At 56.8% G+C, this 56429-nt stretch carries 56 protein-coding genes and 1 riboswitch (1 of these 57 running past the window's edge); of the genes, 28 read left to right on the top strand and 28 right to left on the bottom strand.

Annotated features, from left to right (window positions below; genetic code table 11):
* Window positions 1–43 precede the first annotated feature (43 nt).
* Both QN378_RS16500 and QN378_RS16505 read left to right on the top strand, forming a co-directional pair.
* Window positions 44–3025 (top strand): hypothetical protein, encoded by a 2982-nt coding sequence (locus QN378_RS16500; RefSeq protein ID WP_323550672.1) that lies wholly within the window; start codon window positions 44–46, stop codon window positions 3023–3025.
* A gap of 472 nt (window positions 3026–3497) precedes the next feature.
* Window positions 3498–4148 (top strand): hypothetical protein, encoded by a 651-nt coding sequence (locus tag QN378_RS16505; RefSeq protein WP_323550671.1) that lies wholly within the window; start codon window positions 3498–3500, stop codon window positions 4146–4148.
* 48 nt (window positions 4149–4196) lie between these two features.
* Here the strand turns inward: QN378_RS16505 and QN378_RS16510 are convergent, their stop codons facing one another.
* Window positions 4197–4601, bottom strand: coding sequence for an acyl-CoA thioesterase (locus tag QN378_RS16510; RefSeq protein ID WP_322206271.1), 405 nt, complete (start codon window positions 4599–4601; stop codon window positions 4197–4199).
* Window positions 4602–4760: 159 nt separating this feature from the next.
* A riboswitch (S-adenosyl-L-homocysteine riboswitch) is annotated at window positions 4761–4878 on the top strand.
* A 22-nt stretch (window positions 4879–4900) separates the two neighbouring features.
* Between QN378_RS16510 and ahcY the strand changes: the two genes are divergently transcribed.
* The 5 genes from ahcY to QN378_RS16535 all read left to right on the top strand — a co-directional run bounded on the left by ahcY (window position 4901) and on the right by QN378_RS16535 (window position 11539).
* Window positions 4901–6310: an adenosylhomocysteinase gene (ahcY, locus tag QN378_RS16515; protein ID WP_322167095.1), complete on the top strand. Its 1410-nt coding sequence runs from the start codon at window positions 4901–4903 to the stop codon at window positions 6308–6310.
* Between the two features lie 171 nt (window positions 6311–6481).
* The gene (gene metF, locus QN378_RS16520) at window positions 6482–7327 is read left to right on the top strand and encodes a methylenetetrahydrofolate reductase [NAD(P)H] (protein ID WP_322206270.1); all 846 of its coding nucleotides are present in this window, start codon (window positions 6482–6484) and stop codon (window positions 7325–7327) included.
* Window positions 7328–7434: 107 nt separating this feature from the next.
* Window positions 7435–8526: a hypothetical protein gene (locus tag QN378_RS16525; protein ID WP_323550670.1), complete on the top strand. Its 1092-nt coding sequence runs from the start codon at window positions 7435–7437 to the stop codon at window positions 8524–8526.
* A 65-nt stretch (window positions 8527–8591) separates the two neighbouring features.
* The gene (locus QN378_RS16530) at window positions 8592–9422 is read left to right on the top strand and encodes a substrate-binding periplasmic protein (RefSeq protein WP_322206268.1); all 831 of its coding nucleotides are present in this window, start codon (window positions 8592–8594) and stop codon (window positions 9420–9422) included.
* 221 nt (window positions 9423–9643) lie between these two features.
* Window positions 9644–11539, top strand: a complete 1896-nt coding sequence (locus tag QN378_RS16535; RefSeq protein ID WP_323550669.1) for a DEAD/DEAH box helicase — start codon at window positions 9644–9646, stop codon at window positions 11537–11539.
* 202 nt (window positions 11540–11741) lie between these two features.
* Here QN378_RS16535 and QN378_RS16540 read toward each other — a convergent pair whose 3' ends face one another.
* Both QN378_RS16540 and QN378_RS16545 read right to left on the bottom strand, forming a co-directional pair.
* Window positions 11742–12338 (bottom strand): YceI family protein, encoded by a 597-nt coding sequence (locus QN378_RS16540; protein ID WP_322206266.1) that lies wholly within the window; start codon window positions 12336–12338, stop codon window positions 11742–11744.
* Between the two features lie 26 nt (window positions 12339–12364).
* Window positions 12365–12913 (bottom strand): cytochrome b, encoded by a 549-nt coding sequence (locus tag QN378_RS16545; RefSeq protein WP_322206265.1) that lies wholly within the window; start codon window positions 12911–12913, stop codon window positions 12365–12367.
* 299 nt (window positions 12914–13212) lie between these two features.
* On the opposite strand from QN378_RS16545, the gene QN378_RS16550 reads away from it, so the two are divergent.
* Window positions 13213–14619, top strand: coding sequence for an adenosylmethionine--8-amino-7-oxononanoate transaminase (locus QN378_RS16550; protein WP_322206264.1), 1407 nt, complete (start codon window positions 13213–13215; stop codon window positions 14617–14619).
* A 51-nt stretch (window positions 14620–14670) separates the two neighbouring features.
* Window positions 14671–15390, top strand: coding sequence for a 16S rRNA (uracil(1498)-N(3))-methyltransferase (locus tag QN378_RS16555; RefSeq protein WP_323550668.1), 720 nt, complete (start codon window positions 14671–14673; stop codon window positions 15388–15390).
* 88 nt (window positions 15391–15478) lie between these two features.
* Here QN378_RS16555 and trhA read toward each other — a convergent pair whose 3' ends face one another.
* Window positions 15479–16096: a PAQR family membrane homeostasis protein TrhA gene (trhA, locus tag QN378_RS16560; RefSeq protein WP_323550667.1), complete on the bottom strand. Its 618-nt coding sequence runs from the start codon at window positions 16094–16096 to the stop codon at window positions 15479–15481.
* Window positions 16097–16401: 305 nt separating this feature from the next.
* Here trhA and QN378_RS16565 point away from each other — a divergent pair, with 305 nt between their 5' ends.
* Window positions 16402–17322 carry a LysR substrate-binding domain-containing protein gene (locus QN378_RS16565; protein ID WP_322167082.1) on the top strand — a complete coding sequence of 307 codons (921 nt, stop codon included), beginning with the start codon at window positions 16402–16404 and terminating at the stop codon, window positions 17320–17322.
* Between the two features lie 73 nt (window positions 17323–17395).
* On the opposite strand, the gene madM is transcribed toward QN378_RS16565, so the two are convergent.
* From madM to pilG, 16 genes are all read right to left on the bottom strand, one after another.
* Entirely contained in the window at window positions 17396–18160 is a 765-nt protein-coding gene (gene madM / locus QN378_RS16570; protein ID WP_322206261.1) for a malonate transporter subunit MadM, read from the bottom strand.
* Between the two features lies 1 nt (window position 18161).
* Window positions 18162–18596, bottom strand: coding sequence for a malonate transporter subunit MadL (gene madL / locus QN378_RS16575; protein ID WP_322206260.1), 435 nt, complete (start codon window positions 18594–18596; stop codon window positions 18162–18164).
* A gap of 64 nt (window positions 18597–18660) precedes the next feature.
* On the bottom strand, window positions 18661–19596 hold the full coding sequence (gene mdcH, locus QN378_RS16580; protein ID WP_322206259.1) for a malonate decarboxylase subunit epsilon: 936 nt from the start codon (window positions 19594–19596) through the stop codon (window positions 18661–18663).
* On the bottom strand, window positions 19593–20225 hold the full coding sequence (locus tag QN378_RS16585) for a malonate decarboxylase holo-ACP synthase (protein WP_322206258.1): 633 nt from the start codon (window positions 20223–20225) through the stop codon (window positions 19593–19595). Before QN378_RS16585 ends, mdcH begins: the two co-directional genes overlap by 4 nt.
* Window positions 20225–21028, bottom strand: a complete 804-nt coding sequence (mdcE, locus tag QN378_RS16590; protein ID WP_323550666.1) for a biotin-independent malonate decarboxylase subunit gamma — start codon at window positions 21026–21028, stop codon at window positions 20225–20227. Before mdcE ends, QN378_RS16585 begins: the two co-directional genes overlap by 1 nt.
* Window positions 21025–21876 carry a biotin-independent malonate decarboxylase subunit beta gene (locus QN378_RS16595; RefSeq protein ID WP_323550665.1) on the bottom strand — a complete coding sequence of 284 codons (852 nt, stop codon included), beginning with the start codon at window positions 21874–21876 and terminating at the stop codon, window positions 21025–21027. The genes mdcE and QN378_RS16595 overlap by 4 nt, the downstream gene beginning before the upstream one ends.
* Window positions 21869–22168 (bottom strand): malonate decarboxylase subunit delta, encoded by a 300-nt coding sequence (locus QN378_RS16600; protein WP_322206255.1) that lies wholly within the window; start codon window positions 22166–22168, stop codon window positions 21869–21871. Before QN378_RS16600 ends, QN378_RS16595 begins: the two co-directional genes overlap by 8 nt.
* A 2-nt stretch (window positions 22169–22170) precedes the next feature.
* The gene (locus tag QN378_RS16605) at window positions 22171–23046 is read right to left on the bottom strand and encodes a triphosphoribosyl-dephospho-CoA synthase (protein WP_323550664.1); all 876 of its coding nucleotides are present in this window, start codon (window positions 23044–23046) and stop codon (window positions 22171–22173) included.
* The gene (mdcA, locus tag QN378_RS16610; protein ID WP_323550663.1) at window positions 23046–24722 is read right to left on the bottom strand and encodes a malonate decarboxylase subunit alpha; all 1677 of its coding nucleotides are present in this window, start codon (window positions 24720–24722) and stop codon (window positions 23046–23048) included. The genes QN378_RS16605 and mdcA overlap by 1 nt, the downstream gene beginning before the upstream one ends.
* Before the next feature lie 145 nt (window positions 24723–24867).
* A complete protein-coding gene (locus tag QN378_RS16615; RefSeq protein WP_322206252.1) occupies window positions 24868–26007 on the bottom strand; it encodes a Fic family protein in 1140 nt (379 codons plus the stop codon).
* A 126-nt stretch (window positions 26008–26133) separates the two neighbouring features.
* Window positions 26134–26616, bottom strand: coding sequence for a chemotaxis protein CheW (locus QN378_RS16620; protein WP_322206251.1), 483 nt, complete (start codon window positions 26614–26616; stop codon window positions 26134–26136).
* Window positions 26609–32617, bottom strand: a complete 6009-nt coding sequence (locus QN378_RS16625; RefSeq protein ID WP_323550662.1) for an Hpt domain-containing protein — start codon at window positions 32615–32617, stop codon at window positions 26609–26611. The genes QN378_RS16620 and QN378_RS16625 overlap by 8 nt, the downstream gene beginning before the upstream one ends.
* Before the next feature lie 155 nt (window positions 32618–32772).
* Window positions 32773–34815, bottom strand: coding sequence for a methyl-accepting chemotaxis protein (locus QN378_RS16630; protein WP_322206249.1), 2043 nt, complete (start codon window positions 34813–34815; stop codon window positions 32773–32775).
* Window positions 34816–34886: 71 nt separating this feature from the next.
* Window positions 34887–35426, bottom strand: coding sequence for a chemotaxis protein CheW (locus tag QN378_RS16635; protein ID WP_322206248.1), 540 nt, complete (start codon window positions 35424–35426; stop codon window positions 34887–34889).
* 10 nt (window positions 35427–35436) lie between these two features.
* A complete protein-coding gene (pilH, locus tag QN378_RS16640) occupies window positions 35437–35802 on the bottom strand; it encodes a twitching motility response regulator PilH (protein ID WP_322206247.1) in 366 nt (121 codons plus the stop codon).
* 51 nt (window positions 35803–35853) lie between these two features.
* Window positions 35854–36264: a twitching motility response regulator PilG gene (gene pilG / locus QN378_RS16645; RefSeq protein ID WP_322206245.1), complete on the bottom strand. Its 411-nt coding sequence runs from the start codon at window positions 36262–36264 to the stop codon at window positions 35854–35856.
* A 250-nt stretch (window positions 36265–36514) separates the two neighbouring features.
* Between pilG and gshB the strand changes: the two genes are divergently transcribed.
* The 7 genes from gshB to QN378_RS16680 all read left to right on the top strand — a co-directional run bounded on the left by gshB (window position 36515) and on the right by QN378_RS16680 (window position 42512).
* Window positions 36515–37468 carry a glutathione synthase gene (gene gshB / locus QN378_RS16650; RefSeq protein WP_322206244.1) on the top strand — a complete coding sequence of 318 codons (954 nt, stop codon included), beginning with the start codon at window positions 36515–36517 and terminating at the stop codon, window positions 37466–37468.
* Between the two features lie 181 nt (window positions 37469–37649).
* Complete coding sequence (locus QN378_RS16655) at window positions 37650–38549, top strand: energy transducer TonB (RefSeq protein ID WP_323550661.1); 900 nt, start codon at window positions 37650–37652, stop codon at window positions 38547–38549.
* 56 nt (window positions 38550–38605) lie between these two features.
* Window positions 38606–39175: a YqgE/AlgH family protein gene (locus QN378_RS16660; protein ID WP_322206242.1), complete on the top strand. Its 570-nt coding sequence runs from the start codon at window positions 38606–38608 to the stop codon at window positions 39173–39175.
* Window positions 39175–39615, top strand: coding sequence for a Holliday junction resolvase RuvX (gene ruvX / locus QN378_RS16665; RefSeq protein ID WP_299829051.1), 441 nt, complete (start codon window positions 39175–39177; stop codon window positions 39613–39615). Before QN378_RS16660 ends, ruvX begins: the two co-directional genes overlap by 1 nt.
* An 89-nt stretch (window positions 39616–39704) precedes the next feature.
* On the top strand, window positions 39705–40217 hold the full coding sequence (gene pyrR, locus QN378_RS16670; RefSeq protein ID WP_322206241.1) for a bifunctional pyr operon transcriptional regulator/uracil phosphoribosyltransferase PyrR: 513 nt from the start codon (window positions 39705–39707) through the stop codon (window positions 40215–40217).
* Window positions 40218–40239: 22 nt separating this feature from the next.
* A complete protein-coding gene (locus tag QN378_RS16675; RefSeq protein WP_322206239.1) occupies window positions 40240–41244 on the top strand; it encodes an aspartate carbamoyltransferase catalytic subunit in 1005 nt (334 codons plus the stop codon).
* Window positions 41241–42512 (top strand): dihydroorotase, encoded by a 1272-nt coding sequence (locus QN378_RS16680; protein WP_322206238.1) that lies wholly within the window; start codon window positions 41241–41243, stop codon window positions 42510–42512. The genes QN378_RS16675 and QN378_RS16680 overlap by 4 nt, the downstream gene beginning before the upstream one ends.
* 66 nt (window positions 42513–42578) lie before the next feature.
* Here QN378_RS16680 and QN378_RS16685 read toward each other — a convergent pair whose 3' ends face one another.
* Window positions 42579–42998, bottom strand: coding sequence for a TM2 domain-containing protein (locus QN378_RS16685; protein ID WP_322206237.1), 420 nt, complete (start codon window positions 42996–42998; stop codon window positions 42579–42581).
* 250 nt (window positions 42999–43248) lie between these two features.
* Between QN378_RS16685 and QN378_RS16690 the strand changes: the two genes are divergently transcribed.
* The gene (locus tag QN378_RS16690; RefSeq protein WP_322206235.1) at window positions 43249–44013 is read left to right on the top strand and encodes a C40 family peptidase; all 765 of its coding nucleotides are present in this window, start codon (window positions 43249–43251) and stop codon (window positions 44011–44013) included.
* 93 nt (window positions 44014–44106) lie between these two features.
* Here QN378_RS16690 and QN378_RS16695 read toward each other — a convergent pair whose 3' ends face one another.
* Window positions 44107–45141 (bottom strand): type IV pilus twitching motility protein PilT, encoded by a 1035-nt coding sequence (locus tag QN378_RS16695; protein WP_322206234.1) that lies wholly within the window; start codon window positions 45139–45141, stop codon window positions 44107–44109.
* A gap of 55 nt (window positions 45142–45196) precedes the next feature.
* Between QN378_RS16695 and QN378_RS16700 the strand changes: the two genes are divergently transcribed.
* From QN378_RS16700 to QN378_RS16740, 9 genes are all read left to right on the top strand, one after another.
* Entirely contained in the window at window positions 45197–45883 is a 687-nt protein-coding gene (locus QN378_RS16700; protein WP_322206233.1) for a YggS family pyridoxal phosphate-dependent enzyme, read from the top strand.
* A gap of 26 nt (window positions 45884–45909) precedes the next feature.
* A complete protein-coding gene (gene proC, locus QN378_RS16705; protein ID WP_322206232.1) occupies window positions 45910–46728 on the top strand; it encodes a pyrroline-5-carboxylate reductase in 819 nt (272 codons plus the stop codon).
* A 10-nt stretch (window positions 46729–46738) separates the two neighbouring features.
* Window positions 46739–47329, top strand: a complete 591-nt coding sequence (locus QN378_RS16710) for a YggT family protein (protein WP_322206231.1) — start codon at window positions 46739–46741, stop codon at window positions 47327–47329.
* Window positions 47330–47523: 194 nt separating this feature from the next.
* On the top strand, window positions 47524–48663 hold the full coding sequence (metX, locus tag QN378_RS16715) for a homoserine O-succinyltransferase MetX (protein ID WP_323550660.1): 1140 nt from the start codon (window positions 47524–47526) through the stop codon (window positions 48661–48663).
* Between the two features lie 7 nt (window positions 48664–48670).
* Complete coding sequence (gene metW / locus QN378_RS16720; protein WP_322206229.1) at window positions 48671–49291, top strand: methionine biosynthesis protein MetW; 621 nt, start codon at window positions 48671–48673, stop codon at window positions 49289–49291.
* Between the two features lie 121 nt (window positions 49292–49412).
* Window positions 49413–49847, top strand: coding sequence for a DUF4426 domain-containing protein (locus QN378_RS16725; RefSeq protein WP_322206227.1), 435 nt, complete (start codon window positions 49413–49415; stop codon window positions 49845–49847).
* A complete protein-coding gene (gene rdgB / locus QN378_RS16730) occupies window positions 49844–50440 on the top strand; it encodes an RdgB/HAM1 family non-canonical purine NTP pyrophosphatase (protein ID WP_322206226.1) in 597 nt (198 codons plus the stop codon). Before QN378_RS16725 ends, rdgB begins: the two co-directional genes overlap by 4 nt.
* The gene (hemW, locus tag QN378_RS16735) at window positions 50437–51651 is read left to right on the top strand and encodes a radical SAM family heme chaperone HemW (RefSeq protein WP_323551059.1); all 1215 of its coding nucleotides are present in this window, start codon (window positions 50437–50439) and stop codon (window positions 51649–51651) included. The genes rdgB and hemW overlap by 4 nt, the downstream gene beginning before the upstream one ends.
* A 12-nt stretch (window positions 51652–51663) precedes the next feature.
* A complete protein-coding gene (locus QN378_RS16740) occupies window positions 51664–51987 on the top strand; it encodes a DUF3392 domain-containing protein (protein ID WP_322206224.1) in 324 nt (107 codons plus the stop codon).
* 38 nt (window positions 51988–52025) lie between these two features.
* Here QN378_RS16740 and trmB read toward each other — a convergent pair whose 3' ends face one another.
* The 4 genes from trmB to QN378_RS16760 all read right to left on the bottom strand — a co-directional run bounded on the left by trmB (window position 52026) and on the right by QN378_RS16760 (window position 54321).
* On the bottom strand, window positions 52026–52748 hold the full coding sequence (gene trmB, locus QN378_RS16745; protein ID WP_322206223.1) for a tRNA (guanosine(46)-N7)-methyltransferase TrmB: 723 nt from the start codon (window positions 52746–52748) through the stop codon (window positions 52026–52028).
* A gap of 10 nt (window positions 52749–52758) precedes the next feature.
* A complete protein-coding gene (locus QN378_RS16750; protein WP_322206222.1) occupies window positions 52759–53553 on the bottom strand; it encodes a thiazole synthase in 795 nt (264 codons plus the stop codon).
* A gap of 75 nt (window positions 53554–53628) precedes the next feature.
* The gene (gene thiS / locus QN378_RS16755; protein ID WP_322206979.1) at window positions 53629–53844 is read right to left on the bottom strand and encodes a sulfur carrier protein ThiS; all 216 of its coding nucleotides are present in this window, start codon (window positions 53842–53844) and stop codon (window positions 53629–53631) included.
* 99 nt (window positions 53845–53943) lie between these two features.
* On the bottom strand, window positions 53944–54321 hold the full coding sequence (locus QN378_RS16760) for a DUF423 domain-containing protein (RefSeq protein ID WP_322206221.1): 378 nt from the start codon (window positions 54319–54321) through the stop codon (window positions 53944–53946).
* A 79-nt stretch (window positions 54322–54400) separates the two neighbouring features.
* On the opposite strand from QN378_RS16760, the gene mtgA reads away from it, so the two are divergent.
* Window positions 54401–55111, top strand: a complete 711-nt coding sequence (gene mtgA / locus QN378_RS16765; RefSeq protein WP_322206978.1) for a monofunctional biosynthetic peptidoglycan transglycosylase — start codon at window positions 54401–54403, stop codon at window positions 55109–55111.
* Window positions 55112–55209: 98 nt separating this feature from the next.
* Here mtgA and rpoH read toward each other — a convergent pair whose 3' ends face one another.
* Both rpoH and ftsX read right to left on the bottom strand, forming a co-directional pair.
* Window positions 55210–56064, bottom strand: coding sequence for an RNA polymerase sigma factor RpoH (gene rpoH / locus QN378_RS16770; RefSeq protein ID WP_322206220.1), 855 nt, complete (start codon window positions 56062–56064; stop codon window positions 55210–55212).
* A 112-nt stretch (window positions 56065–56176) separates the two neighbouring features.
* Window positions 56177–56429 carry the end of a permease-like cell division protein FtsX gene (gene ftsX, locus QN378_RS16775; protein ID WP_322206219.1) on the bottom strand. The gene runs 776 nt beyond the window's last position, so the window shows 253 of its 1029 coding nt (coding positions 777–1029); the start codon falls outside the window, past its right edge; it ends in the stop codon at window positions 56177–56179.

Raw genomic sequence — 56429 nt, forward strand, 5'->3', positions numbered from 1 at the left:
TTGAACTGCGTTGAATATTTACCCATGAAAAACACCCCGGTAGTTGGATGGGTGTCCAACATTTGGGGCGCAGTTCAATCTGTGGGAGCAGCCCAAGTACTTCCGCGAGTTGCACCTTGGGGAGTTACTGAAGCCGGTTCTGCCGCTCTATCAAAATGACACGCTCTGCCTGATGGTCGAGGACGACCTGGGCGTACTGCGGGACTTGGCCAACTATCAAGACACGGTGGTTGGCTGGATTGAGGCTTGGGCAGACGGCGGGTCACAACCGGGGGCCAATGAACGAGACTACCTGCTGGCCTGCTACATCGAAGCGCTGAGCCTGCTCGACGAAACCAAACTGACCGGTATTGCCGCCGCCAGCGATGATCCTGCTTTAAAAGCGATGCTGGAAGAACTGGACCAGTTGCCCTCGCCGCAGCGCGGTCACGCTGGCCGAGCATTGTTGGATCATTTAAACAATTGCGGAAGGGCGGTTTCCACGTACAAGGACGATCCACCGCAAGCGCTCTTGGCGCTACGTCAGGAGGCCATGGACAAATTCCGCAAGGAAGAAGGGTTTTTTGCAAACCTTGCTTTGGGTTCTGTCAAAGCGGTCATCGTTCAGGATGTCGATTGGCGTTATCACACCCGTCAGTTCATGGCGCCGGCGCCAGATGATTTCGTCGAGCGCCATCTCAAAGCGTTGGTGCAACTGGGCAAGGACCAGACTCAGCGAATCAAGGATGTACTCAGCGGCGCCAAAATGGGCCAAAGGGGCGTCAACGAACTGATTGATCGCGCCGCCATGGACCAGACCCTGGCCGAGCATCGTGCACGATTGATGCGCTGGAATGCGTTGCTCGACCAAATCACCACCGACCGCATAACGTTGGTCACCGCTGACCGCTTCCACCGCGCCGCCTGGTATTTCGATGCCCAACATCAGGAGCAAATGATACTGGCGTTCAGTGCCGAATATGCCTGCTTGAAAGACATCTGTAGAAGCGACGCTGCCAGTCAAGCCATCCTCGACTGGCTGGAAACGAAACCACAATTCAGTTTGCCGCTGCTGCACACCCTGCCATTTAGCGAACAAACCCAGTTGTCGACTCAATACGCTGCGTTGTTCAACGCCGGTTATGGGTTGATCAACAACATCCCGCATTGGACGGAGGTCTCCCAGCAAATCGGCCACGGAAAAATCCCGGCCATTGATGCGCTTCCGGCGTCCATCCGAGTGCTTGCCGAGGGTGCCCGCGATGCAATAACCCCGGCACTGCGTCTCGGCATGGAGCGTATGCAGGATGAATTCGTCCGCGCGATCAACAGCGAAAAAATACCGGACTTGGATCAACTGTTTCGCAACCTGCCCAAAGCCTTGGCGCCGCGGATTGTCGAAGCTGCACGTCGTGAAGGCGTGACCTTTACCGTTGCCACGCCCGAAGAGCTGGCCTCGTTGCAAAGGGACATCAAGGAGGTCTTCAACCAGCGCTACAAATTAAAGGTGTTGGATAACGAACGAAAACAAATCGTGGGCAATAGAAACCACAAAGAGCCGAGGGCCCAGGAACTTCAACGGCAAATCCATGGTGTCCGTGGGTCAATCAACGTGCTGGAAGCGCGTTTGGCCTTAGCCATCAGTCCTATCGCCGAACTGCCCGATGAGTCCATGCGATTGTGGGGCGCCGCACCGGGGAGAGCCGGAGTAACCGTACTGTTTCCACCGGCGCAACAGCAGGAAATGGGGAGATTAATGGCCAACGTGCGCAAAGGAATGAGCGCTGCGCCGAAGTTGAATGTATTGGGGGATGGGGCTGGATTGTTGGTGTTTTTGGCGCAGTTTGTGAATTTTGTGGTGGTGGCAGGGGAGGCTAGGAGAAATGCTTGGGATGATGAAAGTTATAAATCGGTCGTGTCTTCCGCAGCCGCTACCGCTACCGCGGGGTTTACAGCCGCCAGAGGAGTAACTGATACGGCATTGACGGCCCGTGCTGTTTCGTTGGTGAGTACGTTTCAACAACATGCGGTTTTGGGTGTGTATGTGCAAATGGGGAAACTACATATTGGATTGGGGGTTTTAGGTTCGATCACAGGTATCTTTACTTCAAAGGCTAGCCTGAAAACTCACCATGACAATTGGCAGCAAGCGGTGCGTAGCGGTAACGCTAGACTTCAAAACAGTACAGAACTTGCGATCGTGGGGGCAGGAGGTCAACTGGCGAGTTACTCATATGATTTCAGCAATATCCTATATTCCGCTTATACGGTCATAGTCGCGCGCGATACGGCCGCACGCACTGCAGCTTGGGCCGCTGCTGGAGTTCGACTGTCTAGCGTGTTTTTCAGAATGAATATCGCCGGAGCGCTGTTTACCGTGGTTGAGCTGGGAGGAACTTGGCTCTATAACCGCTACAACCTCTCGCCCCATGATCAATGGCTAGAAAGCACGCCTTGGGGGCTGGATGACGACAAGCGGGAAGCGCTAAGTCTCGGCGACTACAAACGTAAATTGACCGGTTTGTTACAGGCACCCCAAGTTCAGGTAGGCCCCAAGAACTACGCTGATCGTTGGCAGGACATGCTGATGCAGGCACGGCCGGGCAGCATCCATCTAGTGATGCCCGGGCTAAGTCTGGCTAACTTACAAGCACCGCTCCATGGTAAGCCCTCTCATGTGTTGAGTCTTGGCGCGTACCGAGTGATTACGGCTGAATGGGAACGCGGTCGTGATCAAGACCGTTGGGCAATCGTCAGCGAAGAGGTCATTGCTAGCCTGCAAGTCGTGCAGTCCGCGCCACTGATTCTCAAACTGTTTTATCCGGATGAGCGCGTAAGACCCTCCACCGTTACCAGGGCACGCCTGATTTTGGCCGTGTCCGTGGAGACTTACGATGCAGAAGGCAACGCACATACCCGGCTTTACCATCTCTCGGTGGATCCGAACGGCGAAGGGGTGTTTCCTGTGGCACCGTTTGATCCGCCATACCGTGAAGCAGAGAGGCTGGCGATCGATCCCCTGATGCTGGAGATGCTTCATGGATAAGAATCAAAAAGCGGCAACACCAGAACCGAACTTGCAACACCCCAAAAAGGCTGGTGACGTTGAACCATTCCCAAGCGGTCGCGTTACTTACTTAGCGCCACTCCCTCTGCCTACTCAAGCGCCCACTCACTGCCCTTATGTCGGTGAACTAAACGATGTTTATCTAGACTTTGGACTAGGCTGCCCTCAAGTTTTTGCATGGCAGGTCACGTTGGGAGCGCCGTTCAATGGTTTTATGATGCTAAGCTTCGGCCTTCCGCTGTTTTCGGGATTAATAGGGATACTGGTTGGATATGACCTATCGGAAGCATGGGCACTTATCGTAGGCACTCATGGAGTGAGCTTAGATAGTAGTATTGGAATTACGCTATTTTGCTCAACAATATCGTTCCTCATCTGGTTCTACGTCCACAACAAATACGAAGAAATCATCCCCACCCGCTTCAACCGCCAACGCCGCGAAGTTTGCTTTATGCCCGAAGACTACGAAAAACCCGTCTTCGTCCCGTGGGAATCTTTGTCCGCGTGGGTTATCGAAGCTCAAGGCGCTACCCCGCATGGCGTTCAACGGCAATACGGCATGGGTTTCGGGTTTTTCTATGACGACCGTGTGGTCAGTATGGAGTTCGGCTGTCCTGCGCTGCCTATTGCTATCAGTAACTGGGAGGCGATTCGCGCTTACATGGAGTACGAAGTTCATAGCCTAAAAGAAATTGCCGATCCGCTAGACCTGCAAGGCCCGGACGATCCACCCCACGAAGGCCTGCACACGTTCCGCAATGCCCGCGCCCGGTTGCATCAGCAAATCCGCGACAAGCAGCGGGGTTGGGTGTACGGCACTTTCTGGTACCTGTACCACGTCATGACCTTCTGGACGCTGCCGTTTTGGCTATGCGAATGGGAAAACGGCCGCGTTAAACGCATGGCCCGTAACGCGTTGCCCGAGGCCATGCGCGAATGGTCAGAACCGTTGCCGAAAAACCAATGGGCCAAACCCAGCCCCGAGCTGCTAAAGCTGAGCGCTCAAGTAAAAACCTTGCACAAGCGCAACCCGCGACGCCCGATTACCGGGATATTTGCCGAGGTCTACGCCAACGAAAACACCCGGAGGCAACGGGCGTAACGGCACGCGGAAGCCTTCGCCAAAACGTTGGTTTTAAAGCGGGAGCGATCAGCCACTGATCGCGTCTTCCTTGAATTGATCCTTCACGTACAAGATCTCAGTCCGGCCATGGGGTGACGGTAGGCCGTCCTCGCCCAGGTTAACGAAGACCATCTTGTCGACGGTGAGAATGCTTTTGCGCGTGATTTTATTGCGCACTTCACAGGTCAAGGTAATCGAGGTGCGGCCAAAAGCGGTGGCAGTGATGCCCAGCTCGATGATGTCGCCCTGACGCGAGGCGCTGACGAAGTTAATTTCGGAAATGTACTTGGTGACAACGCGCTGGTTACCCAACTGAACAATGGCGTAGATAGCCGCCTCTTCGTCGATCCAGCGCAGCAGGCTGCCGCCGAACAGCGTGCCATTGGGGTTGAGGTCTTCGGGTTTGACCCACTTGCGGGTGTGGAAATTCATAATCACTCCTAGAAAGACAGTTTGAGCGGCAAGCTGCGAGCTGCAAGAAATAGCGCTCAGCTTGCCGCTTGTAGCTTGAGGCTTGCAACTTACCGCTCAAAAAAAGATAATCGCCACCGCTTCAAAACGGTCATCTTCGCTTGATACCGTTCCCGCCACCTGTCCGAGGGGCGCTGCAGCAGGTTCTTCCTGTCAGGCTCGGATGGGGCGTTGTTTAATCAGCTGATTCTGCGAATCATGCCGGTCAAACCTAAACGCACAACGGCGCCCATTCGCATACTTACGAATGGAGACTCTCAATGAGTGCTGTAATTTCGCCCGCTGATTTTACCGACTACAAAGTCGCTGATATGTCCCTGGCTGCCTGGGGTCGTCGCGAAACCATCATCGCCGAATCCGAAATGCCTGCCCTGATGGGTCTGCGCCGTAAATACGCCGGCGAGCAACCGCTCAAGGGCGCGAAGATTCTCGGCTGCATCCACATGACTATCCAGACTGCCGTGCTGATCGAAACCCTGGTTGCCCTGGGTGCCGAAGTGCGTTGGTCGTCATGCAACATTTTCTCGACTCAGGATCAGGCTGCTGCCGCTGTTGCCGCTGCCGGTGTTGCGGTTTATGCCTGGAAAGGCGAAACCGAAGCTGAATACGAGTGGTGCATCGAGCAAACCATCCTCAAAGATGGCCAGCCTTGGGACGCCAACATGATCCTCGACGACGGCGGCGACCTGACCGAGATCATCCACAAGAAATACCCGCAGATGCTCGCACGCATCCACGGCGTCACTGAAGAAACCACTACCGGCGTTCACCGCCTGTTGGACATGTTGGCCAAGGGCGAGCTGAAAATCCCGGCCATCAACGTCAACGACTCTGTGACCAAAAGCAAAAACGATAACAAGTACGGCTGCCGCCATAGCCTGAACGATGCAATCAAGCGTGGTACCGACCACCTGCTGTCCGGCAAGCAAGCGCTGGTCATCGGTTACGGTGACGTGGGCAAGGGTTCGGCGCAGTCGCTGCGTCAGGAAGGGATGATCGTCAAGGTCACGGAAGTTGATCCAATCTGCGCCATGCAAGCGTGCATGGACGGTTTTGAATTGGTTTCGCCATTCATCGACGGGATCAACGACGGCACCGCCGCCAGCATCGACACCGCCTTGTTGGGCAAGATCGACCTGATCGTGACCACCACCGGTAACGTCAACGTTTGCGACTCGAACATGCTCAAGGCCCTGAAGAAACGCGCGGTCGTGTGCAACATCGGTCACTTCGACAACGAAATCGACACCGCTTTCATGCGCAAAAGCTGGGCGTGGGAAGAAGTGAAGCCGCAGGTTCACAAGATTCACCGTACCGGGCCGGGCACTTTCGATCCGCACAACGATGACTACCTGATCCTGCTGGCCGAAGGTCGTTTGGTAAACCTGGGCAATGCCACAGGTCACCCGAGCCGCATCATGGACGGTTCGTTCGCCAACCAGGTGCTGGCTCAGATCTTCTTGTTCGATCAGAAATACGCCGACCTGGCACCGGCCCAAAAAGCCGAGCGCCTGACCGTCGAAGTGCTGCCGAAGAAGCTTGACGAAGAAGTCGCGCTGGAAATGGTTCGTGGTTTCGGTGGCGTGGTCACTCAACTGACCAAGACCCAGGCCGACTACATCGGCGTGGCTGTCGAAGGCCCGTTCAAGCCGCACGCTTATCGTTATTGATTGATGGGCGCTTGCGCGCTCGCAATTGATCTCGGACTGTCCGCTCTCCTGTGGGAGCGGACTTGTCCGCGAACGAGCGTGAAGCGGTCGCAATAGCGGTCATTCACATTTTTTGAAGGTCGTTCCGACCTTATCGCGGGCAAGCCCGCTCCTACAATGAGATCGGCGTCCATGTCCCAAGACCGTCGCTTCAGCTTCGAATTTTTTCCGACCAAGACCGATGCCGGGCATGAAAAACTGCTCACCACCGCTCGCCAATTGGCCACGTACAACCCCGATTTTTTTTCCTGCACCTACGGCGCAGGCGGCTCGACCCGCGACCGCACGATCAACACCGTGTTACAGCTGGAAAGCGAAGTAAAAATTCCGGCCGCGCCACATTTGTCATGCGTCGGCGACAGCAAGGCCGACTTGCGCGCCCTGCTGACCCAATACCAACAAGCGGGCATCAAACGCATTGTCGCCCTGCGCGGTGACCTGCCTTCTGGCATGGGCATGGCCAGCGGTGAACTGCGTCATGCCAATGATCTGGTGGCGTTCATCCGGGAAGAAACCGGCAGCCATTTCCACATAGAAGTAGCGGCCTACCCGGAGATGCATCCGCAAGCGCGCAACTTCGAAGACGACGTGGCTAACTTCGTGCGCAAGGCTCAAGCCGGTGCCGACAGTGCCATCACTCAATACTTCTTCAACGCCGACAGCTATTTTTATTTCGTCGAACGCGTGCGCAAGTTGGGCGTGAATATCCCTGTGGTGCCGGGCATTATGCCTATCACCAACTACAGCAAGCTGGCGCGCTTTTCCGACGCCTGTGGTGCAGAGATTCCACGCTGGATTCGCAAACAACTGGAAGCCTATGGCGACGACGTCCAGAGCATCCAGGCGTTCGGCGAACAGGTTATTACACAGATGTGTGATCGTCTGTTGGAAGGCGGCGCACCGGGCCTGCATTTCTACACGCTGAATCAAGCTGAACCTAGCCTGGCCATCTGGAACAACTTGAAACTGCCGCGCTGAAAACAAATCCAACGTGACAAGCGCGCTTGTGTACCATTCGAGCCTCTTGAATCAGCAAGCTTTCGCGTCGGCGGGACCTTGCTGGCACTTTGAATACGGACTTATCTGTGACATCTGCCAACGCAACTCCGCAAGCGCCGCAGCTGGTCTACCTGGTTTTTGGTGCGGACACGTACCATCAGGAAGCGGTATTCAGTATCGCCAGTGCCCTTGCCGGCATGCGCGAAACGCCTGATCAGCCTTTGGACATCCAGGTTTTCAGCGACAATCCTGCGCCTTACGCCGATTTACCCGTGCGCGTTCGCCCGCTGGACAAAGAGACTCGCGCCGCTTGGAGCGCTCCCCATGGCTACCACTTCCGGACCAAACACGTAGCGCTACGCACTGTGCTGACAGAATCGGAACGCGCGCTGCTGATCGACACCGACACCTTTTTCCATTGCTCGCCGTTAAAGCTGTTTGATCGGGTAAAGCCCGGCACGCTACTGTGCAATGCGTTCGGCCCGCGTTATGGGGTTTATAAAGAAGTCCCGCTGTATGCAGTGCTCGCTGAACGTTTAGGCGCACGCGGGCTGACCGACGACCAGATGCCGCTGCTTAATTCGGGGGTCATTGGCCTGATGCGTGAAGACGCTGGTGTGCTGGATCAATCGATTGGCTTAATGGATGAGTTTTACCCGGAAGTGACCACCTCCTACACCCTCGAAGAGTTCTGCCTGAGCGTAGCGGCGTATCGCACCATGGAGGTCAAGGAATGTACCGACCTGATCCATCACTATTGGAGCCGCAAACAGCTGTTTCGCGCCAAGATTCGTGCCTGGCTCGCCAAGCATGGCGATGCACCGCTTAGTCAGGCGGCGCTGGATGACACACGTCGCGTAAACACTTTGCTGCCTCGTCCGGCCACGTGGAAACGCCTGATGTACAAAGCCATAACCGTGGGCGTACCCGCCACACAACGGCAGTTTCTGCGTGAAATTCTATACGGCTGTTCTTGGCACAGTAATGAGTTCGACCGCGCGTGCTCGCCGGTATGGTGGGAAAAAGCCCGACAGAATGCCGAGGAGCGGTTAAAACATACCTTGGAGCCGGAGCAGCTTAACAACTGGTTGAATCATTGGGGTGTTCGGCAGATTCTCGGTAAACAACGCGATGTAATTTACCTGCATCTGCTTAAACACGGCCCCGTAGACAAATGATCTTCCCGTTATCATCTCCCGAAGCCGTACTTCTTTTTAAGCAGCGCGCGTCGTAATCTGCGCTCATGCTTGCTAACGCCCGCTTATTTGCCGCCCTTTTTCTTATCTGCCTAAGCTTCAATGCATTGGGCGAAACCCTGCATATCGTCACCGAACCCTGGGCGCCGTATGTCTACGTCGAAGACGGTGAGCCACGGGGCTTGGATTACGACACCACCATGATCGTTTTTGAGCGGCTGGGCATCGATGTGAAATGGGAGTTTTTGCCCTGGAAGCGCTGCCTGTCGATGCTCAAACAAGGTCAGGCCGATGGCGCGCTGGATATTTTTCAGCGGGTTGAGCGCGACGATTTGCTGCTATATCCCAGCGAACCGCTGTCTTACGTCGAGTGGGTGTTGTTTTACGCCAACGCCCACCCTCACCTTTTCCTGACCCTTGATGATCTAACGGGCTTGGCCATTGGGGTATCGCCTGGGTATCTCTACAGCAACGAATTCGATGCCTCGACGCTGTTCATCCGCGAGCCAGCCGCGAGCCATGAAGCCAACTTTGGCAAGCTGCTGTTAGGTAGAGTCGATATGGTGATCACTGACCGACGCGTCGGTCAGCATGTGCTTGATCAAATGAAGGCTCGCGACCAAATCACGCAGTCCCCGACCGTCATCAGCCGTGAGGCTCAGTACCTTGCCCTGCGAAAAAATGCAGGCATGGACTTGCTGGTGCAACGGTTCGGCGCCGAACTCAAACGTTTCAAGCGCGAGCCCGCCTATGCCGCACTGACTTCGCGCTACGCTGGCGAAGCCATACCGGCCGTTTCTCCAGTGCCGGAACTATCCAAGCCCTCTGCGCTACCTCCTGATAAAACCGTTGAGCAGCAGGAAAGCGGCGCACGGTGAATGCTCTGTTATACTCGGGCCTTCCCGCCAGGCTTACGCCCGGACGCTTCGCCTTGCAATAGACCTATCGGACACGTGCGTCGCGCCTTTCTTTTCCGCGATAACGTGCCGAAATGCCTGAAAGGCCCAGCAGGACCGGACGAGATTGCGTCATCTAAACGCCCATCGCGCCAGGCAAGACCATTCTTATGGGCACCGCCCTAACTAAAACAGGATTACTCATGTCCTTTGCTTCCCTCGGTCTCTCCGAGGCTTTAGTCAGCGCCATCGAGGCTGCTGGCTATACCCAGCCTACTCCAGTGCAACAGCGGGCAATTCCCGCCGTGTTGCAAGGTCGCGACCTTATGGTTGCAGCCCAGACAGGTACTGGTAAAACCGGCGGTTTCGCTCTTCCGATCCTGGAACGGCTGTTCCCCAACGGTCATCCGGACAAATCCCAGCGTCACGGCCCGCGTCAACCTCGCGTGTTGGTCCTGACCCCAACCCGCGAACTCGCGGCGCAGGTGCATGACAGCTTCAAGGTCTATGCCAAGAATCTGAAATTTGTCAGTGCCGTCATCTTCGGCGGCGTGGGCACCAATCCACAGGTCCAGGCCATGGCCCGCGGCGTCGACGTGTTGGTGGCTTGCCCCGGCCGCCTGCTCGATCTAGCAGGTCAAGGCAGTGTCGATCTGTCCCACGTTGAAATTCTAGTGCTCGACGAAGCAGACCGGATGCTCGACATGGGCTTCGTCCATGACGTGAAGAAGGTTCTGGCCCGTCTGCCGTCCAAACGTCAGAACCTGCTGTTCTCGGCGACTTTTTCCAACGACATCACCGCCTTGGCCGGTAAGCTGCTGCACAACCCGGAACGCATCGAAGTCACGCCACCGAACACCACGGTCGAGCGTATCGAACAGCGCGTTTTCCATTTGTCATCGAGCCACAAGCGTTCGCTGTTGTCGCACTTGATTACCGCTGGCGCCTGGGAACAGGTTCTGGTGTTCACCCGGACCAAGCACGGTGCCAACCGTTTGGCCGAATACCTGGACAAGCATGGCCTCTCGGCTGTGGCCATCCACGGTAACAAGAGCCAGAACGCCCGCACCAAAGCCTTGGCTGACTTTAAAGCCGGTGCAGTGCGGATCATGGTCGCCACCGACATCGCGGCTCGCGGTCTGGATATCGACCAGTTGCCCCATGTCGTCAACTTCGAATTGCCTAACGTCGACGAAGATTACGTCCACCGTATTGGCCGCACTGGCCGAGCAGGCCGCAGCGGTGAAGCGATTTCACTGGTTGCCCCGGACGAAGAAAAACTGCTCAAAAGCATTGAGCGCATGACCAAACAGAAGATTGCCGACGGCGATCTGATGGGCTTTGATATCACGGCCGTTGAAGCCGAGAAACCAGAAGTGCGCGAGCGTCCAGACGTGCGCACCAACCCGCGTGCGCCTCGCGGCCCACGCGGTGACGGCCCTGCCGGTGGCGGCGGCGGCAGCGGACGCAAGGACAAAGGCAAAGACCGGGGTCAGGAAAAACCGGCCGCTGCAGCAGCACGTCCTGAGCGCCCGGCACAAAAGCCTCGCGAAGGCACCCCGGCACGCGAACAGCGTCCGGCGACTCCACGCTCCGACCGTGCTCCAGACGAGTTTCTGGATGACGAAGTGGATAACTTCGGTAACCGCGCTGATTACGTCAGCCCGTACCCGAATAAAGGCCAAGGCCGTGGCCGTCGTCCAGGCGCACCTGCTCCGGCAGCCACTGCGGGCGGTGCAGCACCCGCTGCTCGTGCGCCAAGTCAGGCTCGTCCAACTGGCCCACGCACCGGCGCTGGCACAACGACCGGTACACCTGCGGCCAAACGCACCGGTGGTGGTCCCCGCAATGGCGCTCCCCGTGACGGTCAGGCCCGTCGTGAAGAGCAGCCACGCAATCGCCGTCCAGCTCGCGATGACCAACCAGCTGCTCGCCAGGAACCCGCAGTTCGTGGCCCTCGCGACGGCCAGCCCGCGCCGACTATCGTGCATAAAGAATCCAAGACCGACCGTTTCCCGTCGGCCGAACAACTGGACCAATTGCCAGCCCGCCCACGCGGCGAGAAGCCAGCGCTGCTGACGCGTAATCGCGAAGGCTGAGTTAGCTAAATAAAAAAACGCCCCGGTTGGGGCGTTTTTTTTGCTCGGCGAGAACCATTCTGACTAACTGGTGATAGGCCTTGAGGGTTAAACCGGCCAATAGCCTCACCAACAAGTTGGCCCCTAAAGATCATCTAATACCGTGGCCTAAACCAAAACGCCGACCCTAAGGTCAGCGTTTGAGTTTAATTCAGCACCAACCTTATTTGGCTTGGATGCCTTCGAACGAGATGATCAGCTCCATCGAATCGGACGCTGGACCCAAGTTCATCATCTTACCGAAATCAGAACGGTTGATCGTAGTGGTGCCTGCGAAGCCAGCACGGTAGCCGCCCCATGGATCCTTGCCTTCACCCAGGAAGGTCGCCTTGACTACAACGGGCTTGGTAACGCCGTGCAGAGTAAGGTCGCCCGTTACGTCAGCAGTGACCTTACCATCCGCATCTTTACCGGTGGTTTTGACCGAGGTCGATACGAACTTGGCTTCTGGGTATTTAGCGACATCCAGGAAATCGGCACTGCTGATGTGCTTGTCACGTTCAGCCTGGTTAGTGAAAACGCTGGCGGTTTTCAGGCTGATGCTGATCTTGCTTTCTTCGGGCTTGGTTGCATCAAAGCTGAACGTACCGTCCCAGTCCTTGAACGTACCGTAGATAAAGCTGAAACCCAGGTGGCTGATCTTGAAGTTAATGAAGGCGTGTTGGCCTTCCTTGTCAACTTTGTAATCAGCGGCCATCGCCTGACCGGCCGACAACAGAGCGGTACCGAGGGCCAGAGCGGCGAGAGTCTTCTTGAACATGCTGTAATTCCCTTTTGGTTTGAACATTAGTCGCGACCCAACATGCGCGTCAGGGTCGCATCGCGATCTATAAAGTGGTGCTTCAACGCTGCAAGACCGTGAAGGACTGCGAAAATCACCAGAGTCCAGGCCAAATACAAGTGAACGGTGCCAGCGGTATCCGCTTGATCAGGAATGCTGTCAATCAACGACGGCACTTCGAAAAGACCGAAGACCGAAATCCCCACACCGTCGGCGGTGGAGATGAGGTAACCGGCGAACATCGTGGCAAACAGACCAACATACAAAAGCAAATGACCGAACTTGGCACCTAGGCGAGTCCACTTGCCATGAGTTGAAGGCGCCGACGGCGGCGGGCTGATCCAGCGCCATATCACGCGGATTACCATCACGGCGAACAACGTCAAGCCGATGCTTCTATGCAGGTCTGGTGCAGCTTTACGCCAAGTGTCGTAGTAATCGAGATCGACCATCCAAATCCCGAGCGCGAACATACCAAACACGACGGTTGCAACGCTCCAATGCAGCAGCATGCTGACCAGACCGTAACGAGAGCGGGAGTTGCGTAGCTGCATTGCCGATTACCTTGTAAGAATGGGTTCAAGACTAACTTTTTATCTATCGAATGAAAGCGCAAAATTTAGCTGTGAAATATCGAGAAACACGATCATCAATGCTCGCATAAGCTTACCGCCAGCATCCCGATAATGCCCAACCGACAAGACTGCGCTGTGACAGTAGGACTTTACGCTCCGATGAACGGCATCGCTCGATCATTGTTCGTGACAAGAGGTTGTTACGCAGCCATGCATTGCATAGGCTTGCGCGATTGTTTTGCCCTCGCGTCAAGCGAGCCGTTACCAGGAGATTACCCATGGGCTTGAATAATCAATGGATGCAACGCGACCTCGCAGTGCTCTGGCATCCATGCACTCAAATGAAAGACCACGAAAGCCTGCCTTTGGTCCCGATCAAAAGCGGCAAGGGCGTATGGCTCGAAGATTTCGAAGGCAAACGTTACCTCGATGCGGTTAGCTCTTGGTGGGTCAACGTATTCGGCCACTCCAACCCGCGCATCAACCAACGGATCAAGGATCAAGTTGATCAGTTGGAGCACGTCATTCTTGCCGGTTTCAGTCATCAGCCGGTGATCGAACTGTCGGAACGCCTGATCAAGATGACCCCCGAGGGCCTGACCCGCTGTTTCTACGCCGATAACGGTTCGTCGTGCATTGAAGTCGCGCTGAAAATGAGTTTCCACTACTGGCTCAATCGTGGTCAGCCAAATAAAAAGCGCTTCGTCACCCTGACCAACAGCTACCACGGCGAAACCATGGCCGCGATGTCGGTGGGCGACGTGCCGTTATTTACCGAAACCTACAAAGCGCTATTGTTGGACACCATTAAAGTACCTAGTCCGGATTGCTACCACCGGCCAGCGGGCATGAGCTGGGAAGAACACTCGCGCAACATGTTTGTTGCCATGGAGCAGACGCTGGCCGAGCACCATGACACCGTCGCGGCAGTCATCGTCGAGCCGCTGATTCAAGGCGCTGGCGGCATGCGTATGTATGACCCGATTTACCTTAAGCTGCTGCGCCAAGCCTGCGATCGTTACGGTGTGCATTTGATTCACGATGAAATCGCAGTGGGTTTCGGCCGGACCGGCACCATGTTCGCCTGTGAACAAGCCGGGATTACCCCTGACTTTCTGTGTTTGTCCAAAGCGTTGACCGGTGGTTATTTGCCGCTGGCCGCGTGTATCACCACCGATGATGTTTACAACGCGTTCTACGATGACTACTCATCCCTACGCGCCTTCCTGCATTCCCACAGCTATACCGGCAACCCCCTCGCGTGTGCAGCGGCTTTAGCGACGCTGGATATTTTCGAAGAAGACAACGTCATCGAAAACAACAAAGCGTTGGCAACACGCATGGCGACGGCGACCGCGCATCTGGTTGATCATCCGAATGTGTCGGAGGTGCGTCAGACCGGTATGGCCCTGGCCATCGAGATGGTCCAGGACAAAGTCACCAAAACTGCGTACCCGTGGCAAGAAAGGCGCGGTCTGAAGGTGTTTCAGCATGCGCTGGAGCGTGGCGCCCTGCTCCGTCCGCTAGGCAGTGTGGTGTATTTTCTGCCGCCCTACGTGATTACCCCTGAGGAGATCGACTTCCTTGCCCAAGTCGCCACCGAAGGCATCGACATCGCCACCCGAACGAGCGTGAGCGTCGCCGTGCATGAAAATTTCCACCCGAATTTTCGTGATCCGGGCTAAATACCCGTTACGTCGAACGCCGCCACTTCTACTGAATGTCAGAGACCCACCATGAGACTGTCCCGCTTTTTTATCGAGACGCCCCTGAGCCTCGGCGAACACGAGCTGCCCGAAGCCCAGGCGCATTACATTGGTCGCGTGTTGCGCATGACCGAAGGTGACGCCCTGCAATTGTTCGACGGATCGGGCAGCGAATTTCGCGGCTCGTTATTCGAAGTGGGCAAAAAACACGTACGGGTCAAACTCGATGAGCAGTTCGCCGGACAAACCGAGTCGGCGCTGAAAATCCATCTCGGCCAAGGCTTGTCTCGGGGCGAGCGTATGGACTGGGCGATTCAGAAAGCCACCGAACTGGGGGTCCGCGAAATTACGCCGATCATCAGCGAGCGCTGTGAAGTCCGCCTTAAGGACGAGCGCGCCGAGAAGCGTCAACTGCATTGGAAACAAATAGCGATCAGTGCCTGCGAGCAATGCGGCCGGTCCGTGATACCGGTGATTCATCCGCCACTGGCATTGGCTGACTGGCTGAAGCAGACCGATGCGGACTTGAAACTGGTGCTGCACCCCGTCGCCGAGCCGCTGACCCGCCACGACAAACCCTTCACCCTGGCCTTTTTGATTGGCCCCGAAGGCGGGCTGAACGACGCTGAAGTCGACCAAGCGAAATCCGCCGGCTTTCACGCCGCCCGCCTCGGCCCCCGCATCCTAAGAACCGAAACCGCACCGGTCGTGGCGCTGAGTGTTGCGCAACAGCTGTGGGGTGATTTCTAAACCGCCTTCGCGGGCAAGCCTGCTTTCACGGTATACGCGATCAACTGTGGAACAGCCTTGCCTGCGAAGAAACTAATCCGGTTTCAGATCACAGCACGTAAAAAAGTATCGCCACAAAATGCAACAAACTGCCGGCCATCACGAACAAGTGCCAGATGCCGTGCCAATGCCGAAAGCGCGTGTCGAAGGCGAAAAAGATAATGCCGATGGTGTACAAAATCCCCCCCGCCGCCAGCCAGGCGAATCCCGTCGCTCCCAATGCCGCCATCAACGGTTTGACCGCCACCAACACAATCCACCCCATCACGGCGTAAATCACGATAGACATAACTCGCGCTTCGGAGCGGGGTTTGATTTCCTGCAGCATGCCAATCACCGCCAAGCCCCATACGATTCCAAACAACGTCCAGCCCCACGGGCCGCGTAGCGTGACGAGGCAAAACGGCGTGTAACTGCCCGCAATCAACAAGTAGATCGACAGGTGATCAACCTTTTGCATGATCACCTTCGCCCGGCCGCGGACGCTGTGATACACGGTCGATACGCTGTACAGCAGCAGCAACGTCACGCCGTAAATGGCCATACTGACAATCTTCCAGATATCGCCGTCGATACTGGCCAACACCAACATCCAGACCACACCAACGAAAGCCAGGACCGCACCCACCAGGTGAGTCCAGGCGTTGAAACGTTCTCCGTGATACATACTCGAACCTCAAAAACCGACAACCCAGCGCGCAAGGCTCAGGGTTAAGCGCCGAAAGTGCAATCCCTGGCCACCCAGCGAAATAGTTTGTGATGGTCAACCGTTGGAAATGGCTGGGACCAGCACCAGCTTATTGCTCCGAGTGCCGCTATCACCGTTTTTCCACGCCCACAGAGATGTCGCTGATCTGAATCGGCACTGGCCTGGGTGTGATCGGTGGCTTGTTGTCCACCGACTGCTTTTGACCTACAGCCATCGGCCAACGACTCGGGCACAATTGCGCCATTCGAATAAGAGTGCCCGTTATGTTGATCGACGAAGAACTGACCTTGAAGAAGCTGGAGATCTTCCTGGCCTTCATGCGTACCGGCAACTTGGCGCGGGCGGCTGTTGAGTTGCAGACCAGCAACGTCAGCGTACACCGGGCCATTCATTCGCTGGAAAGCGCCTTGCGCTGCCCGCTGTTCAAGCACGAAGGTCGTAACCTGACGCCGTTGGAAAGCGCGTACGTGCTGGAAGAGCGTGCGCAAAAGTTGATCCAGGACGTGGTCAAAACCGTTGAAGTGACGCGTCAGGCTGCTGGATTTTCAGCAGCACGTTTTAAGCTTGGGGCACTGTATTCCCTCACCGTCAAAACCGTTCCGCAACTGATCATGGGCTTGAAAATACGCCGTAGCGAGCTGAACATCGACTTGATTCTCGGCTCGAACATCGACCTGTTCTACAAGCTGAAAAACATGGAAGTGGACGCGATTCTGGTGTCGCTCAACGAAAGCGTCAGTGATCCGGACTGCGAGCAACTGCCGCTGTTCTCCGACGACATCTTCCTCGCGGCTCCCGCAGACTCACCGTTCTCGCACCAAAGCGAAGTCGACCTTAGCGACCTGCGCGAAGCCACCTTCCTGACCCTGACCCAAGGCTTCGCCACCCACCAGGACGGGGTTCGGGTGTTTCAACAAGCGGGCTTTGAGCCAAAAGTAGCGATGCAGGTCAACGACATATTCACCTTGCTGAGCATGGTCAGCTCCGGAGTCGGCTATGCGTTGCTGCCAGGACGGGTCGCGGCGGTGTACGAAAATCGGGTGCGCTTAATCCCGCTCCAGAAACGCTATCGCATGCAACAACACATTGGCGTGGTGTTCCTGAAAGCCAAAGAGCGCGACCCAAATTTATTGGCCTTGGTGGCTGAGTGCCGGATGTATGCGAATCGGCATTCCCAGGGTTGATGCAGCTTTAAACCGCCTCGCCAACACATTGGCTCTGTAGGAGCCAACGTGTTGGCGCGAGAAGCCCTTTTGCTTAGCCCATAATCCCGCGCACGATGAAGTACAACACCGAAGGCCCTAGCAGGCAGCCCAAGCCGGTGTGGAAGGTCGCGGTGAGTGCGCCGTAGGGCACCAGACGGCGGTCGGTGGCGGCGAGCCCGGCGGTGACGCCGCTGACGGTACCGGCCAGGCCACCGAAGACCATCGCCGAGCGAGGGTTGTCGAGACCCATCCAGCGTGCCGCCATCGGGGTCGCAACCATCACCAGAATTGCTTTGATCAACCCGGTGGCAATGGACAACGCCATTACAGCGGAGCTTGCGCCGATGGCAGCGCCAGTGACGGGGCCGACGATGTAGGTCACAGCACCCGCACCGATGGTGGTCATGCTGATCGCATCACGGTAACCGAACATCCAGGCGATGCTCGCACCGACGATAAAGGGCAGTGTGGTGCCGAGCAGCAGGGCGATGACGCCGATCATTCCAGCTTTGCGCGCTTCGCTGGCTTGCACTTCGAACGCAGTGGCAACAATGGCGAAATCACGCAACATGGCGCCGCCCATCAAGCCAATGCCGGAAAACAGGCTGATATCCGCCAAGCCTTTTTCGCCTCCGGTCATGGTCCCGCCGATCCACGCCAGGATTAGCCCGATCACAATCGCAATCGCCGAGCCATGTATGCGGCCAAACGTCAGACGTTTCGAGATAACGACGGACATCCACATGACGATGCCGACAAACGCAAAAGCCGTAATCAGCCCGTAGTGCCCGAGGTCTTTTTCCAGTAGTGGCCACATATCAACGTCCCCCTGCGGTGGTTACAACAGGCGAAGCCGGTAAGGTTTCCAACGGTTCTTCAGCCGGCAGCGGTTCGCCTTTGTTGATTCGGCTGATGAAGGCAATGACGCAACCACATACCAGCACCGAGGCGACGGCGGCCAAAATGGCAACCGGACCGCCGTGCAAGGCAGCGACTACGTTTTGTTGAGCGGCCATAGCGACCACGACGGGGATGTACATGGCGCCCCAAAAACCCACGCCCATCTCGCATTCTTTGGTCATGCCGCCGCCGCCGCGTTTCTGCATCCACAGCCGGGCGCAGATCAACAGGATCATGGCGATGCCGACACCGCCGACATTGGATTTGACGCCCAGCAACACACCCAGCATATCGCCGAGAATGACCCCTGCCAGGGTGCAGATGGCCAGCAAGGCCACACCGTAAATAATCATTATTTTTATCCTCATATTGCGTTGCTGAAGTTGTTGTTTTTATCCTTCGCAGCAGCTGTTCGATCTATGGGTTACGGCATCCCTCCTCTTGCAGTAACGCGCTTAACGTATCCATGCGGGCCCCTTGAAAGGCGACCGCCGCTCCTGGTTCAAACACTTTTCGGCCCAGCCCCGTCAGCACAGTGCCGGGCGGCAATTCGATTTGCAGACGCACGCCACGCTCATAGGCGGTGTGTACCGTGCTGCGCCAGTCGATCACCCGACACATGTTGTAGGTCAGGTCATCGCGTAATTTATCGGCCGTCCCGACCAGTCGCGCGGTGCTGCCACTGAGGTAGCGCACGGCAGGTGCTTGCATCGAGACCTTGGCAAACGCGCTTGCCAAGGCCAACGCCGGTTGATCGAGCAACGCACAGTGGGACGGCACGCTGACCGCCAAACGTTTTGCAGCGGCTGCGCCCTTGGCTTTTGCCAAATCGGCGATTAGGGCCATCGCCGCATCGCTCCCCGCCACCACCAGTTGCGTTTCAGCGTTGATGTTGGCCAAGTACAACGGTGTTTCGGCGCTGTGGACTTCGGCGATCAGGGCCTCAACCGTGGTTTGATCAAGGCCCAGGATTGCGGTCATGCCAAAACCGCTGGGGTATGCGTTTTGCATCAGCTCACCGCGCAAGGCGACCAAGCGTAAGGCATCGCCAAACCCCAGCGACCCGGCAATCACTGCTGCGGGGTACGCACCAATGGACAGCCCTGCCACATAGGTGGGCGCTTCGCTACGTTCGATCAGCAACCGAGCACAAGCCACACCCGCAATCAATAAACACAGCTGCACGGAGCGGGTACTGGTCAATGCGTCAGCAGAATCCAAGGCGACTACGTCTTCGCCTAACTCATCGCTCGCTTGGAGTAAGCACTCGCGAATGAGTGTTTCATTGGGCAATTGATGGAGCATTTGTGGGTATTGAGCACCTTGGCCGGGAAACACCATAAAGCTGCTCATGCCACTTGCTCGATCGACAGCCAGGGATTCTCGATCAAGCACGCGCCGTGATCGGTTTTCAGCAGCACCTGGCGCGCAGTTCCGGCCCACTCGCGCAACGCCACGCCGCCGTTGGGCGTTTGCAGTTGCACATCAATCCGGCAAACAGCGTATTCCAGTTGAGCGAGCAGTTGCGCCGCATGAGCGCGACTGAACAGCTCGGGCGTGCGCACGATCAAATCCAGATCGCTATCAGCATGCAGCGCGGTAAAACCGCTAGCCAGTTCAAAACCAGCGCTGCCGCTGACGCCCCAGACCATTCCTAGGTCGGCCATCACTGGCTGGATCTGCTTTAACCCTTTCATCGCAGGCCACTGATCGCCGTTGGTAAATTTGGCAGCAATCAGTTGTTCCGGCGCAACCTGACGCTGAATGTCAGCACGGTTCATCAGCGTGGCGTAGCGTTGTTGGCGCTGTTGCCCGCGTACACCCACAGCGACTTGATCCGCCGCAACCAACGCGCGACGCACCACTACCGGCTGACCGAGGCTTATGGCGTCATGAACCCACTGTGGCGCATCGGCCGACAGCATGTGCGCGGGCAAACCCCAGAGCAAATCATGGGCCTGCACTGCACCGAAGCGACTCATTACCACTGCGCCCGCAGCAGTTCACGCACTTTGGAAGATGCCGCGCGGTTTTCTGCGCCAAGGCGACTGCTCAAGTCGGTGCCCGTTGCCCGAACGTCGTTCACCGCCGCGATCAGGCCGGCTTGAACCTGCTCAATATCTTGCGCAGTGGGCTCTTCGATCTGACTGACTGAGAGAGTTTTCCAAAGCAAACCGAGGGTCGCGTAGCTGTCGATGTCATACGCCATTGGCGGCACGCTAGCAGCGAGTTTTTCCAATTCTTCGACGGTACGCAGGGTCACTCGGGCCGCAGACGCTTTGCCCATGGCATGTACCATGACGCCGGGATCGCGCAGGGCTATCAGGCGATTGGCCTGATAACCATGGGCCAGAAACGCGCCGGACATGGCCTTGCCCACCAGCAGCGCAATAACCGCATGGCCGGCCAAACGCGCACGGGCGTAGCTGTCTGCGGCGCCCGCCAGCGCTTGATGAATGCCCAATGCTTCTTCGCGGCGCCCGTACGCTTGACTCGGCACATCAACAATGGCGATTAAGGTGCGCTTGTGTTCGCTGCGCTTATCCAACTCGATGGTTTCATCCACCGCTTTCGCCAACCCCCAACCTTCCAGCAAGCCGACTTCACCGTTACGCGCCCGAGGGAAGGGATTTTCAGGGTCCGCCACCACGGCCAAAAAGCGCGCAGGCTGTTGGCCTAACTCGCCGTCGGCAACCTTCAGCGACGCAGGCAAACCCTGCACTTCAGCGGCGCCATTGCTTAGGGCTAAAAACCAGTGCAAACCCCGCACTGAGAAATCACTCATGACGGTTCTCCCCGATAAAGCGTGCGCACAGTTTGCGGATCGATCTGCGAGGTAGTGTCCAACGCGCAAAGGCGCTGCAAATAGTGTTCGTACTGATTGCTGCGATTTTGCGCAGGCAAGCCCTTGTTCAACAACGCCGTCACTTGCTGTTGAATCGCCGCCACGTCGTCGATGGCAAACGCATCCACCAACCCGCTGGCAAAGCGTTGCTCGCCACCGGTCAGGCTCCAGATGAACGGCCGATTGCGCGAGTCGTATTCTTGAATGCCCGCTTCTTGTTCGATAACTTGCGGACCGTTCAAGCCCAAACGAGCTTCTTGGGTCACCAACAAATAGCTGCACAAGCCTGCGGCGATGGACATACCGCCGAAGCAACCAACGCTGCCCGCCACTACGCCGATCACCGGTTGATATTGGCGAAGGTCGACAATCGCCGCGTGAATGTCCGCAATAGCCGCCAGACCCAGATTGGCTTCCTGCAAACGCACGCCACCGGTTTCCAGCAGCAATACAGCGGCGGTAGGAATACCGTTGCGGTTGTCTTCAGCGGCCAGTTCCAGGACGCCGGCCATTTTCGCACCGCCGACTTCACCCATGCTGCCGCCCTGAAACGCACCTTCAATCGCGGCGACCACCACCGGCAAACCACCGATGGTGCCTTTGGCAATCACTACCCCGTCGTCGGCTTGGGGCACGACGCCTTGTTTGGCCAACCACGGCGACATCATGCGGTCGAACGGGCCGATTAATTCACGAAAACTCCCGGCATCCAATACGGCACGGGCTCGCTGGCGAGCATTGAGTTCGACGAAGCTGTGCTGCTTGAGCAAGCGTGCGCTGTCAGTCATGGCCGATTTCCTCGAAACCCTGTTCCATACGCAAGCGCACCACACCGGGCGTCGCGCCAAAGTCATGAATATCGATGCTCATGGCCGGCGGCGTTTGCCCATCGAACATACGCTCGAACAGGTGCTGCCAACGCGACGAAGCACCATTGACCGACGTCGTCACCTGAATCGACAACTTGCCCGGTTCGCCGGGTTCGAGCATCACTTCCAGATCGCCCGAACCGACACAGCCCACCAGTGCACGGCCCGACGGCGGTTGCCCGGCAGGGAATTCAAAAGAAAGGGTTTCCATGATCAAACATTCCTCGAGTGTTCGCCGAGCCCAGGCTCAAGGCTATCGATAAACAGGCACGCTGCGAGCAGGTCCGCAGCGCCACCGGGCGATGCATTCAGGCTCAACAACTGCAGATCCAATTCATGCAGACAACGCCGACCCGCGAGGCTGGCACTGCCGCCAGCATCCAGCACTTTCTGTGCGCCGAGCTGCATAGCTCGAAGACCGGTTTCCCCTGCGCGGTACAGCACACAGGTGTCACCCAACGTGGTCATGATCGCCAGCAGCGCATCAAGTCGAGCGTTCTGCTCGCCTCGCCCGGCCGCACGGCTGCGTTGCAACTGCGGCAGGCCGAAGTGCAGCACTGCCGGAAAGCCCAACTGCGCCTGCTCCCGAGCCCCGTGTGCGCCGTAGCGCTGAGCGACCTCAGCGCCGTGGCTGTTTTGAACCGGTGAATGACGGTCGTTGATCAAGGCCAGGCGCGCCGCTCGCAGACTGATGGCGGCGGGTGTTTGATTCGCCGGCTCCAGCGCGACCGCGACCACCAGCAAACCTAGCGCCCAAATTGCCCCGCGATGGGTATTCACCCCGCCGGTGGTGCGCAGCATGGCGGCTTCGCCGTCGCGACCGATGCGGCCGATGGCTTCACGCAACGGCTGACCGACCACGCCAAATTTCAGTGCCGCTTCGGCCATCTCTTTAAACGCCGGCCACAACGATAAGGCCGACGCGTGCATCAAGCCCAGGTGCAAATCGCTGTGCGCGCCATTACCGCGACGGTCCACCAGCGCTGGCTTGGGCGACAGGTCGGCTTCGTCAATCAGCGCCTCCACGGCGAGGTCGGCCAGGCAGTCTGCCAGCGAGCTGGGGCAGAGTTTCAGTTTGAGTGCGCGCATCACCAGCTCCTGAATTGGGCGGGTGGGCTGTACAAGCCTCCAGACCACGCCACCAGATCGGCAACGCTTTTGGCAGCGAGCAGCTCGCGGCTGGCATCGGTACGGCGGATACCCAAATCTTCCGGCAGGGCAATCAAGCCTTCGCGACGCATCCGCGCCGTGTCTTTGGGGTTGTGCCGCATGCCAATAACGGTGACACCGGCGACGGCCGCGATCATGGCCTGACGCTCTTCCAGCGAGCGCGCCTTGTACAGGTAAGCGATGCCTTCTTCGGTGAGCAAGTGGGTGACGTCATCGCCGTAAATCATGATCGGCGCCAGGGCCATGCCGCTTTTTTTCGCGACGTCCACTGCATCCAGGGTTTCGACGAAGGTCGGTTTTCCGCCCTCCTGGAAAGTCTCGACCATTTGCACCACGAGCTTTTTGCCGCGCTCAAGGTAAGCCGCCGGACCATCACCGGTTTGCTGGCGCATGTCTAACCACGCGGGGGTAGCGTGACGACGGCCGTGAGGATCATGGCCCATGTTCGGCGCACCTCCGAAACCGGCCAGACGACCACGGGTGACGGTTGAGGAATGGCCATCGCCATCGACCTGCAATGTCGCGCCGATAAACAAATCCACCGCGTACTGACCGGCCAGCTGACAGATCATCCGGTTGGAGCGCAGCGAGCCGTCCCGACCGGTGAAGAACACGTCCGGGCGGGCGGCGATGTAGTTTTCCATGCCCAGTTCGGTGCCGAAACAATGGATGCTTTGGACCCAGCCGCTTTCGATTGCCGGGATCAAGGTCGGGTGCGGGTTGAGCGTCCAGTTGCGGCAAATCTTGCCTTTGAGCCCCAAGGATTCGCCGTAGGTGGGCAGAATCAACTCGATGGCGGCGGTGTTAAAACCGATGCCGTGGTTGAGCGACTGAACGTTATGTTTTTCGTAAATGCCACGGATCGCCATCATCGCCATCAACACGTGCACGGGTTTGATGTGACGCGGGTCGCGGGTGAACAGCGGTTCGATGTAGAACGGTTGGTCGGCCAATACCACGAAGTCGACCCACGAGGCTGGGATGTCGACACGTGGTAGATCGCTGACATCGTCGACGATCTGATTAACCTGGAAGATCACGATGCCATCGCTGAACGCGGCAGGTTCCACCAGTGCGGGGGTGTCTTCGGTGCTGGGCCCGGTGTAGATATTGCCAGCGCGGTCGGCCATGAAACCGGCTGACAGCACGACATTCGGGATCAGGTCGACCACCAACCGCGCGTACAGCTCGATATAAGTATGGATGGCGCCGATTTCCAGCAGGCCGTCTTCCAGCAACTGGCTGATGCGCAGGCTTTGGGTGCCGGCAAAGGAAAAGTCGAGCTTGCGGGCGATGCCCAGTTCGAAGAGGTCCAGGTGTTCCGAGCGGCCAACGCTGGGCATGATCATGTGCAGATCGTGCAGCTTGGCGGGATCGACTTTGGCCAGCGAGCGGGAGAGAAAATCTGCCTGCTTCTGGTTGTTACCTTCTAAAACCACACGGTCGCCGGGAGCAATCAGCGCCTCAAGCGCCGCGACGATGTGTTCAGTCGGCAGTACCACGCCATCGGCGAGAGACCGCACCTGCTCAAGCCGCCGCTGCTTTTCGCTGCGCCGACGCGACCAGCGCGGGTCGAGTGTTGTTGTTATGGTCATGCTGGCTCCACGAATTCGCTGTCGTGGAGCACCTTAGAAGCGAATGGCCTTGAGCATCAATCAAGCAAAAAGCGCAATCGTTACGGCTAGGGTAATGATTAGTGCGCTTAACCGCAGTTCAATGTCACCCAGTCTGTAAGCGGCGTTACCTCCAATCAATCTGATACCGCGTACTGCGTCCGCCGCCTGGCAGTTTCTGCAGGCAACCTTTTTCCACTAGGTCGCTCAGGTGCCGGGTGGCGGTGGCCTTGCTGACCTTGGCCACGGCCTGGTATTGAGCGGCGCTGATGCCTGCCTCAAAACCGTTTTTATCTGCCAACACGTCGCCGTCCAGCAACCGGTTAAGCACTTTGACCTGCTCGACCGATAATCCATGGGCGCGGTGTTGCTGCCAATAACGTGCCTTGGCTAACACGCGGTCTATGCGCTTTATCGCCTGCTCCAGTGTTTGCAGCAGCGTTTGCAGGAACCACTCCAGCCACGCAGTAATATCCAGCGCAGCTTTCTGGCTGTTTTCTAAAATCTGGTAATACCCTTGACGCGCAGCAAGAATGTTTGCCGACATGGCGTAAAAACGGATGGCCTGGTTGTCGCCCTGAGCCAACGCCAAGTCAGTAATAGCGCGGGTCAGGCGACCATTACCGTCGTCGAACGGGTGTAAGGTTACGAACCAGAAGTGCGCAATGCCTGCTCGCAGGAAAGGATCAATGCTCGTGTCGGTCCTGCTGCTTTCGAACCAGTTGAGAAAATCTGCGAGCTGAGTTTCCAGCCCCTCACGCGGTGGGGCCTGGAAATGCACGGTTGGCCGATCCATCCTGCCAGACACCACCTGCATGGGTTCGTCGCCACGCAAAGCGCCGACACTAATGCTGTGTGCCGCATAGGTGTCTTCCATAGGGAACAGCAGTGTGTGCCACTGCAGCAGTCGCTCAAGGGTCAACGACGACTGATGTTGTTGGGTGGCATCAAGCATCAATTCGGCCAAGCCTTCGCTGCGCTGACTGACACGCCGGTCTCCCGCCAGCCCAAGACGCCGAGCCAAGGATGAACGCACCGAACCTGCATTCAGTTGCTCCCCTTCGATGGCCGACGAGGTGATGATGTTCTGAAGCAATGCATCCAGTTCGGTCTGTGCGCTGGCGTCTGCTCCTGCCGCGCCGATCATGCCCAACAGTTGCCCCTGTGCTTGAGAGCAGGCGCGCAGCAACGCAGCCAAACGTTCAGCCTGCCAAGTGAAATGTGGCCATGCCCGTTGTTGCCAAATCCAATCAATAAGCACGCTCATTCGCCTCCCCTTACGTACATGAGCCGAATAATAGCCTTATTCGGCTCATTTTGTGAGCCGAATAAGGCTATTATTCGGCTCACTGCTGTATGGCGGCAACATAAGCATTGTTCGAACGGCGGGAATCTAAACCAACCCAGCCTCAACCAACCACTCTTCCAACCCCACCAAATCGGGAATTTTGGCGATGGTGTCGCCGACTTGCACCGCAGCCAGTTCCAACTCGGCCAGTTGAACGTCGACGTAACTGAGTTGGCTATCGACTTTGCACGAGCGGGGGATGCCTTGGGTCAGCAGGGCGATGAATTTCAGCTCGTCGCGGCCGCCCAGCGCATTGAGGACGACGATGCGTGCGCGGCCGCCGACGCGGGTGCGAGCGCCGCAGGCGGCTTCGAAACTGAGCAGCGGCAAGGTACGATTGCGCCAGCTGATCGGCCCGAGATACCAGTTAGGCGCATCGGGTTCGGCCTTGCTGTCCTGATAATCGATCAGCTCAGCCACGGCAATGTTGGGCAGCAATAAACAGCGGTCACTCAATGGCAGCAGCAGTCCTGTCAAAGTGCTGACATGGCTACTCAAGTTCCGGGAGGTAACGGTGACGCTAGACATGAACCTGACTCCATTGGGCAATGCTCTCCAGCAGCACCGACTCCTGATATGGCTTGCTCAGATAATCGTTTACGCCGATGGTCATGGCGTGGTCGCGATGCTTTTGCCCCGAGCGTGAGGTGATCATGATGATCGGCAGTTTTTTGAGGCGTTGATCAGCGCGAATTCGACTGGCGACTTCAAAGCCGTCCATGCGCGGCATCTCGATGTCCAGCAGCAGTACGTCAGGCGTATTTTCTTGTAACAGCGCCATGGCATCGATGCCGTCTTTGGCGGTGAGAACGTTCATACCATTGCGTTCGAGCAAGCGACTGGTCACTTTGCGCACCGTTACAGAATCATCAACCACCATGACCAATAGCGGTCGCACCTGCTCCACTTCGATGTATTTCGGTGCGCTAAGGCCCGCCGCTTGCTGGGTCAAGAGCCGCAGATTTAATGCACGAATATGGGCAAGCAAGTCCAGAATGAACACCACGCGGCCGTCGCCTAGAATTGTCGCGCCGGAAATACCCTGCAACCCCGCGAACTGTGCGCCCAGGCTTTTGACCACGATTTCCCGTGAGCCCGCCAGCGCGTCGACTTGCACCGCGACCCAATGGTCGTGCGCACGCACCAATAGGACTGGCAGCGGTTGGGTCTGCCCGAGCAACTTTGGTGGCAGGCCGTTATTCAATAATTCACCGAGGTAACGCAATTCATAACTGCGTTCGGCAAATTGATAGCGTGGCGGATCTGATTGATAACAGGCTTCCAATTCGTGAGGCATGACCCGCACGATGCCTTCTACGGTGTTCAATGGTACGGCGTACTGCTCCTCACCACACTGAACCATGAGCGCCCGGTTGACCGACACCGTAAAGGGCAACCGGATCTGAAAGCGCGTGCCCCGTCCCGGTTTGGAGTCAATAATCATTGAGCCGCCGAGCTGTTTGACCTCAGCGTGAACCACGTCCATGCCTACGCCACGACCGGAAATCTGAGTGACTTTTTCCGCAGTAGAGAACCCTGCCTGAAGGATGAATTGCAGCAGCTCATAATCACTCAGCTCAGCCGTTGCATCGATCAAGCCGCGCTTAATAGCCTTGCTTCGCACCGCATTAAGATCCACGCCAGCACCGTCATCACGCATTTCAATAACGATATCGCCGCCTTCGTGGACCAGGCTCAAACTGATCCTGCCTTCTTCGGGCTTGCCCGCAGCCCGACGTTCCTCAGCGCTCTCCAGACCGTGATCGATGGCGTTACGGAGCATATGCTCCAGCGGCGCGACCATACGTTCCAGGACGCTTCGGTCCATCTCGCCTTCGGCACTGCCGACGTCAAAATTAACCTGTTTATCCAGCTCCCCCGCAACCTGCCGCACGATCCGGCGCAAACGCGGCAATAGGCGTTCGAACGGCACCATACGCGTACGCATCAAGCCTTCCTGCAACTCGGTATTAACCCGAGCTTGCTGGGACAACAGCCGTTGCGCATCCTGGTTGCGGGTGTGGAGCGTTTCTTTGAGGTCCAGCAAGTCGGAGGCCGACTCGAACAAGGCCCGCGACAACTGCTGCAATTGCGAATGACGGTCCATTTCCAGCGGATCGAACTCTTCGTAGCCCAACCGCTCTGCCTGAACCTGTTCGCGGCTGAGGATTCGGCCTTGGGTTTCGATGTCCAGACGTCGAAGCTGATCACGCATACGTTCGATGGTTGTTTCCATTTCGGCCAAAGTCACTTCGACGTCGGTGACTTGCTGCTCGATGCGTCCGCGGAAAATCGATGTCTCGCCTGCCAGATTGACCAGGCTTTCCAACTGTTCAGCGGCTATCTTGACCATTTCCGTTGGCGTACGGTCGGCTTCGGGGTCCATCTGCGGGACAACGTGCGATAACGGCTCGATGGCCACGTCTGGTTCAACGCTTGCAGAGCGCTCGCTCAATTCACCGTTAGGGCTGAACCGGTGGATGCTGTCGATCAACAAGGTGGTGCTGGGCAATGGCTCATTCACACGTACTGCATCAAGCATGTCGGCGAGAAAGTCGTGCCCACTTTGCAGCAAACTAATCAGCAGCGGCTGGCTGTGTAAGGAGCCAGCCGCCAACCCCTCATAGAGAAACTCCAACTCGTGGGCAAGGTCGCCAATAGGAGCGATTTCGACCATCCGCGCACCGCCCTTGAGCGTGTGCAAATCCCGCAGCAGGTTTTCTACTTCAAGGGTATTGGTCGGATCATCTTGCCAGCGAGCTAACGCGCTACCAGAGCTTTCAAGGATGTCGAAACCTTCTTCGAGAAAGATCTCCAACAATTCAGGATCGCTTTCGTGAAGGGTTTCCACGGCTGATTTCGCTGACTTGATCTCGGGCTCCAGGCTTTGCACGACGATGTTGTCCTGTCGAAACGCACGAATGGATTCGATCAGTCGGGCAGGGCATGTCAGCGGCTGATTGGCCTGCAATTGCTCCAGCAAAACGGCAAGCAGGTCGTGGCTGCGCTGCAGCAGGCTGGCCATTTCTGGCGAATAGCTAAAGCGGCGATCAATCAACCCTTCATACAGCGTCTCCAGCTCATGACCCAAATCACCCACCGGCCGGATTTCAGCCATGCGCGCCCCACCCTTCAGGGTGTGCAAGTCGCGCTGTAGCGACGACAACGGCATTGGGTTTTCAGGATCATCCAACCAGCGACGCAAGGCATCTCCGGCACTGTCGAGAATATCCACGGCTTCTTCGAGGAAGATTTCCACAATCTCGTCGTCGATGCCGCCGGGGGTCGCAGAAGCCTCACTCGTCAGGCTGTCATTGGGCAGTTGGGTCGTGAGCCGCTCAGTGGCCGCATTCAGCTCGGTAATGCTTGGCACGAGACTGCTGCCATGGTTTTTAATCACACCCATAGCACTTGGGTCGAGCGCTTGATCGAGCAAGTCACGCAGCGCTTGAATGTGCTCAGGACGGGGGTGGACTTCTTGACCTGCCGCCACTTGGTCGAGCATATCGATCAAGGCGTCATGACCACTCGCCGCCTCTTCAAAAAACAGCTCGCTAACCGCTAGGCTGCTTTCTTCCACGGCTCCGTACAGGTCGAGCAACGCTTCGCATAACGCATCGACCTGCGGTAAATCGGCCAGGTGTGCTCCGTGGCCAAGGGTGGTTAATTCATCGAGTAACGCGCTGAGCTCCTGACGCTCGCCAGGGTGTTCTCGCCAGCGCTGCAATAAGCTCTCAGCGTCGAGCAGAATGTCCATTCCTTCAGCCAGAAAAGACGCAATCAGCTGCGGATTTCGCTTCAATCGCAGGCCGCTGTTGGGTGCGCTGAGCGCAGTTTTCAAGCGCTGTTGCAGCAGTTCAAGGACATTCGCGATGTAGTGCTCGGCACCAGCAATAACCGCGAGCGGCTCACTGTCGAGCTGCATCAGCCCTTGGTTGAACAGCGGTTCGGCAGCGCGCAGCAATTGAATTTCCGCATGCCCAAACGGGATCATGTTGGCTTTAAACTCACGGACTAACTGGTCCAGCGGGCTGGCCAGTTCGGCAACAGGCACCACGCCGGCCATGTATGCGCTGCCCTTTAACGTGTGTAGCGCGCGTTGCAGGCCATCGCTGATGGCTGGTATTTCAGTATCGGTAGCGCGTCGAAGGAAACAGTCGAGCGTGTCGAGATGGCTACGTGCTTCCTGCCGGAAAATTTCCAACAACTGGGGGTCCAGCGCTTCAGCACCGTCCTCATGGTCGGGCAAAACGACGGGAGTTTCCGGTACCCGTTCCCGTTTGGCCATCGCATGGGCACGCGCTGCCAGGAGGTCCACATCTTCACGCTGACGCTGAACGTTGTCGGCAAACTCACGAATAATTGCTGGCAATAACATCAAGACGTCACTGAGCACCCCCAGAACGTCCCGATCCGGCTGGACACTTTTTTCCACTACCCGGTTTAGCAGGTTCTCCACCGACCAGGCCAACTCTGCCAGGATTAGCGCGCGCACCATGCGCCCGCTGCCTTTGAGGGTGTGAAACGCTCGCCGCACTTCGGTAAGCGCGGCAGTGTTGCTGGTGTCCTTGAACCACTGCGGTAAATGTAGGTGCAGCGCCGCCAACATTTCGTCGGTCTCTTCGAGAAACACGAAGAGCAACTCGTCATCCACCCGTTCTTCATCGACTGGGGGTGGCAGCAGGCTGGTGGGCACATGCTGCGCCGGCGGGTTAACCGCCGAGAGCGGACTGGCAAGCACTTCAGCCAAGGTGCGTGTGGAGCTGACCAACGCTTGCCGAGCATTCATTTCCAGTAACTCATCCTGAGTGATTATTTCTTCAAGCAGCGGCACGTCCATTGCTGCATTGGGGATTGGCGAATAACCTAACTGGGTCAGGCTCGCTTGCGCCATGTCTAACACGTGTTCGCCAGGTGCTTCGTGGTCCTCACCTAAGCGCTCCAAGTAGTACTCAATGCTGGTCAGGGCATCCGCCAAGCCATCGAGCTGGAGCCAGGTCGGTGGGGCGCTGTCCATCAATAACTCAGACTGAATGTAATCGTTGCAAGCAGCGATCAAGCTGGCCGCCCGCGCCAGCGGAATCATCACCAACGCCCCGCGTACTTGAACCAACAGTGCCGGCAAAGGTTGCAAGCGTTGGCGGTCCCACGACGCGTCGATGTAATCGATGATCATGTCTTTGGCTTGCTGCAAACCAATGCGCGCTTCTTTGATCACCAACTGATGAATTTGAGTCAGGTCAGTCGTGGGCAGATGGCTTTCTTCAGGGCTGGTCTGTTCCACCGGACCGACCATTCCGGCCAGCGTAGCTTCGACATACAGCAACGCACCGGCCACATCCATTAGCACCGAGTCATCGGCTTCGCTTTGCCCCTGAGCCAAGCGCTGAACTACGGCCAATTGATCAATAATGACCTTGCGCGGCTGGCCGAAACCCAGCACAGCCAGGGTATCTGCGATCTGACGCAATGGCGGCAATAAGCTGGTGAGCTCACCGACATGCTTGCGATCACTACGCACAAAGCCATCGAGACGTTCTTTGACCCGCACCAATTCTTCGCATAAGGCGACCACCACCGAACGCATGGCGTCACGATCAGGGCCGGCAAACCGAGCGCGCTCCTCATCAACCACTGCCGCATCAGGCAGCGCCTCGTCGAGTCCGTATTGCTCTTTGAGCAGCAGCATCTGCGGCGCATGGCTATCAGATTTAGCGATGTAAAACAGTAAGCTCTTGAGCAACTCATCGGGCGCGGGCTGATTTATCCCGCTGATGCCTTGCTCCAGCAAGCGCTTGAGTTCTTTGTCGGACTCTTTAAGCAACCCGCGCAGCGCCGGGCTGTTAGTGAACTGGCCGTCCGCCATTGTCTCAACCAGCGCCGACGCGATTTGCCACAACGGTCCGAGGGGTGCGTTTTCACACAGCGCCTCAAGGCGGGCGAACACTTTGGCCATATAACCGAGGTTGGTTTGTACCTCCTGCTCGCGCAGCAAACCAACCAACGCCGTTTGTAGCATTTGCCGCAATTTGCGCAGCAACGCCGCTAGATCTGGCGTATGGAGAGCGAACAGTGCCTGGGCATCAAGTTCGGGGACCGCGAGCAACTGCGGGGTGAACAGGCTGGTTTCCGACAATAGGCTTTCGCCCCGAGCGCTGCGCAGGTCGTTGAGCAGTGGCAATACCAACAAGGGCAGGTCACGCCGCGCAGAGTGGATGCGGTCCAGATAAAGGGGTAACTGGGTCATCGCTTGTAGCAGCAACTGCACAGCTTCAGTCTGTTGCGCGGCGCGACCTTGCTGCAGCGCCAGCGCCAGTTGTTCGATTTCTTCGGCGAGCAGGGCTGCACCGTAGAATTCGATCATTTGCAGGCTGCCATGCACCTGATGCACGTAGCTTAGGCACTCAACCATAGCTGGCTCGTGAGGCTCAGCAACAAACGCTTCCAGAGCCTGGCGGGCCAGTTTCAGCGTTTCGGCAATTTCGCCTTTGACCCACTCCAGGGCCACATAGTCGTGCCGATCAACCATGACAACTCCAGTCTTTGCTTAAACGCTTCATCTTGGGTTCACCGCTATCCCCGTGGGAGCGAATTCATTCGCGAAGGCGTGGATACATTCAGCATCGTGTCTGCTTGTTGCACCGTATTGGCGAATGAATTCGCCCCTAGGGCTACAGTTTCAATTCAGCCCACCTCGTTCGACGGCGGCAGGGTAAACCCTGATACTGAACGGCGCATTTCGCTGGCCATTTTCGCCAGGTTGCCAATGCTCTCCGCAGTGGCAGCGGTGCCCGATGTGGTTTGCGTGGTGGTCTGTTGAATCACCGCCATGGTCTGGGAAATCTGCCCCGCCGACGACGCCTGTTGCCGCGCCGCGTTGGTGATGCTTTCGATCAGCGCCGCGAGGTTTTTTGATACACCTTCGATTTCTTCGAGGGCCACTCCGGCATCCTGCGCCAGTCGGGCGCCGCGCACCACTTCACTGGTGGTTTGCTCCATGGAAATCACCGCTTCGTTGGTGTCGTTCTGAATGGCCCGGACCAAGGTTTCAATTTGCTTGGTGGCTGACGAAGAACGCTCCGCCAGCCGCTGCACCTCATCCGCTACCACCGCAAAACCGCGCCCGGCATCACCGGCCATGGACGCCTGAATGGCCGCGTTCAACGCCAAAATATTAGTCTGATCGGCAATGTCATCGATCAAGCTAACGATATCGCCAATCTCCTGAGAGGACTCGCCCAAGCGCTTGATCCGTTTTGAGGTGTCCTGGATTTGCTCGCGGATATTGTCCATACCGGTAATGGTGTTGTGCACCACCTCGTTGCCTTTATTAGCAATGGTCACCGAACGCTCAGCCACGGCTGAAGATTCTGATGCATTGGCTGACACTTCGTCGATGGACAGTGCCATGTTGTTGATTGCGGTCGAAGCAGCGGCGATTTGCAGCGCTTGATGTTCGGATGCAGCGGCCAATTGCATGGCGGTGGTCTGGGTATTCTCGACGGCAGACGCCACTTGCTCAGCGGTTAAATTGATGGTTCCCACCAAATCCCGCAACTGGTCGATGGAATAGTTGATGGAGTCGGCGATGGCACCTGTGAAATCCTCAGTTACCGAGGCCGCAACGCGCAGGTCACCGTCGGCAAGGTTTTCGATTTCATCGAGCAGACGCATGATCGCGGTCTGATTACGCTCATTCTTCTCAGCGGTTTCACGTAATTGCCGGTTGGTTTCCCGCACCATCACGATGCCAATCAAAATGATCGACATCAGCGCCAGCAAGCCCAGCACATAGCCCACAATGCTGTGCATTGCACGTCCGCTGGCCAGGTGTTCAAAGCCATTGGTCAGTACCGAAGCCTCTTCCAGCAGCGTTTGTGAGCTGGTGAAAATATTGCTGGCCGACTCTCGGACTTGAAACAACTCGGGTGACGTTTCGAGTATTTCATCCACAGATCCGGACACAAACTGAAACAGCTCGGCGATTTCACTCAGACGGGCGCGAGCGTCATGGTCCTGAACCTGGGCGATTTTCATCGTCGCATTGCCTTCGAGCATGCCATTCAGCACGCGGCCAAACAGGCTTGCATCGCGACCGAACGCATCGGCGGCTTGAACCGCTGCGTCATCGCCGGACAAGACAGTATTGACCGAGCCAAGAATTCGCTCAGCCAGCAATGATTGGCGCTGAGCGACGACCACTTGAGTGGCGGGCGCATGATTTTGCAGCAGGCTGTCGACAACCTTTTCGTACTCGACCTGTAACTGCGGAATGGTTTCGGCCAGAGTCGCCGCCACTTGGTGCAGGGACAGTACTGTCTGTTCGCTGGAAATGATCACATCAGTGCTTTTGCGTAACGACTCCCAATCCCTTTGCACCGACTGCATTTCGTCTTTGACTTCGTGGGGTGCCGGGGGCAGGCCGGTAGCCTTATCGCCTTTTTTCAACACTATCCAACGCTGATCAAAATCGTTACGTGCATCGGCCAGTAGCTTGAACGCCGCGGCCTTGCCCGCCGCCGCTTCGCTTGCGTTTTTGGCGATACGTTGTGATAACACGCGTAATTCACCCGCGTGGCCGATGTACTGCTTATCGTAATTCGACTGAGTGCTGAGGTAGGCGAAGTTAGCGAACAGCAACATGATGAAAATGATCAGGGCGACAAACAGCACAACGATCTGCGATCGGCTGCGCATCCCTTCCAATGACCTACCTGTCTTACTCATTTATCAGGCCCCGCCTGGACCAACTGCATGTGTGCGTCCCTGAAGTTAAGAGCCTGGCGAGGCCCTCCCGTTTAAAGCGCTATATCCATAAAACCTGGCGATTGAGCCAGTGCACGCGGGCTAAAAACCCACCAGGCCTGTTCACGCAAGAATTGCCCTCGAATAAACGGAGCAACTCCAGCATCAAACGCCATCGGCGGTTCAGGCATGAGGCTGCGCTGATTGAAGTGCTGCATTCCCAGCACCTCATCTACCAATAAACCGGCAAACACTTCCTGATGCTCGATCACTAATACCCGCCGTTGTTTACGCAGCGGCGACAGGTCTTGACCGAAAAAAGCACATAAATCCATGATCGGCAGTAATCGTCCACGCAAATTGGCAATGCCTTTGACCCATGGCTTCACCCCGGGCAATACGGCATAACGCGGCTCATGCAGGATCTCGCCAATTTCACCCATGGGCGCCACATAACAGTACTCGCCCATACGAAAGCCGATCCCGGTCCAATCTTGCTGACGGGTCTCCTGCAATGGCAAGCCCGCAGCCAGCGAGCGACAACGCTGATCGATTTCAAGCAGCAGCTGAAAGGCAGTTTTCGACGCAGGCATGACGGCGCCTTCAGCCTGCCAACACTGAGTTCAGGGTTTTAATCAGGGTTTCTTCGTCTACCGGTTTAGTCAGGTAATCGCGAGCACCTTGACGCGTGCCCCAGACCTTGTCGGTCTCTTGGTCTTTGGTGGTGATGATGATCACCGGGATCGAGGCCGTGTCGGGGTCCTTGGTCAACTGTCGAGTCGCCTGAAAACCGTTGAGGCCGGGCATCACGATGTCCATCAATACCGCATCAGGCTTTTCCTGGCGCGCCAGAGCAACGCCATCAGCACCGTTCTCGGCTTTCAGGACGTAGTGACCGTGCTTTTCCAGCATGCCGGTGAGTTTGTACATTTCAGTCGGCGAATCGTCGACGATCAGAACTCGAGCCATGGTGTTCCCCAAATGCAATGGATGCCCGTGACCGGCCAAGGTCACAGGGCATCAAGATACTTGTTGTTCTACTGCTACAAATTCAGGCACGTGGGCCTTGATCGCGTTCAGCAGTTCTTCCTTGCTAAAAGGCTTCGTCAGAAACTGGTCGGAACCGACGATCCGGCCCTTGGCCTTGTCGAACAAGCCATCCTTAGAAGACAGCATGATCACCGGCGTTGACTTGAACGCCCGGTTGTTCTTGATCAAAGCGCAAGTCTGATAGCCATCCAGACGCGGCATCATGATGTCGACGAAAATAATTCTGGGGTGGTTATCCGCGATCTTCGCTAAGGCGTCAAACCCGTCAATTGCAGTGATAACTTCACAACCGACGTTTTTCAACAGCGTCTCGGCGGTTCGGCGGATCGTCTTCGAGTCGTCGATAACCATCACTTTCAAAGCTTTGGAGTGTTGTTCCATGTGCGCTCTACCATCGCCGCGGCGAATCATTTACTGCAATGTGCCCAGCGTCAGCGAGCCAATATCTGCCGCTAAACCCCGCATAAGTGGGGTCCAAGCTCAAGTGCCGAGCCTTTTTAGCACACTCTCCATACGCAATCCATAAAGCCCGCTATCGCGAGCACACCCCTTGACCCGGCGCATGCACAGCGCCACCCTGACGCCTATTTTAAGGCCGTAGCGGCCCCATACCCATCAGAGGATTTTGCCCATGAGCGTTCGTCTCGGAATTGTCATGGACCCCATCGAGCGTATTTCCTATAAAAAGGACAGCTCGCTGGCCATGCTCCTTGCCGCCCAGGCTCGCGGTTGGACACTGTTCTATATGGAACAGCAAGACCTGTACCAGAACGCCGGGCAGGCGCGCGCACGCATGAAGCCGCTTAAAGTGTTTGCCGACCCTGCACACTGGTTCGAGCTGGAAGCCGAAATCGACGCCGGTCTGGATGACCTGAACGTGATCCTGATGCGCAAGGATCCGCCGTTCGACATGGAATTCGTCTACGCCACTTACCTGCTGGAACAAGCCGAGCGTGCTGGCGTGCTGGTGGTCAACCGTCCGCAAAGTCTGCGCGACTGCAACGAAAAGCTCTTCGCCACCCTGTTCCCACAGTGCACGCCGCCGACATTGGTCAGCCGCCGTGCGGATATTCTGCGCGGGTTCGCTGATTTGCACGGCGACGTGATTTTGAAACCGCTGGACGGCATGGGCGGTACATCAATCTTCCGCCACCGGGTCGGCGACCCGAACCTGTCGGTGATTCTGGAAACGTTGACCAACAACGGCACCCAGCAAATCATGGCTCAGGGTTATCTGCCTGCGATCAAAGACGGCGACAAACGCATCCTGATGATCGACGGAGAACCCGTGCCGTACTGCCTGGCTCGCATCCCGGCCGCCGGCGAAACCCGTGGCAACCTCGCAGCCGGTGGCCGAGGCGAAGCCCGCCCGCTGACTGAGCACGACCGCTGGATCGCCGCCGAAGTCGGCCCCACCCTGCGCGAAAAAGGCCTGTTGTTCGTAGGCCTCGACGTCATCGGCGAACACCTCACCGAAATCAACGTCACCAGCCCAACCTGCATCCGCGAAATCGACAATGCGTTTGGCACCAATATTGGTTCGATGTTGATGGATGCGATTGAAGGGAAGTTAAAGGCGAAATAACACCTCCAACTGTGGGACCGAATTCATTCGGGAAAGCCGCTACACGGTGTATCAGACAGACCACTTCGTCTGCCTCCCGAATGAATTCGGCCCCACACAAATACAGCTTGTAGGCTCACCCACCAGCCAGTGCGCTATCATGCGCGCCCTGTGAAACGCGGAATGTGATGCTGACTTGCCGATGAACGCTTTGGCTGACGATATGCCCCCCGAATTCTCCCGCAGCGGCGTGCGCCCGGCTGATCGGCTGGGGTTTACCTTGATAATTGCAGCGCTGATTCATGTGGCGTTGATCCTCGGTGTGGGCTTTACCTTCGTCAAACCGCAGGACATCAGCCGAACACTGGAAATCACCCTCGCCACGTTCGTCAGCAAGGCCCCGCCCAAGCAGGCGGATTACCTTGCTCAGGACAATCAGCAGGGCAGCGGCACGCTGGATAACAAAGCGATTCCCAAGACCACCGAAATCGCACCGTTTCAGGACACCAAAATCAATAAGGTGACGCCGCCGCCCGCCGCGGCTAAACCTGTCGAGCCGCAGGAAGCGCCGAAAACCGCCGTAGCCACTAAGGCGCAGAAAGCTCAGAAGACCGTCATCAAGCATCAAGAAGTCAAAGAGGTACCGGTCACCAAGGCCGCGCCAACCTTTGACAGTGCAGAGCTCTCAACCGAGATCTCCAGCCTGGAAGCTGAATTGTCCAACGAACAACAGCTGTACGCCAAACGACCGAAGATCCATCGCCTCAGCGCCGCCTCGACCATGCACGACAAAGGTGCCTGGTATAAAGAAGACTGGCGCAAGAAAATTGAGCGTATTGGCAACCTCAACTACCCCGAAGAGGCGCGTCGTCAACAGATTCGAGGCAATCTGCGGATGATGGTGTCGATTAACCGCGATGGCTCAATTTACGAAATGCTGGTACTTGAGTCTTCTGGCCAACCGTTGCTTGATCAAGCGGCGCAACGCATCGTGCGGTTAGCAGCTCCATTTTCGCCGTTCACCGGCGATCTTGCAGACATCGACCGACTGGAGATTATCCGGACCTGGAAGTTCACCAACGACAAGCTGTCCAGTAACTGACGACCTAGCCGTTTAGCCAGTTGTCAGGCCTGCCGACCAGCGCCACACTAGGGCTCATGAAAAACGTCTCCGCTAGCTACCTCAAGCATCACTTCCTGATCGCCATGCCGCACATGGCCGATCCGAATTTCGTTCAGACCCTGACCTACGTTGTCGAACACAACGCCGAAGGCGCCATGGGTATTGTTATCAACCGTCCGCAGAACCTGAATCTGGCGGATGTGCTTGAGCAGCTGCGCCCGGAAATTGATCCCCCTTCGCGCTGCCAGTACATACCTATCCTGACCGGCGGACCGGTACAGACCGACCGTGGTTTTGTGCTTCATCCCCCTGGGCAAGTGTTCCAAGCCACGCTGGACTTGGGTGATCTGGCGCTGTCGACGTCTCAAGATGTGTTGTTTTCCATCGCGGACGGCCTCGGCCCGAAAAAAAGCGTCATCGCTCTTGGTTATGCCGGTTGGGATGCCGGGCAATTGGACGCCGAACTCTCGGCCAACGCCTGGCTGACCTGTCCGTTCGATCCCGCGATTCTGTTCGATATGCCAATGGAGCTACGTCTAAACGCCGCCGCGGCGCGCCTGGGCGTCAACTTGAGCTTATTGACCAGTCAGGCGGGCCACGCCTGATGGCTGGATTACGTCTTCTGCTGGGTTTCGATTACGGCACCAAACAGATCGGCGTGGCAGTGGGTCAGACCATCACCGGTCAGGCCCGTGAGCTGTGCATCTTAAAGGCGCAAAACGGCATCCCGGATTGGGACAAAGTCGAGGCGCTGGTGCGCGAATGGAAGCCCGATGCAATCGTAGTGGGCTTGCCGTTGAACATGGACGGCACGCCGAGCGACATGAGTGCCCGTGCCGAAAAGTTTTCGCGCAGGCTCAACGGTCGCTACAACCTGCCGGTGTTTACCCACGATGAACGCTTGACCACCTTTGAGGCTAAGGGTGAGCGTCAAGCTCGAGGGGGCCAAAAAGGCACGTATCGCGATAATCCGGTAGACGCCATCGCTGCGGCGCTGCTGCTACAAGGCTGGCTGGATGCCAACGGCGCACTGTTCGACGCTTGATCGCCACAGCGCTTGATTGAATCACCCGAACCCAAGTTTGAGCCTAAGCGATTCGCGACGACGACGCTCAGGCCCCAGAAGGAGCAACCATGAGCCTGCCCAATCCCGCCACGCTGATCAGCCAAATGGCTATTGATCTCACGGCCCATCTAAGCCAACGCAGCATCAGTGAACCGCGTTTTATCGGCATTCGCACCGGCGGTATCTGGGTGGCTCAGGCGTTATTGAGAGAACTGGGTAGCGAATCGCCGTTGGGCACGTTAGACGTTTCGTTCTATCGCGATGACTTCAGCCAGAACGGCTTGCACCCACAAGTACGCCCGTCGGCGCTGCCGTTCGAGATCGAAGGCCAGCACTTGGTGTTGATCGATGACGTGCTAATGAGCGGCCGCACCATTCGCGCCGCGCTCAACGAGCTGTTCGATTATGGGCGCCCGGCCAGCGTAACCTTGGTTTGCCTGCTCGACCTCAACGCCGGGGAGCTGCCAATTTGTCCGGACGTGGTAGGGGCGACCTTGTCGCTGGCTTCGGATGAGCGGGTCAAATTGCTCGGTCCTATGCCGCTCGCGCTTGAATATCAAAACCTTCCCGCTGCCCTCTAGCCCTTCATAAAGAGTTTTTGCGATGACGCCTTTCGACGCTAAGCGACCGCTGCAGCTCAATCATCAGGGCCAGTTACGCCACTTTCTTTCACTTGACGGTTTGCCCCGTGAGTTGCTGACCGAAATCCTCGACACAGCTGACTCATTTCTTGAAGTGGGTGCCCGTGCGGTTAAAAAAGTCCCGCTACTGCGCGGCAAAACCGTGTGCAACGTGTTCTTCGAGAACTCGACCCGCACCCGCACCACCTTCGAATTGGCGGCGCAACGGCTGTCGGCAGACGTGATCACGCTGAACGTCTCGACCTCGTCGACGAGCAAGGGTGAAACCCTGTTCGATACGCTGCGCAACCTCGAGGCTATGGCTGCCGACATGTTTGTGGTGCGCCACGGCGATTCGGGCGCAGCACACTTTATTGCTGAACATGTTTGCCCCGATGTCGCAATTATCAATGGCGGCGACGGCCGTCACTCGCACCCGACCCAGGGCATGCTGGACATGCTGACGATTCGTCGGCACAAGGGCGGCTTTGAAAACTTGTCCGTGGCCATCGTCGGCGACATTCTGCATTCGCGGGTTGCGCGCTCGAACATGATTGCGCTCAAAGCGCTTGGTTGCCCGGACATCCGAGTGATTGCGCCGAAAACTCTGCTCCCGGTGGGCGTTGAACAATACGGGGTCAAGGTTTTCACCGACTTGGCCACCGGCCTCAAGGACGTAGACGTGGTGATCATGCTGCGCCTACAACGTGAACGCATGCAGGGTGGCCTGCTGCCGAGCGAAGGCGAATTCTACCGCCTGTTCGGCCTGACGACCGCCCGCCTCGCTGGCGCCAAACCGGATGCAATTGTTATGCACCCAGGCCCGATTAATCGTGGGGTAGAGATTGAGTCAGCGGTTGCCGACGGCGCGCAGTCGGTCATTCTAAATCAAGTCACTTACGGCATCGCCATTCGCATGGCCGTGCTGTCAATGGCCATGAGCGGACAAACCGCGCAACGTCAATTCGAGCAGGAGATTGCCCAGTGAAGCTCAGCATCCTCGGCGCTCGCGTCATTGATCCCACCAGTGGTTTCGACAAAGTCACTGACCTGCACCTGCACGGTGGCAAGATCATCGCTATTGGCGCGGCCCCGGCAGACTTCGCAGCGGTCCAGATTATCGATGCGCAGGGCTTGGTGGCCGCGCCCGGTCTGGTCGACCTCAGCGTAGCCCTGCGTGAGCCGGGCTATAGCCGCAAAGGCACGATTGCCAGCGAGACCCAAGCCGCTGCCGCTGGAGGGGTAACCAGCTTGTGCTGCCCACCACGGACCAAACCGGTACTGGACACCTCCGCCGTTGCCGAGCTGATCCTCGACCGCGCCCGGGAAGCCGGCAACTGCAAAGTGTTTCCGATTGGCGCCTTTAGCAAGGGCCTGGAAGGCGAGCAACTGGCTGAACTGGTGGCGTTGCGCGACGCCGGTTGCGTGGCGTTTGGCAACGGTCTGGACAGCTTCCAGAACACCCGGACCTTATGCCGAGCAATGGAATACGCCGCGACGTTTGACCTGACCGTCATTTTTCATTCGCAGGATCATGATTTGGCGGCTGGCGGACTGGCACATGAAGGCGCCACCGCAAGCTTTCTGGGTTTGCCGGGCATTCCGGAAACCGCCGAAACCGTCGCCTTGGCGCGCAATCTTTTATTAGTGGAACAAAGCGGCGTCCGCGCACACTTCAGCCAATTGACCAGCGCCCGTGGCGTAGAGCTGATTGCTCAGGCGCAAGCCCGAGGCCTGCCGGTCACCGCCGACGTGGCGATGTACCAGCTGATACTCACCGACGAAGCGCTGATCGACTTCTCCAGCCTGTATCACGTCCAACCGCCGTTGCGCACCCGCGCGGACCGCGAAGGCTTGCGTGAAGCGGTGAGGACCGGTGTGGTTCAGGCCATTTCCAGCCATCACCAACCCCACGAGCGCGACGCCAAGCTGGCACCTTTCGGTGCCACTGAACCGGGCATCAGCAGCGTAGAATTGCTATTGCCACTCGCCATGACGTTGGTGGAAGACGGCCTACTCGACCTCCCAACGTTGCTCGCACGCCTTAGCGCAGGCCCGGCAGCAGCGTTGCGCCTTCCGGCTGGTCAGTTGAGTGTGGGCGGAGCGGCGGACATCGTATTGTTCGATCCATCCTCTTCGACGGTAGCGGGTGAGACCTGGCTGTCCAAAGGTGAGAATTGCCCATTCATTGGACATTGCCTGCCTGGCGCAGTGCGTTACACGCTGGTGGATGGCCGGGTTAGCTACGGCGCTTGAAGGGGCGCATCGCTATAACGTTGGTTCCTACAGCGAATAGTCTGCAGGAACCAACTTGAAGAGCCCCTAGCCTTCGCGCGCGTTCTTCATGGATATCTGTTCATTCAGGGTCCAGAAGTCATACAGCACGCCCAACAGAAACAAGCCACCGGTCAAAAAATAGACAACCCCACTGATCCATTTCCCCTGATACATCCGATGTACACCAAACACGCCCAGAAACGTCAGCAGCACCCAAGCGACGTTGTAATCGGTCGAACCGGCGTTAAATCGTAGATCGGCGTCGCGATCCATTGATGGAATCAAAAACAAGTCGATCAACCAACCGATACCCAGCAGGCCGAAGGTGAAAAACCAAATCGTGCCAGTAACCGGTTTCCCATAATAGAAACGATGCGATCCGGTGAAGCCGACAATCCACAACAGATATCCGAGAAGCTTGCTGTGAGTATTTCGCGGTTGCAGGTCTTGTCGATAGGTGTTCATTCACTACCTCTTTCAAGCTAATAGAAAAAAATAACTGTAATTTGTGTGACTTTAATTCGTCGCTCCGACGAGAAGCAAAGGCCTCAGACCATCGTTGTAAGTCCTTGTTTCAGGGGCTATCGGCCAAAACCATGTGACACACTACCGCAACAATCCTATGAAGCCCTGCGTAAAAGTTTCGACAAACGGGGTCAGCATCATCAAAAAAGCTGTTATAAAGTTGCGCGCTGACCAATAAGAGCCCTGCAGAATGCGTCCAATTTTCAAGACATGGCTAACCATTTGCCTATTTATGCCGCTGGCCGCCCACGCCACCAACCGTGAGCAGCAATTACCGTCGAGCTTCAACGGCCACGCTGCAAAATCTCATTCCTCAATCGTCACCACGGCTTCAAAAACACCTGAATCAAGCGAAGCAGTCAAGTCTGAGAAGGTTGCTCACGGCAAAACCACTCACAAGAAAAACGCCCAGCAAACCAAATCATCAAAGCAAGCATCCACCACCAAACATAGCAAAACCTCGAATCACGCCTCTCGCCGCTCTGCTCATGGCAAATCCTCTGTTGCCTCGATAGCGCCACCTCAAATGGGCGCCAAGCAGAGCAGCGTTGTATTGAGCCGCGCGGTGAATGTCCTCGGAACTCCTTATCATTGGGGCGGCAGTAGTCCAAGCAAAGGCTTCGATTGCAGTGGGTTGGTTAAATATGCCTTCCGTGACGTAAACACCGTTGATCTACCGCGCACATCCAACGCCATGGCTGAAGGTCATGGACAGAGGGTTGACCGTAAGGATTTGAAACCCGGTGACTTGCTGTTCTTCAAAATCAAAGGCCATCAGGTAAATCACGTTGCTATTTACTTGGGCAACAATCGTTTTATCCATGCGCCACGCCGGGGCAAGGCCGTGACGATCGACACGCTGAGCAAACCGTACTGGGACGACCATTACGTGCTAGCCAAGCGAGTGTTGCCGAAGCAATCTTCAAAACCTACGTTGCGTCTAAGCCAGCGTTGATCGGCTAGCGGCTTCAAGCCGCAGCAGGACGCGCCGAAGGCCCCTTCGGCGCGTCGATTTTCCCTTAAATCCCAAAAGTATAATCTGGCGCTTTTAGAAGTTGTCCGGGGTCTTGGCCTTTTCCCGAGCGCTTTCGCGAGTCACCAACCCTTTGTTCACCAGATCCTTCAAGCACATGTCTAACGTCTGCATGCCCAATGAACCGCCGGTCTGAATCGACGAATACATCTGCGCCACTTTATCTTCGCGAATCAAGTTACGAATGGCCGCCGTGCCAATCATGATCTCGTGAGCTGCAATCCGCCCACCGCCGATCTTCTTTAGCAGCGTTTGAGAGATTACAGCCTGCAACGACTCAGACAGCATTGATCGCACCATGGACTTTTCTTGCGCCGGAAACACATCAACCACCCTATCGATGGTTTTCGCTGCAGAGGTGGTGTGCAGCGTGCCAAAGACTAAGTGCCCCGTTTCAGCGGCAGTCAACGCCAGTCGAATGGTCTCCAGGTCACGCATTTCGCCGACCAGGATGACGTCCGGATCTTCCCTCAGAGCCGAACGCAGTGCTTCGGCGAAACCCAATGTATCGCGATGCACTTCACGCTGGTTGACCAGGCACTTCTTCGATTCGTGTACGAACTCGATTGGGTCTTCGATGGTGAGAATATGGTGATGCTTGGTGCTGTTTAGGTAATCGATCATCGCCGCAAGCGTAGTGGACTTTCCTGAACCGGTCGGTCCGGTGACCAATACCAGCCCGCGAGGGACTTCGGTAATCTTGCGAAACACTTCGCCCATGCCTAAATCATCCATGCTCAGGACCTTGGATGGAATAGTCCGAAATACCGCACCAGCGCCGCGATTCTGGTTGAAGGCGTTGACCCGAAAGCGCGCAACGCCAGGCACATCGAAGGAGAAGTCCGTTTCCAGAAACTCCTCGAAGTCTTTACGCTGCTTGTCGTTCATGATGTCGTAAATCAGGCTCTGGACTGTTTTTTGGTCCAGCGCAGGCAAATTTATACGTCGCACATCACCGTCGACACGAATCATCGGTGGCAGGCCAGCGGATAAGTGCAAATCTGACGCGCCCTGCTTGGCACTGAAGGCCAGCAGCTCGGTAATATCCATAGAGCTCCCCAATCACATAGAATGCCGCAGACTTTAGCCCTGCTGGCGCAAATCAATGTCCACGATAGCAGACAACGTTTCCCAAGTTGATGAGCGAATTCGCGCTGCGGCCCTTGTCGCGCAACGGGATCCGAGCACAATTGGCCTATTGGCCGTAAGTAAAACCAAACCGGCGGCGGCGCTGCGCGAAGCATTTGCCACTGGCCTACGCGATTTTGGCGAAAATTACCTCCAGGAAGCCCTGAGCAAACAGCTTGAATTAGCGGACCTGCCCTTGTGTTGGCATTTCATCGGCCCCATTCAATCGAACAAGACTCGCGCTATTGCTGAGCACTTCGCTTGGGTGCACTCCGTGGATCGTTTGAAAATTGCACAACGGCTGTCCGAGCAACGTCCGGCTGAACTGCCACCGCTCAACATCTGTATACAAATTAATGTCAGCGGCGAAGCGAGCAAGTCTGGCTGCACGCCCCAAGACCTGCCTGAGTTGGCCGCGGCGATCAGTGCGCTGCCGCGCTTGAAATTGCGTGGGCTGATGGCGATCCCTGAACCCACCGACGACATCGGGGCACAAAACGCCGCATTTGCTGCAGTGGGCCGCTTGAAAAATAGCCTGAACCTGCCCCTGGATACCCTTTCGATGGGCATGAGCCACGACCTGGAGGCCGCCATCGGACAAGGCGCCACTTGGGTTCGCATCGGTACTGCCCTTTTTGGCGCCCGTGACTACGGGCAGCCATAACCCTATTTGCTAACAGGAAGCCAGTGATGAGCATGACTCGTATTGCCTTTATCGGTGCAGGCAACATGGCCACCAGCCTAATCGGCGGACTGCGCGCCCAAGGTGTGGAGGCCGCGTTAATCCGCGCCAGCGATCCGAGCGCCGAAACCCGCGCCAAGGTCGCTGCCGAGCACGGCATTGAACTTTTTGCCGATAACGCCGAAGCCATCGAAGGCGCGGACGTGGTGCTAATAGCGGTCAAACCGCAAATGATGAAAGCGATGTGTATCGCTCTTCGCCCGAACTTGAAGCCCCATCAATTGGTAGTGTCGGTAGCTGCGGGCATCACCAGCGCCAGTATGAGTATCTGGCTGGGTGACCACCCGATTGTGCGCTGCATGCCCAATACTCCATCGCTCCTGCGCCAGGGTGTGAGCGGCTTGTTCGCTAACGGCAAAGTGACCAGCGAGCAACGCGCGCAAGCCGAACAATTGCTCTCGGCGGTCGGTATCGCGTTATGGCTCAACGATGAACGCCAGCTGGATGCCGTCACTGCCGTGTCAGGAAGCGGTCCGGCGTATTTTTTCCTGTTGATTGAAGCAATGACGGCGACAGCCGAAAAACTTGGCTTACCCAGGGACATTGCAGTCCAACTGACCAAGCAGACGGCCCTAGGTGCCGCGCTGATGGTTACTGGCAGCGATGTTGATGCTGCCGAGCTGCGACGCCGTGTGACCTCGCCTGCGGGCACCACAGAGGCGGCTATCAAATCATTCCAGGCTGGAGGCTTTGAAGCCTTGGTCGACACAGCACTCACTGCTGCCGCGCATCGTTCGGCAGAAATGGCCGAACAGCTAGGCAAATAAGGAACTACGTATGAATGCACTCACTGGCGCCATGACTTTCGTTATCCAGACCCTGGTCAGTCTCTACCTCGCTATTGTCTTGTTGCGCTTCGTTTTACAACTGGTCAAAGCCAACTTCTACAACCCGCTCTGCCAGTTCGCGGTGCGTGCTACGCAGCCGCTACTCAAGCCTATTCGTCGGATTATCCCTAGCGTGTTCGGGCTGGACACTTCATCCCTTTTGCTGGCGATCATTGTCCAAGCGCTATTGATGGCCTTGGTACTAGCGATGACCTACGGTGCTATTGGCGATATCCCACACTTGTTGATCTGGTCGATCATCGGCGTTACGTCGCTGTTCCTGAAAATCTTTTGGGTAGCGATGATCGTCATGGTGATCGTTTCCTGGGTCGCACCCGGCAGCCATAATCCAGCGGCAGAATTGGCCTACCAAATTAGCGAACCCGTATTGGCGCCCTTCCGTCGCCTGGTCCCGAACCTCGGCGGCATGGATATTTCGCCAATATTCGCCTTTATCGCGATTCAAGTGATCCAATCCTACGTGATGCCAGCGCTGGCTTCTTACGTAGGGATGCCTGAAGTGTTGTGGCGCCTGATCTGATATTGCATTGACCGCGCTGGAGCTGCCGAAGGCTGTAATCGGCCGAGGACCGGTTGGTGCGGTTTACGCCTGAAGGCTGTTCCGGCCTCAATCGCCGCCTTTGGCCCCACATTGAAGAATGTGCATGGCGCTTTGCTTGCCGGTAGGGGCAGCGGTCTTTAGACTTACGCCTCATTTACGCGAGAGCAGGATCGATGCCTACGGTCTTCCCCCCCGATTCGGTTGGTCTTGTCACGCCGCTACTGGCGCATTTTAGCGAGCCGTTGGCGCTGGCCTGCGGTCGCTCGCTGCCTGCATACGACTTGATTTACGAAACCTACGGCCAGCTCAATGCTGCAGGCAGTAACGCAGTGCTGGTGTGTCACGCACTCTCCGGTCACCATCATGCGGCGGGTTTCCATAGCGTCGATGAGCGCAAGCCAGGCTGGTGGGACAGCTGCATTGGCCCCGGAAAACCTATCGACACGCACACGTTCTTCGTCGTCAGCCTGAATAACCTTGGCGGTTGTAACGGTTCCACAGGTCCAAGCAGCGTTAATCCCGAGACGGGTAAGCCGTTCGGCGCCGACTTCCCAGTACTGACTGTCGAAGACTGGGTCAACAGCCAGGCACGTCTCGCTGACAAGCTGGGTATTGCGCAATGGGCAGCAGTGGTCGGCGGCAGCCTGGGCGGCATGCAAGCATTGCAGTGGACCATCAGCTATCCCGAGCGGATTCGTCACTGCCTGGCAATTGCTTCGGCGCCTAAGTTATCTGCACAAAACATTGCGTTCAACGAAGTGGCACGGCAAGCGATTCTCTCAGACCCCGAGTTTCATGGCGGTTACTTCCAGGAACATGGCGTCATCCCTAAACGCGGCTTGATGCTGGCGCGAATGGTTGGGCACATCACTTATTTGTCCGATGATTCCATGGGCGAGAAATTCGGCCGGGGCTTGAAAAGCGAAAAGCTTAACTACGATTTTCACAGCGTCGAGTTTCAGGTTGAAAGCTATTTGCGCTATCAGGGAGAAGAGTTCTCCGGTCGCTTTGACGCCAACACCTACTTGTTGATGACCAAGGCGCTAGACTATTTCGATCCGGCAGCGAGCCACGGCGATAACCTTGCAGTAACCCTCGCAGGGGCCAAAGCCGACTTCTGCGTAATTTCTTTCACCACCGATTGGCGCTTCTCGCCAGCCCGTTCTCGGGAACTGGTGGATGCGCTGATGGCCGCCAAAAAGAATGTCTGCTACTTGGAGATCGACGCACCCCAAGGCCACGACGCCTTCCTGATCCCGATCCCACGCTACCTGCAGGCCTTCACCAGCTACATGAACCGAATTGCACTTTGAGGAAACCATGAGAGCCGACCTGGAAATCATCCAAGACTGGATCCCTGCCGGTAGCCGAGTGCTTGACCTCGGTTGCGGTGACGGCGAACTGCTAGCTTGGCTGCGCGATAACAAACAAGTCACCGGCTACGGCCTTGAAAACGACGCCGACAACATTGCACTGTGCGTGGGTAAGGGCGTCAACGTCATTGAGCAGGACCTGGACAAAGGCCTCGGCAACTTCGCCAGCAACAGTTTCGACATCGTAGTCATGACTCAAGCGCTGCAAGCGGTGAGTTACCCAGACCGAATTCTCGACGAAATGCTGCGCGTAGGTCGTCAATGCATCATCACCTTCCCCAACTTTGGTCATTGGCGTTGCCGCTGGTATCTGGCGAGCAAGGGTCGGATGCCGGTCTCGGATTTTCTGCCATACACTTGGTACAACACGCCGAACATTCACTTTTGCACCTTTGAAGACTTTGAAGCGCTTTGCCGTGGCCGCGACGCACGAGTAATTGACCGACTGGCCGTCGATCAGCAGCATCGTCACGGCTGGGCCAGTAAGCTATGGCCTAATCTATTGGGCGAGATCGGCATTTATCGCGTCAGCAGCCCTGGTCTGCAAGACCATCAGATCGCGATATAACCCGAGTAACCTTTTTCTGCAGGAGCCAGCTTGTGGACAAAGCGCCAGACCTGACACAACCGTCAGCCCTCTAGCCGGCAAGCTGGTTCCTAAAGAGTCCTCGATAACAAGGAGAATATTCATGCGCCGCTTAGCCCTGTTTATCTGCGCTATATGCCTAGCTTTACCAGCCATTGCCGCTGATTACGCCAAACCTGAACGTAAAGAAGTCTTCGGCGATACGACCTTACATTACAGCGCGATCACCTCCAGTTATTTGCAGCCGGATGTGGCCGCCGCAGCCGGTTTGATCCGGAGCAAAAATCAAGGCGTGCTGAACATCGCGGCGGTTAAGGGTGGAAAAACGGTGGTCGCGAATATCACCGGGACGGTGAAAGACCTGACTGGGCGTAACCTGACCCTGACGTTCAAGCAGCTCGCAGAAAACGATGCAGTGTATTACATCGCGCAATTTCCAATTGAACAGCAGGAAACGCTGACCTTTTCTATCAACGTCAAAGCTGGTGAAGACACCCACAGCTTCAGCTTCGATCAAGAACTTTTTCCAGGCGAATGATGAACTTGACGCAACTCGTATTGGCTAGCCACAACGCTGGCAAACTCAAAGAGCTCCAGGCCATGCTTGGTGGGTCCGTGCACCTGCGCTCAATCGGTGAATTCAGCGAAATTGAGCCGGAAGAGACGGGTCTGTCATTCGTCGAAAACGCGATTCTCAAGGCGCGCAACGCGGCGAAAATTTCCGGGCTGCCTTCGTTGGCCGATGACTCGGGACTGGCTGTCGACTTTCTGGGTGGCGCGCCGGGGATCTATTCGGCTCGCTACGCTGATGGCCAAGGCGATGAAGCCAACAACGCCAAATTGCTAGAGGCACTCAAAGACGTGCCCCTAGACCAGCGCCATGCGCAGTTCGTTTGCGTCCTGGCATTGGTTCGCCACGCCGACGACCCGTTGCCAATACTGTGTGAGGGCCTGTGGCATGGGCGAATTTTGACAGCCGCCAGCGGCGAACACGGCTTTGGCTATGACCCTCTGTTTTGGGTGCCTGAACGCGATTGTTCCAGCGCCGAACTCAGCGGCGTCGAAAAAAATCAGCTCAGCCACCGCGCTCGCGCCATGTTGCTATTGCGTCAGCGCCTGGGTTTGCAATGACTCAGGATCCGTCCGTACAGCCGCTTTTTTTGGGCGAAGCCGGATTTTCGTCGCAAGCGCCTCGGATCGCCCTGCCGCATCTACCACCCTTGGCCCTTTACGTTCATATCCCTTGGTGCGTGCGCAAATGCCCATATTGCGACTTCAACTCGCACACGGCCAGCCCGGTATTGCCGGAGCAGGAATACGTTGATGCATTGCTGGCGGACCTTGACCAAGACTTGCCACAGGTTCATGGACGCGAGCTGAGTTCGATCTTTTTTGGCGGCGGAACCCCGAGCCTGTTTAGTGCTAACGCCCTGGGCCGCCTCCTCAAAGGCGTGGAGCAGCGCGTTCGTTTCTCCAGCGAAATCGAAATCACCCTGGAAGCCAATCCCGGCACGTTTGAGCAAGCCAAATTCAGCGCCTATCGTGGCTTGGGCATCAATCGACTGTCCATCGGCATTCAGAGTTTCCAAGAAGAGAAGCTCAAAGCGTTGGGACGTATTCATAACGGCGACGAAGCGATTCGCGCCGCCGATATGGCGCGCAAGGCCGGTTTTGATAACTTTAATCTAGACCTGATGCATGGCTTGCCCGATCAGTCGCAAAACGACGCGCTAAGCGATTTACGCCAAGCCATCGTACTGGCACCTACTCATCTGTCTTGGTACCAACTGACGCTTGAGCCCAACACGGTGTTCTGGAATCAACCACCGATCCTGCCAGAAGACGATGTTCTCTGGGACATTCAAGAGGCCGGGCAGGCGCTGCTGGCTGAACACGGTTACGCCCAATACGAAGTGTCGGCCTACGCCCAACCGGAAAAAGCCGCGCGGCATAACCTGAATTACTGGAGCTTCGGCGACTTCATCGGGATAGGCGCGGGTGCTCACGGCAAACTTAGCCATCCAGACGGCCGTATCGTGCGCACCTGGAAAACCCGGCTGCCCAAGGACTACCTGAACCCGGACAAAGCCTTCAAGGCGGGAGAGAAACTGGTCAGTCTCGAAGAAATGCCCTTCGACTTCCTGATGAACGCGCTGCGCCTGACAAATGGCGTCGCCTCCGAGCTATTTCCCCAACGTACCGGTCTAAGCCTCAGCACCCTGGCCGGCGCCCGGCAACAGGCCGAACAGCGTGGTCTTATGAACCCTGACCCGACGCGGCTGGTCGCAAGCGCGCAAGGCCAATTGTTTCTAAACGACCTACTGCACTATTTTTTGACCTAAGGACTTTCTTGCATGGATCTTGTACTCGACCTGCTGGCCACCGTTTCGCGCTGGAGCCGCAGTAACCTTTCCGAAATTTCGTTGGCGTTGGTCGGTTGCCTGTTGGTGTTGTTCGGCGCGGACATAAAAGGCTGGATCGATGGGCGCATCAGCGGCTTGGCTGGTGCGTTACGGATACCGGTGATGGCGTTGCTGTGCACCATCGGCAGCGGAGCTGCGTTGATTTATGCTACCCCATGGGTAATTCGTGGCCTGAGCCAGTTCAACAACTACAGCTTGGCGCCAGTGTTGTTGGTGGTGTTGGTATTGATCGGGGTAATTGCAGATCGCCGCTAAGTGCGGCGCCTACAACGATTCGCCCTACAGGGTGATCATTAAAGCTTTTTGAACTTCAAATCCCACACGCCGTGCCCGAGCTTTTCACCGCGGCGTTCAAACTTGGTGATAGGGCGTTCGGTTGGGCGTGGCACGCATTTACCGTCTTCGGCCTGATTGCGATAACCCGGCGCGACGTTCATCACTTCCAGCATGTATTCGGCATACGGCTCCCAATCAGTGGCCATGTGCAAAATACCGCCGACCTTCAGCTTGCTACGCACCAGCTCAGCGAAGTCGGGCTGCACGATGCGGCGTTTGTGATGGCGGCTTTTATGCCACGGGTCCGGGAAAAACAGCATCAAGCGGTCGAGGCTGTTATCGGCGATGCAACGGTTGAGCACCTCAATGGCGTCGCACTCGTAAACCCGCACGTTGGTCAGGCCCTGAGTGAGTACGCCGTTGAGCAGCGCACCGACGCCGGGGTGATGTACTTCAACACCTATAAAGTCGTGCTCAGGCGAGGCTGCTGCCATTTCCAGCAACGAATGGCCCATGCCGAACCCGATCTCCAGCGTGCGCGGGGCAGAACGACCAAATGCCTGATCGAAATCCACGGGCGCATCCATCAGCGGTAGCACGAACAGCGGGCGACCTTGGTCGAGGCCACGCTGCTGGCCTTCGGTCATGCGCCCCGCACGCATGACGAAACTCTTGATGCGGCGGTGTTGGCGCTCTTCGCCTTCTTCCGGGATCGGTGCAGCTTCTAACGAATCAGTCATCAACGGGCTCTTACTTGATCAGACCATCCAGCGGCGAGGAGGCGCTGGCATAAAGTTTTTTTGGCATCCGCCCGGCGAGGTACGCCAAGCGACCGGCGACAATCGCGTGCTTCATGGCTTCAGCCATCATCACCGGATTTTGCGCGTGGGCGATGGCAGAGTTCATCAGCACGGCTTCACAGCCCAACTCCATGGCGATGGTCGCGTCGGATGCCGTACCGACACCTGCGTCGACCAGCACCGGTACTTTGGCTTCTTCGAGGATGATTTGCAGGTTGTACGGGTTGCAAATACCCAAGCCGGTACCAATCAGACCCGCTAGGGGCATGACCGCGATGCAGCCGATTTCAGCCAACTGGCGGGCAATGATTGGATCATCGCTGGTATAAACCATGACGTCGAAACCGTCTTTGACCAGAATCTCTGCGGCCTTGAGGGTTTCGATCACGTTGGGGAATAAGGTTTTTTGATCGGCCAATACTTCGAGCTTCACCAGATTCTTGCCATCGAGCAATTCACGGGCCAGACGGCAGGTGCGCACGGCTTCGACGGCGTCATAGCAACCAGCTGTATTGGGCAGGATGGTGTAACGATCCGGCGGCAGGATATCCAATAGGTTCGGCTCGCCCGGGTTCTGCCCAAGATTCGTTCGGCGAACGGCGACGGTCACAATTTCGGCGCCCGAAGCTTCAATCGCCAGACGGGTGGACTCCATATCCGGGTATTTGCCAGTACCGACCAACAGGCGCGACTGGAATGTACGCCCGGCCAGGACGAAGGGCTTGTCGGTGCGAAAGTTGTTCATCGAAAATCCTCTTCAGGGTTGAGGTTCGTGCAAGTTTTAAACTGGGTTAGACGGCCGCTGGTGGCTCGGCGCAGATTAACCGCCGCCGATAGCGTGGACCACTTCAACCTGATCGCCTTCGCGCAGGGTCGTGGAAACATGCTGGCTGCGCGGGACAATATCCATATTGAGTTCGACCGCAACTCTGCGTCCTGTCAGGTCCAGAAGGACTAGCAACGCCGCGACGGATTCGCCATCGGGCATCTCAAAAGACTCACCGTTCAACTGAATGCGCATGCGGGCAGCAGCCATCATTTTAGGGGCAAGCATTCTAGCCCGATCAGTACGTATGACCAAGGCAAAGCCGAGCCATTGGTCTCAAGCTGGCCTTGAGAGTCAGGACTGCATGGTTTAAACACCACCCAAACGCCACGCCGTTAGACCGAGCAAAGCCCAACCGACCAAGAACGCCAAGCCGCCAAAAGGGGTGATGATGCCGAGCTTGCTGACACCCGTCAGCGTTAACGCATAGAGACTGCCGGAAAACAGCAGAATGCCGATGGCAAACGAGATCCCTGCCCACGTCACCAAGCGGCCGGGAATCTGGATGGCAATTAATGCGACTGCAAGCAAGGCCAGGCTGTGAATAAGTTGGTACAGCACGCCCGTATGGAAAATTGCCAAGTACTCGGCGCTGAGCCGGTTCTTCAGCCCATGTGCCGCGAACGCGCCGAGGGCAACACCGGTAAAGCCAAAAAAAGCGGCTAACATCAAAAAGCCACGAAACATGTCGAACTCCAGTCAACGGTTGTCATTTGCTCAGGGTCTGTATAATGGCCCGCCCAACAGCTCCGGCCAAGCCATCTCTATGCTGCGCGTCCTCTTTAGTCGCCTCGTCAAAGTCCTGTTCTGGTTCGCAACGGCTAGTATCGTACTGGTATTGATCTTTCGCTGGGTGCCTCCGCCTGGCACCGCGCTCATGGTTGAAAGAAAGATAGAATCCTGGTCCGACGCCCAGCCGATCACGTTGCAGCGCACTTGGCAGCCGTGGGACAAGATCTCCAACGACCTCAAAGTGGCTGTGATTGCGGGAGAGGATCAGAAATTCGCCGAACATTGGGGCTTCGATGTCGAGGCGATTCAAGCGGCTATAGCGCATAACGAACTCGGTGGCTCGGTGCGTGGCGCCAGTACGTTAAGCCAGCAAGTGTCGAAAAATCTGTTTTTATGGTCGGGCCGCAGTTGGCTGCGCAAAGGGCTGGAAGTGTGGTTCACCGGCTTGATCGAAGTGTTTTGGTCCAAGCAACGGATTCTTGAGGTTTACCTCAATAGCGTCGAGTGGGACGACGGGGTGTTCGGTGCTGAAGCGGCAGCGCGGCATCATTTTGGTGTGAGCGCAGCTGCGCTGTCTACGCAACAAGCCAGCGCCCTCGCCGCCGTATTGCCCAACCCCCGCGAATGGAGCGCTAGCCATCCCAGCAGCTACGTGTCGCGTCGCGCGAGCTGGATTCGCCAGCAGATGCGTCAGTTGGGTGGGGATGACTATCTGGTGGGGTTGAACCATAGCCGCAAGTTTTAAATACCAAAAACCGGGGCTCCTACAGATATTGATACGACGTACACAAAAAACGCCCCGATCATCTCTGAACGGGGCGTTTTTGTGTGTCGAGTAGCGGTTTACGCAGCGATCGACAGTTTCAGCTTATTCATAGCGCTTTTTTCCAGCTGACGAATACGTTCGGCGGAAACGTTGTACTTCTGTGCCAAGTCGTGCAGCGTAGCCTTCTCTTCAGCCAACCAGCGCTGATAAAGAATGTCGCGGCTGCGATCGTCCAGAACTTCCAGCGCTTGATGCAAATTGGCGTTGGAGGTATCGGTCCAGTCGGAGTCTTCCAACTGGCGGGCCGGGTCGTAACGGTGGTCTTCGAGGTAATTGGAAGGCGACTGAAAAGCACTGTCGTCATCCGCTTCAGCAGCCGGGTCGAAGGCCATGTCATGGCCCGTCAAACGACTTTCCATCTCACGCACTTCGCGGGGCTCTACACCGAGGCTCTCCGCCACACGATGGACTTCTTCGTTGTTCAGCCAAGCCAGACGTTTTTTCTGGCTGCGCAGATTGAAGAACAACTTGCGCTGCGCCTTGGTTGTGGCGACTTTGACAATGCGCCAATTGCGCAGGATGAATTCGTGAATTTCTGCTTTGATCCAATGCACGGCAAACGACACCAAACGCACACCCATTTCAGGGTTGAAGCGTTTGACGGCCTTCATCAAGCCAACGTTACCTTCCTGAATCAGGTCAGCCTGGGCCAGACCATATCCAGAATAGCTGCGTGCGATGTGTACAACAAAACGCAGGTGGGCGAGGACCATCTGACGAGCAGCCCCAAGATCCTGCTCATAATAGAGACTCTCAGCCAGTTCACGCTCGTGTTCAGGCGTCAGCAATGGAATGCTGTTGACCGTCTGCACGTAGGCCTCCAGATTTGCGCCTGGAACTAATGCATAAACAGGTTGTAAAGAAGTGGTCATACGAAAAAAACCTCCGACTCACATGACATGTGCAGTTCAGCACTGCGAAATTGACCGGGGAACCAGTAGACAAGTTCCCGAAACCGCTGAATGTGTCAACACAAGGTAAAAATTAACGAGGCGCCAGCTCTCTTAAGTGACGGGCTACCGCAATCCAAGCACCGATATACCCTAACAACACGGCTCCAAGCAAGAGAGACAGACCATCGGCTGCAGGTACGCCGGCCAGAGAGAAGTCACTTCCGTACAAACCGGCGAGTCCAATTACAGCATCGTTTAACCAATTCAACCCATAAGCAAGTACGCCCCAAGACAGAAAACCTGCCCCTAAGCCATACAGCGCGCCCATATACAAAAAAGGTCTA

It is taken from the genome of Pseudomonas sp. 10S5 (assembly GCF_035019745.1).
GTDB lineage: Bacteria > Pseudomonadota > Gammaproteobacteria > Pseudomonadales > Pseudomonadaceae > Aquipseudomonas.

What these genes read in the sequence shown, in the direction of transcription:
- QN378_RS16710 (WP_322206231.1), top strand. Translation starts at nt 46,739, where the DNA reads ATGAATGCACTCACTGGCGCCATGACTTTCGTTATCCAGACCCTGGTC.
- pilH (WP_322206247.1), bottom strand. Translation starts at nt 35,802, where the DNA reads ATGGCTCGAGTTCTGATCGTCGACGATTCGCCGACTGAAATGTACAAA.
- QN378_RS16660 (WP_322206242.1), top strand. Translation starts at nt 38,606, where the DNA reads ATGAAAAACGTCTCCGCTAGCTACCTCAAGCATCACTTCCTGATCGCC.
- QN378_RS16545 (WP_322206265.1), bottom strand. Translation starts at nt 12,913, where the DNA reads ATGCAGCTACGCAACTCCCGCTCTCGTTACGGTCTGGTCAGCATGCTG.
- QN378_RS16700 (WP_322206233.1), top strand. Translation starts at nt 45,197, where the DNA reads ATGTCCACGATAGCAGACAACGTTTCCCAAGTTGATGAGCGAATTCGC.
- mdcE (WP_323550666.1), bottom strand. Translation starts at nt 21,028, where the DNA reads ATGAGTGATTTCTCAGTGCGGGGTTTGCACTGGTTTTTAGCCCTAAGC.
- madL (WP_322206260.1), bottom strand. Translation starts at nt 18,596, where the DNA reads ATGATTATTTACGGTGTGGCCTTGCTGGCCATCTGCACCCTGGCAGGG.
- QN378_RS16750 (WP_322206222.1), bottom strand. Translation starts at nt 53,553, where the DNA reads ATGAACAACTTTCGCACCGACAAGCCCTTCGTCCTGGCCGGGCGTACA.
- thiS (WP_322206979.1), bottom strand. Translation starts at nt 53,844, where the DNA reads ATGGCTGCTGCCCGCATGCGCATTCAGTTGAACGGTGAGTCTTTTGAG.
- madM (WP_322206261.1), bottom strand. Translation starts at nt 18,160, where the DNA reads ATGTGGCCACTACTGGAAAAAGACCTCGGGCACTACGGGCTGATTACG.
- gshB (WP_322206244.1), top strand. Translation starts at nt 36,515, where the DNA reads ATGAGCGTTCGTCTCGGAATTGTCATGGACCCCATCGAGCGTATTTCC.
- QN378_RS16530 (WP_322206268.1), top strand. Translation starts at nt 8,592, where the DNA reads ATGCTTGCTAACGCCCGCTTATTTGCCGCCCTTTTTCTTATCTGCCTA.
- QN378_RS16655 (WP_323550661.1), top strand. Translation starts at nt 37,650, where the DNA reads ATGAACGCTTTGGCTGACGATATGCCCCCCGAATTCTCCCGCAGCGGC.
- QN378_RS16635 (WP_322206248.1), bottom strand. Translation starts at nt 35,426, where the DNA reads ATGCCTGCGTCGAAAACTGCCTTTCAGCTGCTGCTTGAAATCGATCAG.
- QN378_RS16695 (WP_322206234.1), bottom strand. Translation starts at nt 45,141, where the DNA reads ATGGATATTACCGAGCTGCTGGCCTTCAGTGCCAAGCAGGGCGCGTCA.
- metF (WP_322206270.1), top strand. Translation starts at nt 6,482, where the DNA reads ATGTCCCAAGACCGTCGCTTCAGCTTCGAATTTTTTCCGACCAAGACC.
- hemW (WP_323551059.1), top strand. Translation starts at nt 50,437, where the DNA reads ATGACTCAGGATCCGTCCGTACAGCCGCTTTTTTTGGGCGAAGCCGGA.
- mdcH (WP_322206259.1), bottom strand. Translation starts at nt 19,596, where the DNA reads ATGAGCAGCTTTATGGTGTTTCCCGGCCAAGGTGCTCAATACCCACAA.
- proC (WP_322206232.1), top strand. Translation starts at nt 45,910, where the DNA reads ATGAGCATGACTCGTATTGCCTTTATCGGTGCAGGCAACATGGCCACC.
- ruvX (WP_299829051.1), top strand. Translation starts at nt 39,175, where the DNA reads ATGGCTGGATTACGTCTTCTGCTGGGTTTCGATTACGGCACCAAACAG.
- QN378_RS16600 (WP_322206255.1), bottom strand. Translation starts at nt 22,168, where the DNA reads ATGGAAACCCTTTCTTTTGAATTCCCTGCCGGGCAACCGCCGTCGGGC.
- QN378_RS16540 (WP_322206266.1), bottom strand. Translation starts at nt 12,338, where the DNA reads ATGTTCAAGAAGACTCTCGCCGCTCTGGCCCTCGGTACCGCTCTGTTG.
- QN378_RS16505 (WP_323550671.1), top strand. Translation starts at nt 3,498, where the DNA reads ATGCCCGAAGACTACGAAAAACCCGTCTTCGTCCCGTGGGAATCTTTG.
- QN378_RS16690 (WP_322206235.1), top strand. Translation starts at nt 43,249, where the DNA reads ATGCGTCCAATTTTCAAGACATGGCTAACCATTTGCCTATTTATGCCG.
- ahcY (WP_322167095.1), top strand. Translation starts at nt 4,901, where the DNA reads ATGAGTGCTGTAATTTCGCCCGCTGATTTTACCGACTACAAAGTCGCT.
- QN378_RS16685 (WP_322206237.1), bottom strand. Translation starts at nt 42,998, where the DNA reads ATGAACACCTATCGACAAGACCTGCAACCGCGAAATACTCACAGCAAG.
- QN378_RS16565 (WP_322167082.1), top strand. Translation starts at nt 16,402, where the DNA reads ATGTTGATCGACGAAGAACTGACCTTGAAGAAGCTGGAGATCTTCCTG.
- mdcA (WP_323550663.1), bottom strand. Translation starts at nt 24,722, where the DNA reads ATGACCATAACAACAACACTCGACCCGCGCTGGTCGCGTCGGCGCAGC.
- QN378_RS16510 (WP_322206271.1), bottom strand. Translation starts at nt 4,601, where the DNA reads ATGAATTTCCACACCCGCAAGTGGGTCAAACCCGAAGACCTCAACCCC.
- QN378_RS16625 (WP_323550662.1), bottom strand. Translation starts at nt 32,617, where the DNA reads ATGGTTGATCGGCACGACTATGTGGCCCTGGAGTGGGTCAAAGGCGAA.
- mtgA (WP_322206978.1), top strand. Translation starts at nt 54,401, where the DNA reads ATGCTGCGCGTCCTCTTTAGTCGCCTCGTCAAAGTCCTGTTCTGGTTC.
- QN378_RS16740 (WP_322206224.1), top strand. Translation starts at nt 51,664, where the DNA reads ATGGATCTTGTACTCGACCTGCTGGCCACCGTTTCGCGCTGGAGCCGC.
- rpoH (WP_322206220.1), bottom strand. Translation starts at nt 56,064, where the DNA reads ATGACCACTTCTTTACAACCTGTTTATGCATTAGTTCCAGGCGCAAAT.
- QN378_RS16725 (WP_322206227.1), top strand. Translation starts at nt 49,413, where the DNA reads ATGCGCCGCTTAGCCCTGTTTATCTGCGCTATATGCCTAGCTTTACCA.
- QN378_RS16620 (WP_322206251.1), bottom strand. Translation starts at nt 26,616, where the DNA reads ATGTCTAGCGTCACCGTTACCTCCCGGAACTTGAGTAGCCATGTCAGC.
- QN378_RS16555 (WP_323550668.1), top strand. Translation starts at nt 14,671, where the DNA reads ATGAGACTGTCCCGCTTTTTTATCGAGACGCCCCTGAGCCTCGGCGAA.
- QN378_RS16760 (WP_322206221.1), bottom strand. Translation starts at nt 54,321, where the DNA reads ATGTTTCGTGGCTTTTTGATGTTAGCCGCTTTTTTTGGCTTTACCGGT.
- QN378_RS16585 (WP_322206258.1), bottom strand. Translation starts at nt 20,225, where the DNA reads ATGAGTCGCTTCGGTGCAGTGCAGGCCCATGATTTGCTCTGGGGTTTG.
- QN378_RS16595 (WP_323550665.1), bottom strand. Translation starts at nt 21,876, where the DNA reads ATGACTGACAGCGCACGCTTGCTCAAGCAGCACAGCTTCGTCGAACTC.
- rdgB (WP_322206226.1), top strand. Translation starts at nt 49,844, where the DNA reads ATGATGAACTTGACGCAACTCGTATTGGCTAGCCACAACGCTGGCAAA.
- pilG (WP_322206245.1), bottom strand. Translation starts at nt 36,264, where the DNA reads ATGGAACAACACTCCAAAGCTTTGAAAGTGATGGTTATCGACGACTCG.
- QN378_RS16630 (WP_322206249.1), bottom strand. Translation starts at nt 34,815, where the DNA reads ATGAGTAAGACAGGTAGGTCATTGGAAGGGATGCGCAGCCGATCGCAG.
- metX (WP_323550660.1), top strand. Translation starts at nt 47,524, where the DNA reads ATGCCTACGGTCTTCCCCCCCGATTCGGTTGGTCTTGTCACGCCGCTA.
- QN378_RS16535 (WP_323550669.1), top strand. Translation starts at nt 9,644, where the DNA reads ATGTCCTTTGCTTCCCTCGGTCTCTCCGAGGCTTTAGTCAGCGCCATC.
- pyrR (WP_322206241.1), top strand. Translation starts at nt 39,705, where the DNA reads ATGAGCCTGCCCAATCCCGCCACGCTGATCAGCCAAATGGCTATTGAT.
- trmB (WP_322206223.1), bottom strand. Translation starts at nt 52,748, where the DNA reads ATGACTGATTCGTTAGAAGCTGCACCGATCCCGGAAGAAGGCGAAGAG.
- QN378_RS16675 (WP_322206239.1), top strand. Translation starts at nt 40,240, where the DNA reads ATGACGCCTTTCGACGCTAAGCGACCGCTGCAGCTCAATCATCAGGGC.
- QN378_RS16615 (WP_322206252.1), bottom strand. Translation starts at nt 26,007, where the DNA reads ATGAGCGTGCTTATTGATTGGATTTGGCAACAACGGGCATGGCCACAT.
- trhA (WP_323550667.1), bottom strand. Translation starts at nt 16,096, where the DNA reads ATGTATCACGGAGAACGTTTCAACGCCTGGACTCACCTGGTGGGTGCG.
- QN378_RS16550 (WP_322206264.1), top strand. Translation starts at nt 13,213, where the DNA reads ATGGGCTTGAATAATCAATGGATGCAACGCGACCTCGCAGTGCTCTGG.
- metW (WP_322206229.1), top strand. Translation starts at nt 48,671, where the DNA reads ATGAGAGCCGACCTGGAAATCATCCAAGACTGGATCCCTGCCGGTAGC.
- QN378_RS16605 (WP_323550664.1), bottom strand. Translation starts at nt 23,046, where the DNA reads ATGCGCGCACTCAAACTGAAACTCTGCCCCAGCTCGCTGGCAGACTGC.